52 protein-coding genes are annotated in these 57,671 nt (G+C 52.0%); 20 read left to right on the plus strand and 32 right to left on the minus strand.

What is annotated here, in order from left to right:
* Positions 1–108, plus strand: coding sequence for an integrase core domain-containing protein (locus AC4IE8_RS01045; RefSeq protein WP_490790165.1), 108 nt, complete (start codon positions 1–3; stop codon positions 106–108).
* 72 nt (positions 109–180) lie between these two features.
* The gene (locus AC4IE8_RS01050) at positions 181–924 is read left to right on the plus strand and encodes a ferredoxin--NADP reductase (protein ID WP_490790085.1); all 744 of its coding nucleotides are present in this window, start codon (positions 181–183) and stop codon (positions 922–924) included.
* A gap of 241 nt (positions 925–1,165) precedes the next feature.
* On the opposite strand, the gene AC4IE8_RS01055 is transcribed toward AC4IE8_RS01050, so the two are convergent.
* From AC4IE8_RS01055 to AC4IE8_RS01090, 8 genes are all read right to left on the minus strand, one after another.
* Complete coding sequence (locus AC4IE8_RS01055) at positions 1,166–1,594, minus strand: type II toxin-antitoxin system VapC family toxin (protein WP_068990264.1); 429 nt, start codon at positions 1,592–1,594, stop codon at positions 1,166–1,168.
* Positions 1,594–1,848 carry a type II toxin-antitoxin system Phd/YefM family antitoxin gene (locus AC4IE8_RS01060; protein ID WP_068990268.1) on the minus strand — a complete coding sequence of 85 codons (255 nt, stop codon included), beginning with the start codon at positions 1,846–1,848 and terminating at the stop codon, positions 1,594–1,596. Before AC4IE8_RS01060 ends, AC4IE8_RS01055 begins: the two co-directional genes overlap by 1 nt.
* Positions 1,849–2,078: 230 nt before the next feature.
* The gene (locus tag AC4IE8_RS01065) at positions 2,079–2,534 is read right to left on the minus strand and encodes a hypothetical protein (RefSeq protein WP_068990271.1); all 456 of its coding nucleotides are present in this window, start codon (positions 2,532–2,534) and stop codon (positions 2,079–2,081) included.
* Between the two features lie 448 nt (positions 2,535–2,982).
* Positions 2,983–3,510: a GNAT family N-acetyltransferase gene (locus tag AC4IE8_RS01070; RefSeq protein ID WP_490790086.1), complete on the minus strand. Its 528-nt coding sequence runs from the start codon at positions 3,508–3,510 to the stop codon at positions 2,983–2,985.
* Positions 3,511–3,789, minus strand: coding sequence for a type II toxin-antitoxin system TacA family antitoxin (locus tag AC4IE8_RS01075; protein ID WP_490790087.1), 279 nt, complete (start codon positions 3,787–3,789; stop codon positions 3,511–3,513).
* A 438-nt stretch (positions 3,790–4,227) separates the two neighbouring features.
* Positions 4,228–4,503, minus strand: a complete 276-nt coding sequence (locus AC4IE8_RS01080) for a hypothetical protein (protein WP_490790088.1) — start codon at positions 4,501–4,503, stop codon at positions 4,228–4,230.
* A gap of 266 nt (positions 4,504–4,769) precedes the next feature.
* Positions 4,770–5,189, minus strand: coding sequence for a hypothetical protein (locus AC4IE8_RS01085; protein WP_490790089.1), 420 nt, complete (start codon positions 5,187–5,189; stop codon positions 4,770–4,772).
* Between the two features lie 331 nt (positions 5,190–5,520).
* The gene (locus AC4IE8_RS01090) at positions 5,521–6,552 is read right to left on the minus strand and encodes a hypothetical protein (protein WP_490790090.1); all 1,032 of its coding nucleotides are present in this window, start codon (positions 6,550–6,552) and stop codon (positions 5,521–5,523) included.
* Positions 6,553–6,779: 227 nt separating this feature from the next.
* Between AC4IE8_RS01090 and AC4IE8_RS01095 the strand changes: the two genes are divergently transcribed.
* On the plus strand, positions 6,780–7,775 hold the full coding sequence (locus tag AC4IE8_RS01095) for a transposase (protein ID WP_068990288.1): 996 nt from the start codon (positions 6,780–6,782) through the stop codon (positions 7,773–7,775).
* Between the two features lie 1,376 nt (positions 7,776–9,151).
* Here the strand turns inward: AC4IE8_RS01095 and AC4IE8_RS01100 are convergent.
* The 6 genes from AC4IE8_RS01100 to AC4IE8_RS01125 all read right to left on the minus strand — a co-directional run bounded on the left by AC4IE8_RS01100 (position 9,152) and on the right by AC4IE8_RS01125 (position 16,256).
* Positions 9,152–9,637: a hypothetical protein gene (locus AC4IE8_RS01100; RefSeq protein ID WP_490790091.1), complete on the minus strand. Its 486-nt coding sequence runs from the start codon at positions 9,635–9,637 to the stop codon at positions 9,152–9,154.
* A 216-nt stretch (positions 9,638–9,853) separates the two neighbouring features.
* Positions 9,854–10,405, minus strand: a complete 552-nt coding sequence (locus AC4IE8_RS01105; RefSeq protein WP_490790092.1) for a hypothetical protein — start codon at positions 10,403–10,405, stop codon at positions 9,854–9,856.
* A 170-nt stretch (positions 10,406–10,575) separates the two neighbouring features.
* Positions 10,576–10,818 (minus strand): hypothetical protein, encoded by a 243-nt coding sequence (locus tag AC4IE8_RS01110; protein ID WP_490790093.1) that lies wholly within the window; start codon positions 10,816–10,818, stop codon positions 10,576–10,578.
* A gap of 91 nt (positions 10,819–10,909) precedes the next feature.
* Positions 10,910–11,611: an Abi-alpha family protein gene (locus AC4IE8_RS01115; RefSeq protein WP_490790094.1), complete on the minus strand. Its 702-nt coding sequence runs from the start codon at positions 11,609–11,611 to the stop codon at positions 10,910–10,912.
* 507 nt (positions 11,612–12,118) lie between these two features.
* On the minus strand, positions 12,119–13,288 hold the full coding sequence (locus tag AC4IE8_RS01120) for a ribonucleotide-diphosphate reductase subunit beta (RefSeq protein ID WP_490790095.1): 1,170 nt from the start codon (positions 13,286–13,288) through the stop codon (positions 12,119–12,121).
* 49 nt (positions 13,289–13,337) lie between these two features.
* A complete protein-coding gene (locus AC4IE8_RS01125; RefSeq protein ID WP_490790096.1) occupies positions 13,338–16,256 on the minus strand; it encodes a ribonucleoside-diphosphate reductase subunit alpha in 2,919 nt (972 codons plus the stop codon).
* Between the two features lie 631 nt (positions 16,257–16,887).
* Between AC4IE8_RS01125 and AC4IE8_RS01130 the strand changes: the two genes are divergently transcribed.
* On the plus strand, positions 16,888–17,319 hold the full coding sequence (locus tag AC4IE8_RS01130) for a CBS domain-containing protein (protein WP_235615333.1): 432 nt from the start codon (positions 16,888–16,890) through the stop codon (positions 17,317–17,319).
* A gap of 226 nt (positions 17,320–17,545) precedes the next feature.
* Here the strand turns inward: AC4IE8_RS01130 and AC4IE8_RS01135 are convergent, their stop codons facing one another.
* Positions 17,546–18,055, minus strand: coding sequence for a DUF302 domain-containing protein (locus AC4IE8_RS01135; protein WP_068991676.1), 510 nt, complete (start codon positions 18,053–18,055; stop codon positions 17,546–17,548).
* A 51-nt stretch (positions 18,056–18,106) separates the two neighbouring features.
* On the minus strand, positions 18,107–18,724 hold the full coding sequence (locus AC4IE8_RS01140; protein ID WP_083226015.1) for a cytochrome c: 618 nt from the start codon (positions 18,722–18,724) through the stop codon (positions 18,107–18,109).
* Between the two features lie 360 nt (positions 18,725–19,084).
* Between AC4IE8_RS01140 and AC4IE8_RS01145 the strand changes: the two genes are divergently transcribed.
* Entirely contained in the window at positions 19,085–19,858 is a 774-nt protein-coding gene (locus AC4IE8_RS01145; RefSeq protein ID WP_490790097.1) for a c-type cytochrome, read from the plus strand.
* 185 nt (positions 19,859–20,043) lie between these two features.
* Here AC4IE8_RS01145 and AC4IE8_RS01150 read toward each other — a convergent pair whose 3' ends face one another.
* From AC4IE8_RS01150 to AC4IE8_RS01190, 9 genes are all read right to left on the minus strand, one after another.
* Positions 20,044–21,342: an NAD(P)/FAD-dependent oxidoreductase gene (locus AC4IE8_RS01150; protein WP_068990306.1), complete on the minus strand. Its 1,299-nt coding sequence runs from the start codon at positions 21,340–21,342 to the stop codon at positions 20,044–20,046.
* Positions 21,343–21,358: 16 nt separating this feature from the next.
* A complete protein-coding gene (locus tag AC4IE8_RS01155) occupies positions 21,359–21,973 on the minus strand; it encodes a c-type cytochrome (protein ID WP_068990309.1) in 615 nt (204 codons plus the stop codon).
* A gap of 193 nt (positions 21,974–22,166) precedes the next feature.
* Positions 22,167–23,099 carry an ankyrin repeat domain-containing protein gene (locus AC4IE8_RS01160; protein WP_068990312.1) on the minus strand — a complete coding sequence of 311 codons (933 nt, stop codon included), beginning with the start codon at positions 23,097–23,099 and terminating at the stop codon, positions 22,167–22,169.
* Positions 23,100–23,151: 52 nt separating this feature from the next.
* Entirely contained in the window at positions 23,152–23,718 is a 567-nt protein-coding gene (locus tag AC4IE8_RS01165; RefSeq protein WP_068990315.1) for a NapC/NirT family cytochrome c, read from the minus strand.
* Between the two features lie 175 nt (positions 23,719–23,893).
* Complete coding sequence (locus AC4IE8_RS01170; protein ID WP_068990316.1) at positions 23,894–24,550, minus strand: anaerobic ribonucleoside-triphosphate reductase activating protein; 657 nt, start codon at positions 24,548–24,550, stop codon at positions 23,894–23,896.
* Between the two features lie 6 nt (positions 24,551–24,556).
* A complete protein-coding gene (nrdD, locus tag AC4IE8_RS01175; protein ID WP_068990319.1) occupies positions 24,557–24,739 on the minus strand; it encodes an anaerobic ribonucleoside-triphosphate reductase in 183 nt (60 codons plus the stop codon).
* Positions 24,723–26,768, minus strand: coding sequence for a ribonucleoside triphosphate reductase (locus AC4IE8_RS01180; protein WP_490790098.1), 2,046 nt, complete (start codon positions 26,766–26,768; stop codon positions 24,723–24,725). The genes nrdD and AC4IE8_RS01180 overlap by 17 nt, the downstream gene beginning before the upstream one ends.
* A gap of 203 nt (positions 26,769–26,971) precedes the next feature.
* Positions 26,972–27,610, minus strand: a complete 639-nt coding sequence (locus AC4IE8_RS01185; RefSeq protein ID WP_068990326.1) for an MBL fold metallo-hydrolase — start codon at positions 27,608–27,610, stop codon at positions 26,972–26,974.
* A gap of 18 nt (positions 27,611–27,628) precedes the next feature.
* On the minus strand, positions 27,629–28,009 hold the full coding sequence (locus AC4IE8_RS01190; RefSeq protein WP_068990329.1) for a thioredoxin family protein: 381 nt from the start codon (positions 28,007–28,009) through the stop codon (positions 27,629–27,631).
* A gap of 268 nt (positions 28,010–28,277) precedes the next feature.
* Here AC4IE8_RS01190 and AC4IE8_RS01195 point away from each other — a divergent pair, with 268 nt between their 5' ends.
* A complete protein-coding gene (locus AC4IE8_RS01195; protein WP_490790099.1) occupies positions 28,278–28,973 on the plus strand; it encodes a hypothetical protein in 696 nt (231 codons plus the stop codon).
* Here the strand turns inward: AC4IE8_RS01195 and AC4IE8_RS01200 are convergent.
* From AC4IE8_RS01200 to AC4IE8_RS01210, 3 genes are all read right to left on the minus strand, one after another.
* Positions 28,946–29,137 (minus strand): DNA gyrase inhibitor YacG, encoded by a 192-nt coding sequence (locus AC4IE8_RS01200; RefSeq protein WP_068990335.1) that lies wholly within the window; start codon positions 29,135–29,137, stop codon positions 28,946–28,948. The genes AC4IE8_RS01195 and AC4IE8_RS01200 overlap by 28 nt on opposite strands.
* The gene (gene zapD, locus AC4IE8_RS01205; RefSeq protein WP_068990342.1) at positions 29,137–29,904 is read right to left on the minus strand and encodes a cell division protein ZapD; all 768 of its coding nucleotides are present in this window, start codon (positions 29,902–29,904) and stop codon (positions 29,137–29,139) included. Before zapD ends, AC4IE8_RS01200 begins: the two co-directional genes overlap by 1 nt.
* A 492-nt stretch (positions 29,905–30,396) precedes the next feature.
* The gene (locus AC4IE8_RS01210; protein WP_068991679.1) at positions 30,397–31,407 is read right to left on the minus strand and encodes a dihydroorotate dehydrogenase-like protein; all 1,011 of its coding nucleotides are present in this window, start codon (positions 31,405–31,407) and stop codon (positions 30,397–30,399) included.
* A 434-nt stretch (positions 31,408–31,841) separates the two neighbouring features.
* Between AC4IE8_RS01210 and AC4IE8_RS01215 the strand changes: the two genes are divergently transcribed.
* Both AC4IE8_RS01215 and AC4IE8_RS01220 read left to right on the plus strand, forming a co-directional pair.
* The gene (locus tag AC4IE8_RS01215; RefSeq protein ID WP_490790100.1) at positions 31,842–32,573 is read left to right on the plus strand and encodes a response regulator; all 732 of its coding nucleotides are present in this window, start codon (positions 31,842–31,844) and stop codon (positions 32,571–32,573) included.
* A 2-nt stretch (positions 32,574–32,575) separates the two neighbouring features.
* Positions 32,576–34,162, plus strand: coding sequence for an ATP-binding protein (locus AC4IE8_RS01220; RefSeq protein ID WP_490790101.1), 1,587 nt, complete (start codon positions 32,576–32,578; stop codon positions 34,160–34,162).
* Positions 34,163–34,303: 141 nt separating this feature from the next.
* On the opposite strand, the gene AC4IE8_RS01225 is transcribed toward AC4IE8_RS01220, so the two are convergent.
* From AC4IE8_RS01225 to AC4IE8_RS01235, 3 genes are all read right to left on the minus strand, one after another.
* Entirely contained in the window at positions 34,304–36,235 is a 1,932-nt protein-coding gene (locus tag AC4IE8_RS01225) for an NAD(P)-binding protein (RefSeq protein ID WP_490790102.1), read from the minus strand.
* 399 nt (positions 36,236–36,634) lie between these two features.
* Positions 36,635–37,081: a GNAT family N-acetyltransferase gene (locus AC4IE8_RS01230; RefSeq protein WP_490790103.1), complete on the minus strand. Its 447-nt coding sequence runs from the start codon at positions 37,079–37,081 to the stop codon at positions 36,635–36,637.
* 701 nt (positions 37,082–37,782) lie between these two features.
* A complete protein-coding gene (locus AC4IE8_RS01235) occupies positions 37,783–38,619 on the minus strand; it encodes a class I SAM-dependent methyltransferase (RefSeq protein WP_490790104.1) in 837 nt (278 codons plus the stop codon).
* A 191-nt stretch (positions 38,620–38,810) separates the two neighbouring features.
* Between AC4IE8_RS01235 and AC4IE8_RS01240 the strand changes: the two genes are divergently transcribed.
* Genes AC4IE8_RS01240 through AC4IE8_RS01255 form a run of 4 tightly spaced genes read left to right on the plus strand, consistent with a single transcriptional unit; the run spans position 38,811 to position 42,602 of the window.
* Positions 38,811–39,617: a MipA/OmpV family protein gene (locus tag AC4IE8_RS01240; protein WP_490790105.1), complete on the plus strand. Its 807-nt coding sequence runs from the start codon at positions 38,811–38,813 to the stop codon at positions 39,615–39,617.
* Between the two features lie 11 nt (positions 39,618–39,628).
* On the plus strand, positions 39,629–40,705 hold the full coding sequence (locus AC4IE8_RS01245) for an efflux RND transporter periplasmic adaptor subunit (protein WP_490790106.1): 1,077 nt from the start codon (positions 39,629–39,631) through the stop codon (positions 40,703–40,705).
* The gene (locus tag AC4IE8_RS01250; RefSeq protein ID WP_490790107.1) at positions 40,702–41,361 is read left to right on the plus strand and encodes an ABC transporter ATP-binding protein; all 660 of its coding nucleotides are present in this window, start codon (positions 40,702–40,704) and stop codon (positions 41,359–41,361) included. The genes AC4IE8_RS01245 and AC4IE8_RS01250 overlap by 4 nt, the downstream gene beginning before the upstream one ends.
* The gene (locus tag AC4IE8_RS01255; protein WP_490790108.1) at positions 41,358–42,602 is read left to right on the plus strand and encodes an ABC transporter permease; all 1,245 of its coding nucleotides are present in this window, start codon (positions 41,358–41,360) and stop codon (positions 42,600–42,602) included. Before AC4IE8_RS01250 ends, AC4IE8_RS01255 begins: the two co-directional genes overlap by 4 nt.
* 201 nt (positions 42,603–42,803) lie before the next feature.
* Here AC4IE8_RS01255 and nifJ read toward each other — a convergent pair whose 3' ends face one another.
* Positions 42,804–46,379: a pyruvate:ferredoxin (flavodoxin) oxidoreductase gene (gene nifJ / locus AC4IE8_RS01260; RefSeq protein ID WP_068990370.1), complete on the minus strand. Its 3,576-nt coding sequence runs from the start codon at positions 46,377–46,379 to the stop codon at positions 42,804–42,806.
* A 714-nt stretch (positions 46,380–47,093) separates the two neighbouring features.
* Here nifJ and AC4IE8_RS01265 point away from each other — a divergent pair.
* From AC4IE8_RS01265 to AC4IE8_RS01300, 8 genes are all read left to right on the plus strand, one after another.
* A complete protein-coding gene (locus AC4IE8_RS01265) occupies positions 47,094–48,218 on the plus strand; it encodes a 4Fe-4S dicluster domain-containing protein (protein ID WP_490790109.1) in 1,125 nt (374 codons plus the stop codon).
* Positions 48,211–49,044 carry an FAD/NAD(P)-binding protein gene (locus tag AC4IE8_RS01270; RefSeq protein ID WP_490790110.1) on the plus strand — a complete coding sequence of 278 codons (834 nt, stop codon included), beginning with the start codon at positions 48,211–48,213 and terminating at the stop codon, positions 49,042–49,044. The genes AC4IE8_RS01265 and AC4IE8_RS01270 overlap by 8 nt, the downstream gene beginning before the upstream one ends.
* A 61-nt stretch (positions 49,045–49,105) precedes the next feature.
* On the plus strand, positions 49,106–49,894 hold the full coding sequence (locus tag AC4IE8_RS01275; RefSeq protein ID WP_490790111.1) for an NADH-quinone oxidoreductase subunit B family protein: 789 nt from the start codon (positions 49,106–49,108) through the stop codon (positions 49,892–49,894).
* Positions 49,887–51,185 carry a Ni/Fe hydrogenase subunit alpha gene (locus AC4IE8_RS01280; RefSeq protein WP_068990379.1) on the plus strand — a complete coding sequence of 433 codons (1,299 nt, stop codon included), beginning with the start codon at positions 49,887–49,889 and terminating at the stop codon, positions 51,183–51,185. Before AC4IE8_RS01275 ends, AC4IE8_RS01280 begins: the two co-directional genes overlap by 8 nt.
* A 14-nt stretch (positions 51,186–51,199) precedes the next feature.
* Positions 51,200–51,607 carry a hydrogenase maturation protease gene (locus AC4IE8_RS01285; protein WP_490790112.1) on the plus strand — a complete coding sequence of 136 codons (408 nt, stop codon included), beginning with the start codon at positions 51,200–51,202 and terminating at the stop codon, positions 51,605–51,607.
* 247 nt (positions 51,608–51,854) lie between these two features.
* Entirely contained in the window at positions 51,855–54,227 is a 2,373-nt protein-coding gene (locus AC4IE8_RS01290) for a serine/threonine protein kinase (protein WP_068990382.1), read from the plus strand.
* A gap of 944 nt (positions 54,228–55,171) precedes the next feature.
* Positions 55,172–56,368 (plus strand): N-acetyltransferase DgcN family protein, encoded by a 1,197-nt coding sequence (locus tag AC4IE8_RS01295; protein ID WP_490790113.1) that lies wholly within the window; start codon positions 55,172–55,174, stop codon positions 56,366–56,368.
* 14 nt (positions 56,369–56,382) lie between these two features.
* Positions 56,383–57,483 (plus strand): alanine/ornithine racemase family PLP-dependent enzyme, encoded by a 1,101-nt coding sequence (locus tag AC4IE8_RS01300; RefSeq protein WP_490790114.1) that lies wholly within the window; start codon positions 56,383–56,385, stop codon positions 57,481–57,483.
* The last annotated feature ends 188 nt before the right edge of the window (positions 57,484–57,671 follow it).

Genomic DNA, 57,671 nt, shown 5'->3' on the forward strand with positions numbered 1-57,671 from the left:
ATCAGAAAATACAACGAAGAGCGGCCGCATCAGTCACTCGGTAAATTAACACCTGTCGAATACCGAAAGAAATATGAGCAGGAGAACTCTAATTTAGGCTGGCACTAAAATAGGTGGGTTTACAAAACCACTGACAGATGCCGTAGTCCAGGCAAGCGAAAATGGTTGGAGCGTTCGATAATGGAAAAATGGTTGGAAGGCACGATAGTCGAAAAGCGTCACTGGAGTGATAAGCTCTACTCACTGCGCCTCAAGGCCCCGGTGGATGCCTTCATTGCTGGGCAGTTCACCCGTCTGGCCCTCGAAATCGACGGCGAGCGTGTGGCGAGACCCTACTCATTCGTCAACCCACCACAGGATAAGCTGCTCGAAGTCCATTTCAACGAAGTGGAGAACGGCCCATTAAGTCCTAGGCTAGCTGCACTGAAGCCGGGCGATCGGGTCTGGGTTTCTGCCAAAGCCAACGGCTTTTTCACCCTCGATCAACTGCCGCAGAGCGAAAATCTCTGGATGATCGCCACTGGAACAGCGCTGGGTGTCTATCTCTCCATACTGCGTACCGAGCTTCCATGGCAGCGATTCCTACAGATCGTCCTGGTACACAACGTCCCCTACAAGGATCAACTCAGCTATGGTGAGGAGATCGCCAATCTGACGCAGCTTTACGGCGAGCGTTTCCGCTATCTACCGATCATCAGCCAGGAGCAGGTGGATAACGCCCTCCAGGGGCGCATTCTGGCCGCTCTCGAGGATGGTCGTCTTGAGAAGCATGCGGGTGCTGCACTTACCTCGGAGAAGTCCCACGTAATGCTTTGCGGGAACATGGGTATGATCCGGGAGGTCTCTGCAGCCCTCGAGGCCCGGGGCATGCGCAAACATCGCAAGAAGGAGCCGGGGCACTTTACCACGGAGAAGTATCACTGATTCCCGATTGGCAGATTAATGTCGAATGCACGCCCATTCCAGTCTAAGCTTCTCGATGCCTCAACAAATAGTGACTGTCCCTGTTTATCTGTTTCAACAGAAATAAATAAAAGCTGGAATTTGGGAGTTGTATTGGTCCTTCCAAATGGTGCCTGTCCTGGTTTATGGCAATGACTGTCCCTATTTTCTTTTGGGTGTCCCGGTTTGTTCATAGGGGGTGTCCATCTATGTCTTGTTCGTTTTATTTTTGTTGGGCTTTCCATGGATTGATGATGGTTACCCCCGTCGATTTAAAGTCGATCACATTCCGGGTCACTACAGTCAAACCATGAACTAGAGCGGTAGCCGCAATATAGGCGTCTCGCTCCGGGCGAGGGTCGGGAACATGTAGTTGCGCGCATCGAAGTGCTACAACTTCATCGATCGGTAATGTACGGTCAGTAAACTCCGGAAGAACACGACTGTCCATCCAGGTGCGCAACAGCGCCCCTTGAGCAGAATCACGACGTCCCACGCGTAAAATGCCAAGTTCAAGTTCCATGACGGTTACAGCAGAGATGTAGAAATTGGTGGCATCCAAATCTGACAGCCATTTGGTTACGTTGTGATCAGCCTTACCATTGCCGGCCTTGCGCAATTCGGAAATAACGTTGGTATCGAGCAGAAACATCAGTCAAATTCTGCTGGTCGAGGAAGCTCGCGCGAATGGGGAAGCTCAATCTCGATATCGGCAATACCCGGCATGGACAGTGCCTCAACGAGGCTTCTATGTTGACCCGTTAGTCGCTGGTATTCCTCGATACTTAACAGTACGTGTGCCGGCTTGCCGCGATCCGTGATAAACACCGGGCCGTTTTTGGCCGCTTTCTTGGCGCGACTCACGTCCTGATTGAGATCTCGGCTGGATAGCGTCGTTATGCTCATGGTGGTGCCTCCTGTGCAGGATGTCTAATGTAGGTACGTTACTACATTTTTCCTCGTTTGTACATTTACAGTCAAAATTATTTCGGTGCACCCATCATCTGAGTTTATAAATATAACTATAAATCAATTAGATAATGACAATTATTGCTGTGTGATTATTGTAAATAAATGCTGGGGGGTGTTCCGATTTGCGCTACATGGTGACTGTCCCTGTTTGTCTATATTTAGTTCTATTGCTCAATCGGAAATCCTCTGCAACTGTTGGACAGGCTGTGATGTGGAGGTAGTTGAACCTGCTTGCCATCTTCCTGGGTCAGTTGTATATGCACATGGGGTTTGCCATGGTGGAATACTCGAATGTCGATTATCGATGGAGAGTGATTAATCGCAAGTGTAAGCATCTTCAGGTCTGGAGCATAGTAGCTCAAAGCCCTACCTTCGGTTGGCTGAGGTAACAATACAATGGGAATACGATTACCTATAAAGGTCGAGAGAAATCTTATACGGTGATTATCCTGATTGCGTATGAACTGCCAATAGTGCAGGGAGGCATCGGTTTTTGCCACACCTGCAATTATTCCGTCACTGCAGGTATGAAAGACTATATCGTAGTTCATTCGACCCACCGGCGTTTCTATGGCTTCCCCCATCCAAAAGCCGGGCAGACTTTGTAGAAGCTGCTCCATGCGCCCTCCTGAAAGATGAGATTCGCTTACTGCGGAAACTGATGATAATCCAATCAGAACGGCGGTTAGATATGACTTTATCTGCACGATCAACAAGGAGATGTCCCGATTTGAGGTTTACATTATTCAAGCGTAGATCATGGGCGCTTTCCTTGGCTTTGAGCGTAATATCTCACTCTCAGATAATACGAGTATGAAGAGAGCAACCACAAAAATTCCAAAATTCCGGGACACTCAACGTTTAGAAAAAATCATATCATTGAATTACGTCAAGGTATCTTATTGATTTGTAGTTAGTTTAATTAAATGTAAATGGTGTATGTCCCCATAATATTTTAATAGTGGAGGAATGGTGCTACTAGACGTAAAATTACTATGAATCAATAAGATAAAAAGTGCTTGTCCAGTGTTATTGTTGCTGATAAATGCTGGATGTCCCGATTTACCTCTACAATTTTCCTAAAATAGATTCAAGCGGCAATATCAAGGTCATTGGCTCTGTTGGAGAAATGGTAAAGCTCCGATCAAGATAGAATTGTTTTGCTTCTTCGGATATAGCATGAACTAATATGGCTTTAATGCCGGCAATTTCCGCAACTAATATGGCTTTAATGCCGGCAATTTCCGCAGCTTGCAATATACGTAGTATGGCATCACGTAGTAACGCATCTCCCAATTTCTTGCCTTGATGTTCCTTATCTATGGCTAACCTTCCCAAGACCATAACAGGGATAGGGTCAGGCATATTTCTTTTAATTTTACCAGGGGCGTATTTGGCTGCTAAGGAGCCAGATGCAAGTGCGTAATAGCCTATGACCCGTTTATCGATGCACAGCACATAGGTACGCGAGGCGCGGGAACGTTCATTTGATCTGGCTCTCTTCTTTAGCCAGTTATCTAAGGCAGGAACGCCACAAGAAAATTGATCAAGGTCGTGATAGTCCGCTAATGGACAAGGAGCAGTTAACGTTGACATTCATTCCCACGGCGCTTTAGTTGCTAGTAATGCTAAGAGCTTCTTGTTGGGTTTGGGTGGGTTATCCAGAATACGGTTAAATTTTTCCCATTGTGCGTCATCCAGAAAAAACTCTGTCCTATCCAGCAGTATTTCCTGAGCTTTCTCGTAAGCTGCTTCCAGCATGAAATCAGACCAATCCTTGCCAATACTTTTTGCGGCCTTGTCAATGAAGTCTCTTGTGCTGCTATGTACGCGCATATTGATCAGCGTATCTTTTGGGGCGTCTTGCGGTAGCATTGTTGCGCCTCCTCTATGAAAGACATTGTATACACATCATAGCGTATATACGTCGTCTTTACAATATTTTGATGTTTTAGAGGGCGATGATTCAGGTCTCCACTATTAATATTTTAAAAATAATAAAAATCAATAAGTTGCCAGTGATTTAGCTAATCTAATTATTGGATGAAATGCTGGGTGTCCCGATTTGTCAGCAATTTCACTATTCTGATTATTGGGTGTCCCGATTTGTCAACACATCAGGGTAAGATGTGTTGCGGACGATCACCCATGCAGACGTTGCGTGATGGGCTGAAGCTATGGGATGAGAAGGTTGGTAATTTAAACTAACCTGACAACAAGGACTACGTCAAAACCGACAATTGTCAGATCGGGTCCCGACTAATACACATAAATAATGGTGACTGTCCTCGTTCTTTTCCTTCTGGTATCCCATTAAGGTTTGTCAAGTCTTCCTGCGAGTATTGCTATATAAAATGCTGAAAATCCGGAAATAATGAGATTTCCTGGTTTGCTACTAACGACTCCTTCGCTAATCAAGATAACTGGAACTGCTGCACCTATAATTGAAGCAATCATGGCTCCAAACCATAATTTACCCCTGCCTGCTGTTAAATGACTGTTACCCAAGAATGACAAAGCTAACCATAGGCAAAGCACGCAAATAAAAAGAAATAATGAATCCATGCCAAGCATAGTTTCAAGGTTCACTTTGTAGCACCATAGATCGTTGCTGCATCACTAGCCCCTTCTATTACTAAACCTGTTGATGTTGCCTGCTTGTATGCGGCTTCATAACTCGATGGCATCTTGATAAAGAGATCTTTCACGGGGTTACCCAATTCATTTATTTTTGGTACGTTTCTAGCTAATCCTCCAACTGATATAGTGAGATCAATTCCTGCATCAATGAGCGTGGCTGTTTGTTCACTACCGGTAATTCTCTCTATACCTTGTTTAGAATAGCTATCAGTCCCTCATATTCCTGCTTGAAAATTGTCTGCTCCTTTAGCTGCTATTGTTACACCTGCAGCGCAAGCTAAACTACCTGAACCATAACAGATTCCTGCACCTAGAAGAACTTGTCCGGCACCTCCAACGGACTGTAAAGTACGAAGAAGTACATTCATACCCTCGTCCTGGATAAATCCAGAGAAGGAACCTTTGGGATACTGCCCTATTGGGGCAGTGTTGTTTTGCGTTTCCCCAGCGAGCACAGTGGATTCGACCGCAATCTGAGACGAGTCCTGTTTTCCCTGATCTCGAAATCGATCAATCGGCGTCGGTAGTGACTTAAGCCTATCTTCAGTCGTGGAGTCATTCTGAGGCGTTACGCTTGAATTCGTATTGTCCGTTGTCAATACCGGTGCTCCAGATGCACCTTGCACGTCAGCCATTTTATTAGTCCTTTAATAGTATCGCTGGAATAAATCGATCAAAGTGTCGAAGTCTAAACTTCCTGTTGGGCGTGTTTTTTACTGTATTTCACGGAAAAACGAACCTGGGCTGCCCGCCTCGACAATTGATCACGTTATTCAGCAATAGGGCCGTCGAAAAAAATGCCATCAACAAAACAACCAGTTAACACAGTACCTCGATTTCTATGATGACCACTCTATAGAAGTAAATGACTTGTAAACACTAGGGATAACGCTATCAGAAAAAGATTACATACAGCTTTGTATATACTCAAACAGTGACTGTCCCCATTCTTTCATTAAAGCGTTTTTACAATGGCAAGAAAACTTCAGTTTTGACAGGTGTCTCCATCCTTGTTATTCGCTTTGCCTTGATATCCAAGGAGCTCAGTAACATCTGGAAAGCCCCAATTGGATCAGTTAACTCTTCAGTGGTTTGTTGAAATCCATCCAATACTTGTTCTTGCTCATCAGATATGTCGCCAGCCAAGTCGTAAACAGCATCAATTAAATGTGGGACCTTCATTTGATCATTAATAAAGACGAGTTTATCTCGTATTTTGTCCCATTTCTCTATACTCATCTTGGAGTGCCTGGCGAGTTTTCGTCTTGCTCGGTTAACATTAACCTCGACACTGTAAGATAACCCGGACTCGATAAGCTCATCCATGAGTTCATCTGTTATATTAACGCCAACCGATGCTAGGATCTGCTGGGTTTTTTCACTCTTTAACTGTTCGGCACTCCAGCTCCACTCTGTAGCGTCCTCATAACTCTCGATAAAAAAATCTTTAGGTTCGGTGACCTTGATAAGGTTCTTATCTTTCGGAATCTCACTCTTGAGTGCTTTGATAAAATCAAGAATAGAATTTGATTCGTTATACTTAATGATATGATTTTCGGGTCGACTATCAAAAAGGGCATGTTGGTTTGATGTTATACAGATACTTCCTGCGTCTAACTTGCATGCAACCTCGTATATGAATCTGACATCTTTCTGATTAATATCTGAACTGCCTTCATATATTGCCGCTATAACCTGATTTTTGAAATTCCAAAGTGATATTCGAATCAACGCAAAGCCGCTGTGGGTGAAATAGTATCCAACGTGTGCGGCGCCGACTCTTTTGAGTTCTGATTCACAATAGTCCAGTTTTTCTCTCTCCTTCCATTGATCAATATTTGAAGGCTCCAGGTCCATTACTTGTGAGGGTAGTACGGACGTCGCTTTGGAAATATCTGAATTTTGTTGACGTTTTACAAAACGATACAATTTCCAGGCGTAATAAGCAGCAATGAGGAGTAGTATTAAAAAAATTATCCCTAGAATTTGTAAAAACATAGTCATCCTGCCATTTCAAAACGTTGATGTTTGTATTTAAATAGTGTTTTAAAAGAAAAAACAATCCTTGTGTAATGCTGGTTCCTAATCACGATTAGGATTGATATATCGGTTAAATAACAACCAGATAGAATAAATAGAATAAATAGGACACCCACCCTTAATTTGCCAAAAACCATCAAGTCTGGCAATCTCTAAATTCACACACGATATCAAGGAGCGATATCATGCCCAAGCCAAGGAAAGCCCAGGTTTCGCTGGAAACCACCCCTTATTATCATTGCGTCTCCCGCTGTGTACGCCGTGCCTTTCTCTGCGGTGTGGATTCACACACCGGAAAGAGCTTTGAACATAGGCGCCAATGGATCGTCGATCGGATGAAACAGCTGGCAGAGATCTTCGCCATCGACGTCTGTGCCTACGCGGTGATGTCCAACCACTACCACGTCATCCTCCATGTCGATGCCGAGATTGCAGCCGGGTGGAGTCAGCAGGCTATCATCGAGCGCTGGGAGAGGCTCTTTACCCTGCCAGTGCTCGTACAGCGTTATCGTGCAATGGAAGCCCTCAGCAAAGCAGAGCGCGATGTGATCTCCGAACTGGTCACCAAATGGCGTAAACGCCTTCATGACATCAGCTGGTTCATGCGCTGCCTCAACGAACCGATTGCACGCCAGGCCAACCAGGAGGACGGATGTACCGGTCGCTACTGGGAGGGCCGGTATAAATCCCAGGCTCTGTTGGATGAAAAGGCCCTGGCGGCCTGCATGGCCTATGTGGACCTTAATCCCGTCAGGGCAGGGATGGCCAAGACGCCGGAACAATCAGAGTGCACATCTATCGCTGAGCGGACAAACAAGCTCAAACAAAGCCGTAATCAGGCAAACAGAGCAATCACCCCGGCTGGCTTACTCCCGTTTGCAGGAAACCTGCACAAAAACAGGCCCAAAGGGCTGCCGTTTCGACTGAAGGACTATCTTGAACTTGTCGATTGGACAGGGCGTGCCATCCTGGAGTACAAGCGCGGCCATATCCCAGATAATCAACCGCCCATTCTGGAACGGTTACAGATCGATCCCCAGCATTGGCTCTACATGACGCAGCATTTCGAAAGCCGGTTCAAGGGCATTGTCGGTGCAAGCTATAAGCTGAAAGAGGCTTGTCAACGAATGGGTTATCAACGAACGCCAAATCTCAGCGCTGCCATACACTATTTCAGCTAAAGGCTCATTCCAAAAACAAGCCAATTACAGAATCAGCCTCCTGCTGAGGATTGAGTGCGGTTCCTGAATTACATTCAGCGTGATTGGCAAGGAAATCTGAACCAGCAAGCAGCAATTTCAATATTTCTATGAGTGATGCAAGCCTGATATGAATAAGCCTGTGCGTCGGATATTGGTAATCTTTGGGGTGGGTGTCTTTTTAATTCGGCATTTCGAAAGCCGGTTCAAGGGCATTGTCGGTGCAAGCTATAAGCTGAAAGAGGCCTGTCAACGAATGGGTTATCAACGAACGCCAAATCTCAGCGCTGCCATACACTATTTCAGCTAAAGGCTCATTCCAAAAACAAGCCAATTACAGAATCAGCCTCCTGCTGAGGATTGAGGACGGTTCCTGAATTACATTCAGCGTGATTGGCAAGGAAATCTGAACCAGCAATTTCAATATTTCTATGAGTGATGCAAGCCTGATATGAATAAGCCTGTGCAGTTATATATTGGAAATCTTTGGGGTGGGTGTCTTTTTAACTCTATAGAAAGGCTTCTTTTCCGTACTTATTCTTCATCCAGGATTGGGGGGTTTTAGGGTATTCTAATTTTTTTATTTGGTTCAAGAGCGGTAGAAGTTTATTGTTGGCTCCTGGACGCCAAGCAGCAGGATGCAATTTCCATGAATCTGCATCTCCTACCCCACGGAAAACCCAGGGGGAACTTGCAACCTTACTATCCCACCAACGATCATTTGATCTCCTCAAAAAAGAAAGAAAGCTGTGCGCATCAAAAGGTCTGCCATCGTATGAATCAATAATTTCAAAATACCGCATAAAAAATAGAGTGTTTTCAGAGTTATAGTTGTCACTATAATAGATGATAATTAGTGTGGGATAAACATGGATAAACTGATATAGATAAAAGATTGCGTATGAAGAAATCAGTACAGATACCCTCTTATATGTTATTAGGAAAAAGGGTAGGGACTTGGTAGTATCCCTACATGGCTCTCTTGCGTGCTACATTTATTGTGGAGGAATACCCATGTTCAGTTATTGTGTGATGGCTGATAAGGCTTATTTATTTTTGGTGCGGTAATTGTTGCGATTGGCCGTCTAAATTATCGATTTAAGGTTGATTAGATTCAAAATACCTCTCTTAGTGCAGTGACCGCCAGTTCGAATCCGATATCTATGTGGCTATCGTAAATCTGCCATGTGTAAAATTCAGGAATTTAGACTTCCAGCGCCTGAGCCAGTAAAGTTACCTCGGAATCTTTGACGCGCCTAGCCTGGGAACTCTTTTTTACCAAACTGTTGCGACTGTTAGCCCAGCCAAGTAAATAATGATTGTCCGCGTTTTTGTACTGGATTGGATGGAGTGCATGGTTAGGAATTACTGCAATTCATGAATTCAATATTTTTAGTAGTGATTTCTCTGCCATCTATTTCGAATGTTCTTAGATTGCAGCTCAGAAACATTTTAATAATCAGCCTCGGATTATCTATACCCATATTTCTTTTAATATGAGCTGATTGCTTACCGCTGAGATCAGTTTGAATAAATACCCGGTCTTGATCGGATGGCGGAACCTCTTGATTAAACAGATTCACGAATCTAGCGACTCGACCAGACAAGTATAACTCAGCCTCTATTCCATGAATGGTTACGGGAAAAGGCGATAGGTTTGTAACCTCAAACCACACTCTTGCATCAGGAAGCTCTGAACAATTAACAGTTATTCCTGAGTGCTCACTGCTGATATTAATTTTCACCATGCTAGACAATTTCTGCTTGGTATAATAATTCTTCATTGCGAAACCAAACATCTTACTTAGAGCTCTTATTATTGTTCCTGAAAATGGTATTTCCATATCACTTACTCATGATTTCTAACGCTGGAATTGTGGGGCTGGATAAAGCGCATACTTTCATACGATATTATTTATGTAATATATCTCCTGATATACTGATTAGATGTAATCTGCATATTGCTTTATTGAACTAAGGATTATTAGTGCAATTGCATACATCACAGCACTTGGATTCAACGCGTTCAATTGGTGATTGTCCCAGTTTTTCGTTTTTACTCATTCATTTATCGTCAATTCACCTTTGAACATGTGAATGGTTCTCTTTATTTTCTTGGGAAGAAGGCTAACCTTCTCTTGTGCAAAAGGGACTCCCAAATTGATGCCATTTGTAATTCGTTCGTCGATATACCAGTCAGCTCGATGCTTGCTTAAGGATTTTTCTATTTCAAAGCAGTTAGCCATTGCCCAGCTAGAAGCTTTCAGTACAACGGCTCGAGGTTGATGATGAGTTTGGTCTTCAAATACCGATGAACCTAATTCATTACTCGGGAATGACATACCTTTAACAGATATTGCATAAAGTTTTGCTTCACACTGGATTTCTAACCAAGTTTTAAATTCATTTAATTCAGCAAGAACTTTAGATCGTCGTGCAGCTGGCTTGGTTTCATAGGAAAGCAAAAGTGCGGAATCATTCCATACATATCCATGTGCGTGCAGGGGTAAGCCATGATTTATTTTAGTTACGGCGCTTTGGTGCATCTGAATCATTTGATATGACCCTAAACCCTTAGATGCAAGGCTGCGTGTCCCGATCAAATCGAACATGGTCACTATGCATTTTTGCCATTCTGAGCTGTTCATGTTTTATTGGTTAACGACTAAGTAGTGGGGCACGATCCGCATAGCGGCGTAGCGTCGTCCCACACGAGCGCATTGTTGCGCCCTTACTAAACGATTCATAAGTATGGTTGGTGGAGTTTCTGAATTTCATTTCGTTAATTCCGAGGCAGCAAACCTTTTTCATTTCGCTTGGGTTCTGAAAGCTCCTTTTTTCTGAGATGCTTAAGAAGAACCTCTTCATAGTGAGGTGCCCAGCCATCCCTGTTACCTTTCCAGCACGAATCACAGCAAAATAAACCATCATAGAGTTCGAGTATATGCCCCTCATATCGGTGTGGTCCGTGCTGGTATTGGCTGCCACATACATCACATAAATACAGAATTTTATCTTTGGTCATGGTTATTTCCTTGTGGCCCAGCGTTTAAACTGTTAGGAGCAGAAGAAGTGCTGCGTAGTATGCAACCGTACGAACGCATTGTTAGATTTTCTTACGTTTTTAATGTGCATGCTTCAACGAGTTTTCTTCCCAGCACTGCCGGAAAAATAATGGAAAAAACTTGACCGCCACCCCAGGTAGTAGGAAGAGAAATACAGCCAAGCCTCTCTAGGTTTGCTAATGCAAGTACAACTTCTTCGCTTGGTTGCACTGGCTCTTCTTTATTTTCTTTATCTTTTATCTCGACAGAATCAGGTAAATTACCAGTCATGATTGAATTATTTAGTACTTCTTCCTCAGGTAGGGCATAGATTACAGATAATATCTTTGCTTCTACATACGATAATCTTTCTAAGATATCTATATATGAGCGATTTAGGTCAACTGAGCCACCCTCAATAGATGAATTAACTAGAAGTTTTGCCCAGAGGTCCTGCAGATAATCATTATCTTCTAATGATGCAGCCTCTAGGAGTGGGACAGCGAATTTAAGAGGGATTGGTTTAGATGGGTTATTTTTGCCAAGGCTAGCCATATAGTCGGTAGCTCTTTGCATAAGTCTCATTTGCCTTTCCCAACGCATGTATTTTAACTTGTCTTCAAAAATACCCATCCCTTGTTCTAGCGGACCGGATATGTAACGAGAAATAAAGCCTCCAAACTCTCGGCTTGCATCAATAGCCTTACCAGTTGTCTTGGCAATTTCTTGTGTGGCTTTTGCAGTTTCCTTTATCGCTTCTGTTTCTTCAGGCATTTCTCTTTCCTGAAATCTAACTAATATTAGATGGCCTAAAAGGCGTGTTATAACATGTCCCATTAACATCTAGACGCAAATTTATAGATACAACTATCTGATTCATAGGCGGTAGCAATACTTCTCTTGGTCTTAGATAGCCGAAGTGAAATTCAAAAAACCTACTAAGGATGTTCCTTGTACTGCTGAAAACTGATCGACAGAGAGACGAAAAGCCAGGCAATGGCGCAAAGCGCCAAAGCCCGCCCGCAAGCGCGGGAAGTGAGGAGAGGAATAAAACCCTTTTCAGGTATGCCGAAGCGTATGCCCCGGCAAACGTCCCATTTGTAGCGATACGTTTTCTTTCCATTGATCAATTGTCTTGGTGGTCAATTGGGTCCGTCCACAAACCGGACATTCGTACCTCGATTGTTCGGTGTGCCCTTCCTGCTGGGTTTCGAGTTCGGCCATGAGAGAAGCGCAATGTGAACAGTGCATTTTGTTTACCCCTTGTTGCAGCTCTTCAGTTCAGTCCCATTTCAACGCGCCGCCGGTCTGGTATTCGGTGACACGGGTTTCAAAAAAGTTTTTCTCTTTCCGCAGGTTCGCCTGTTCATCCAACCAGGGCAGGGTCGCTTCCGCACCGGGGAAGGGTTCCTCGATGCCGAGTTGTCTGGCACGGCGGTTGGCGGTGAAACGGAACTGGCCGATGTGATCCTCTTTGGAGTAACCCAGGATCGGGTCGCGCAGGATGTAGCTGGCGTAACCGATCTCGGCGGCTTCCGCTTCATCCCACATCTCGCGCATCGCCTGTGGGTCGAGGGTGATGTTCTCTTCGAGAATGATCTGTTTCACCACGCGGATGCCGAAGGAGGCGTGCATCACTTCATCACGCATGATGTATTGCAGTTGTTCGGCGGTGCCTTTCATCAGGCCGCGACGCTGCAGAGCGAAGATCGGGCTGAAGCCGTTGTAGAACCAGCAGCCTTCGAAGATGGCGGCGAAGTAGATGTAGGCCATGACGAAGTTCTGTAACTCATTCGGATCGCGCAGGTTGATGTCGGCGCGCAGGATCGAGGAGAGGCGTCGGTTGGTGATCTGGATCTTTTTGTTGATCTCCGGAACCACCCGATAGCGGTTGTAGATCTCTCCCTGGTCGAGGCCGATGGTCTCGATGCAGTGCTGGTAGGTCCAGGTGTGCAGCGACTCTTCATAGACCTGACGGGCCTGGTAGATCTGCAGCTCGGGGGCGGACATCTTCTCCATCACCGCCAGGCCGATATTGCGCATCGCCAGGATGTCGGAGGTGGTCAGGTAGGAGAGCACGTTCTCATAGACGTGACGCTCTTCCAGGGTCAGCTTGTGCTGATAGTCGTGGACGTCCTGGGCCATGTTGATGTCCAGCGGGGTCCAGTGGTTCTTGTTGGCGTTGAGGAAGTACTCCCACGCCCAGGGGTACTTGAAGGGGGCCAGCTGGTTGATGTCGGTCATGCCGTTGATGACCCGCTTGTCATCCGGATTGACCGGCTCCATGGAGGTGACTTCCGTGATTTCCGGCTCGACCTGCTCTTCGATCTGTAACGCACGGGCCGCCTCTTCCACCACGTGAGGATGGGCCGCTGTGGTCTCTTTTACCACCGGGGCAGGGGCGGCTTCCTGAAGCTTTGGCTTGGCGAGTGGATCATCCCAATTCAGCATCTCTTATTCCTCTTTATATTCTGGTTCGCTTGGTGGTTCAGCTCATCGCCTATTGGCAGGCTTCACAGTCCGGGTCGAGTATCGAGCAGGCCTTGGCAGATTCGCCGCCGTTGCCGCCGATCAGGTCGACTGAGTTGCTGCCGCTGTTCTCCTGCACTGAGGTCTTCTCCGCACCGGTGGCGCCCATGGAGCGCAGGTAGTAGGTGGTCTTCAGGCCCCGCACCCAGGCCAGCTTGTAGAGATTGTCGAGCTTTTTGCCCGAGGGCTCGGCCATGTAGAGGTTGAGGGACTGGCCCTGGTCGATCCACTTCTGACGACGGGAGCCGGCTTCCACCAGCCAGCGTGGGTCGATTTCGAACGCGGTGGCGTAGATCGCTTTCAGCTCCGCCGGGATGCGGTCGATGGGCTGCAGGGAGCCGTCGTAGTATTTCAGGTCGTTGATCATCACTTCGTCCCACAGGCCGAGCTTTTTCAGGTCGTGGACCATGTAGGGATTGACCACGGTGAACTCACCGGAGAGGTTCGATTTGACGAACAGGTTCTGGTAGGTGGGTTCGATCGACTGGCTCACCCCACAGATGTTGGAGATGGTGGCGGTGGGGGCGATCGCCATGGTGTTGGAGTTGCGCATGCCCTGATCCAGCACCTTCTCCCGCAGGGCGGCCCAATCCAGGGTGTGGCTCTCGTCCACCTGCAGGTAGTCGCCACGCTCTGCTTTCAAAAGCTTGAGGGAGTCGATGGGCAGGATGCCCTGGCTCCACAGAGAGCCTTCATAGGTGGAGTAGCGGCCACGCTCTTCCGCCAGATCCGATGAGGCCTGGATGGCGTAGTAGCTGACGGCTTCCATGGACTGGTCGGCGAAGCCGAGGGCCTCTTCCGAGGTGTAGGCGAGACGCTGTTTATAGAGGGCGTCCTGGAAGCCCATGATACCCAGGCCCACCGGACGGTGACGCAGGTTGGAGTTTCTCGCCTGGGGCACGCTGTAGTAGTTGTAGTCGATGACATTGTCGAGCATGCGCATCGCGGTGGTCACCGTCTTCTCCAGCTTGGCCATGTCCAGGCCGTCTTCGGTGGTGTGGGCTGTCAGGTTGACCGAGCCCAGGTTACACACCGCGATCTCCTGATCGTTGGTGTGCAGGGTGATTTCGGTACAGAGGTTGGAGCTGTGAACCACACCCATGTGCTGGTTGCTGTAACGCAGGTTGCAGGGATCCTTGAAGGTGATCCAGGGGTGGCCCGTCTCGAACAGCAGGCCGAGCATCTTGCGCCACAGATCCATCGCGCTGACGGTTTTGTAGATGTCCAGCTCGCCCCGCGCCGCCTTCTCTTCGTAGGCGGTATAGGCCTGTTCGAAGGCCTTGCCGGTGAGGTCGTGCAGGTCGGGGGTCTCGTTGGGGGAGAAGAGGGTCCACTCCTTCTCTTCGGCGACCCGCTTCATGAACAGATCGGGAATCCAGTTGGCGGTGTTCATGTCGTGGGTACGACGGCGCTCATCACCGGTGTTCTTGCGCAGCTCGATGAACTCCTCGATGTCGATGTGCCAGGTCTCCAGATAGGCGCAGACCGCGCCTTTGCGTTTGCCGCCCTGGTTGACTGCCACCGCGGTGTCGTTGGCCACCTTGAGGAAGGGAACCACACCCTGGGATTTGCCGTTGGTGCCTTTGATGTGGGCGCCGAGACCGCGAACCCGGGTCCAGTCGTTGCCCAGGCCGCCGGCAAACTTGGAGAGCAGGGCGTTGTCCTTGATGCTGCTGTAGATGCCGTCCAGATCGTCGGCGACGGTGGTCAGGTAGCAGCTGGAGAGTTGGGGACGCAGGGTGCCGGAGTTGAACAGGGTTGGGGTCGAGCTCATGAAATCGAACGAGGAGAGCAGGTTGTAGAACTCGATGGCGCGGCCTTCCCGGTCGATCTCATTGATCGCCAGACCCATCGCGACGCGCATGAAGAAGGCTTGTGGCAGCTCGAAGCGGGTGCCGCTCTCACTGTGGATGAAGTAGCGGTCGTAGAGGGTCTGCAGGCCCAGGTAGGTGAACTGCAGATCCCGCTCCGGTTTGATGGCGCTGATCAGGCGGTCCAGGTCGTATTGACCGAGACGGGTGTCGAGCAGCTCCAGATCCTCCGCCTGTTTGATATAGCGTTTGAAGTAGTCGCCGTAGAGACCGGCCATGTCGGCCTGGGTGTTGACCGGGGCGTGGATATCGAGGAAGCCGAGGGCCTCCCGGCGCAGGATATCGAGCAGCAGTCGGGCAGCGACCTGGGAGTAGTTGGGCTCCTGATCGATCAGGGTGCGGGCGCTCATCACCAGGGTCTGGGAGACGTCGCTCTCCTTGACGCCATCGAACAGGTTGCGGCAGGCGTCCTGCAGGATGCGTGGGGCGTCCACTTCCTCGAAGCCGTTGCAGGCCTCTTCCACCAGGGCGTGCAGTCGCTCCACATCCAAGGGACGCTGGCTGCCGTCTTCCAGGGTGACATTGACCCGGTGCTCTTCCGGGATGCCTTCGGTCTCGGCCCGCTTGGCGGCCTCTTCCTGGCGCTTCAGATTCTGACGTTCACGATAGAGGACATAAGCGCGCGCCGCCTTGTGTTCCCCGGAGCGCATCAGGCAGAGTTCGACCTGATCCTGAATATCCTCGATGTGGACAGTACCGTTGTCCGCCATGCGGCGGGTCAGGGCGCTGACCACCTGGTCGGTCAGATCCTTTACGGTGTCATGGACCCGGCTCGACGCGGCCGCGCTGCCACCTTCCACCGCAAGAAAGGCTTTGGTCATGGCGACACTGATCTTGCTTGGATCGAAGTTGGTGACCTTGCCGTTACGACGAATTACCTGGATGCCGCTACTGGCGGTGGATTGACTCTGGCCTGTCGGTTGGTGCATCTCAGGTGGTTGGGGCACTGCAACGGTTACGTCGCTATCGGCTACTGGTGTCGCCATGTCATCTCCTAATTGTTTTTCGTTGGCGGTCATCGTCGTACGGGATGGCCGGGCCGGGGCCTAACGCTTTAAATCTTGTGGTAATTCTGTTGGTCGTGCTTGCCGGCAGATCGTTGTCCGCCGTTTCTATGCAGGTTTACAACCCTGCAGGCCGGATTTGGTTGCCGGTCTTATTGTCTGGCTGGTGAATTCAGGATGGTGAATTTCAAAACCAGTAAACACAATATATATCGTATCTGACGGATGTCAACCACAACATCTTGTGCATTACCTTGTGGAAAAACGTCGCCAATCTGTGTGCTGTTTGTGGATAACTTCTGGATAGAAGTTCGCTTTTCACGGCAAATCATTGGCTTATGATGATGTTTAATTTTTATCCCCAGCCTGGTGTTGAGGTGGAATGGTTGGGGCTCCTTGGGGCGTGATCCGTTTTCCCGGCCATTTCAGGGAATTAGTTTCCTGTCAGGAGGCTTGCCGGTATTCCCGGTGGTGTCATGATGAGGGTGGTTTTGGGGGAGAATATTCCCAATGATCAGCCGCTTGGCGATAAAACTATTGGCATAGCTCATGAGAATGCGTATGGTTGGGTTCTGGGGTAAACCCGGAAGAATAATGATTAATTAACCGAAGATGAGGAGTTGTTTCGATGCTGGTAAGCGAAATAATGTCAAAATCACCGAAAACGGTGACTCCAGACACGAAGCTGCTGGATGTGGTCTCGCTGATGTGCCTGTTCCGTTATAGCGGTCTTCCAGTGGTGACCGATGGCAAGCTGTCCGGGATTATTGCTGAAAAGGATGTTTTGCACAGAATGTTTCCCACCCTTGAAGAGGTGATGGATGGGCTCTCATCACCCGATTACGACGATATGATGAAGCAGTACAAGGATGTGGTGAACCTGCAGGTCTCCGATGTGATGTCTTCCAATGTCGTCACCGTGAGTCCCGATATGCATATCCTGAAAGCGGCCACGGTGATGGTGCGGCATAAGTTCCGTCGTATTCCTGTGGCGGATGCCGGTCAGTTGGTTGGTATGTTGAGTCTTGGTGATATCCATAAGGCGATCTTCCAGAGCAATCTGGCGCACACAATATGATTCAGAATTAGTTTCAGATCGACATCGGCCAGTAGCGATGAAAACCCGTGCCTGATGTGCTCGGGTTTTTTTATTGGCAGTACGGTTCAGCTGCGCGGCATTTTAGTAATCCAATCAGTCTGGGATTTCTTTCAGGCAATAAAAAACCGGCATCAAGGCCGGTTGCAAAGGCTGTGCCCCGTACCCTTACGGGTACGGATTTATTATTATTGTTGTTGTATTCGCTTCAGAACTCGCCGGTTGCTCCAGCCACCATCACATCCAGCATGGCCTGATTGACTCGAATCGCAATTTCGGTCAGATCCGGTGGCAGCAGAGCGCTGTTGATCAGCATATCCAGATTCAGCATCATCAGCCACAGTTGTCCTTTCTTATCTTCCACCATGGCGATACGGCAGGGCATGTAGGCGGCATAGATCGGATCGTGCAGAATCATCTGTCTGGCATCTTCCGGGTTACAGAACTGGAAAATGTCCAGGTAGGGGGTTTTCAGTCCACGCGCTTCAAGCTCCTTCGAGACCTGTTGGCGGGCAACGAACTTCAAATTGATTTCGGCGGCTCTGGACATCAGCGCCTGTACCGCATCCTCTTTGGTAATGCCATCTTTAACGCTCATCTGCACCACGGTCTGATTGATATCCGTGATGTTGATTTCAGGTTGATCGCCGGCAACTACCGTGCTCAGAAAGGCCAGATTGACCAGCAGAGCAAATCCCACCGCTTTGAGTGATTTCATAGGGTTCTCCCAGTTATATTCTTTAATCTGCGTTATGTAGTTGGTGCCCAATTATTTTTTGTTGTTGGGCGCCAGTGAAGAGACGTAGGAGAGCAGTGCTTCGATCTCTTTGTCAGACAGATTGTCGAAGGTATCATCTTCCGGATCGTCGTCGTGTACCCGTTTATCCCATTGAAACATCTTGATCTGGCGGAACAGGTAGCGGGGGTATTGCAGCGCCAGGGCCGGGATACCCTTACGGGATTTGCCCATGCCGTTTTTCCGGTGACAGCTTTTACAGTCTCCCTCATAGAGTTCCCTGCCAAGTGCAACATCTCCATTCCATAGCGGGATATGATTCAACACAGGGTTGATCTTATCAAGATTGATACTTTCGTAATAGGCGGCGACATCGTCGATATCATCTTCGCTCAATGAGTGCAGGGAAGAGGTGATGACCATCCGGGGATTGATGCGATCTTCATTGATGTAGGCTTCTATCTGTTTGATCATATAGCCGGCCGGGGTGCCTGCCAGTCGAGGTGAGGCTGGGCCGGGTGTTCCCTGGCCGTAATGTCCATGGCAGAGTGCACAGCTTCTGGCCTGCTTCTTGCCGTTCTCCAGATCAATTGCATGGGATGCAAATGGGGTTATGAGCAATAAAATTAGGGGTAATAGTAGCCTGTTCATTTTTGTCGGCACCTGTATTGTTTGGTCGTTATTTTGAGGGAGGGAATTGCTTGGCAAATCCCAAACATTCTAACCTTAGCAGGAAATAAAAATTCCCCGGCTTAAACTGTGTGAATGTCAGTTGTTTCAGTCTTCTTATTCTGTTTTGGCAAACTGCGGCCCCCTATACTTGAGGTTGTGTTGTTTTCTTTATTGTGCCGCGGCATATGCCTCGCTATATTAAACACTGAGAAGGTTAAATTGGATATGGCTGTGCGCAATAAAATTGTTTATCACGTTATAAATAGATGTGAAAGACCTTGGTAACTGCGAGTAGGATCTAAGCAGTCGCGTGCAAGCGAATGTGAATCAGGAGTTTCAATGAGAAAGTTTATTTTAGTCGCTTCGCTGGTCAGCATGTTAACGCCGGCACTGGGCGTGGCTCAGCCTGCTGACGACGCATTGCGTGAGTATGAGCAGGCGATGAATCTCACCCCGAACCTGGCGAATGGCAAAAAGGTCTACAAGATCTGTGCGGTCTGCCATACGCCGGAAGGCTGGGGGCTGGAGAGTGGCGCCTATCCTCAGGTGGCGGGTCAACTGTCAACCGTATTGATCAAACAGTTGGCAGACATACGCGCAAGAAACCGCGACAATCCGACCATGCTGCCCTTTACCTCGCCACAGTTGCTTGGGGGCGCTCAGGAGATTGCAGACGTGGCGGCCTATATCTCCCAGTTGCCGATGAGCCCACACAATGGGGTTGGTCCGGGAGTGGATCTTGCGTTGGGTGAACACCTCTATAAAGACAACTGTGTTGAATGTCATGGCGAGCATGGTGAGGGTATCCTGGACGACCATATCCCCTTGATCTACGGTCAGCACTATCGCTACCTGTTGCGACAGTTCGAGTGGATTAAAAATGAGCGTCGGCGTAATGCGGACAAGAAGATGGTCAAACAGATCCACGGCTTCACGCATCGGGATATTCGTGCGGTACTCGATTATGTATCACGCATCAAACCACCAAAAGAGAAACTGGCTGAACCGGGATGGCACAATCCGGATTTTCCAAAGTTCGCCAGACCGCCGAACCTCCATTCAGGAGCGGGCTATAGCATCGATAAGCGTCCAGCAAGGCCAACACGACCCTAGTGGTCTGAGAGTTTCAGGTTGGAATTGTCTTAATCTCGCCGGAGGGTGGCATGACAAATTGTCACCTTTCGTGGTTATCAGCCATGACATCGGCGTTGTGAATTCACTGGCTTGATGAGGCGAAAAAAAAAGCGGGGCAATGCCCCGCTTTTTTATTTGGAATCGATCCCTGATTCCGTGCTGGATTACATGAAAATATCAGCCGTGATATTGTCGAACCAGCTGTAGGCATAGGCTACTTCACGCGCCCGCATCTCTGGGGTAGCGTCGGTTGGGGTCAGACCACCGGAAACCTTGGTGATCTTGGAACCGTCTTCTGCCAGTTTGTAGACGGCGGCAACGGAGATGCCCCAGTCTTTGCCGATGATGGAGTAGCAGGTGTTGACGTAAGCCGGTGTACCTGGCTCCTGACCATTCAGCAGAGCAGCAACGCTGGCTGCGCAGACTTTGGCTTCAGAGTTGGCGGCATATCCGGATTTCGGCATACCTTTCGCGATGGACGCGTCACCAATCACGTGGATGTTCTTGTGAATGGTGGACTCGAAGGTGTGCAGATCGATCGGGCACCAGCCACTGTCATTGGTCAAACCAGCTGCAAAGGCGATCTTGCCCGCTTTTTGGTTTGGAATGACGTTCAGTACATCGGCCTTGATGGTGTCGTCGAAACCGGTGGTCACACTCATTGCGCCGGCATCCACTTTAACAACCGCGTTGTCATTGGAACCCTGAGCACTGCCGCGCCATTCGATCATGGAGTTGTCGGTCTCATAGCCATAGAGTGCTTTCCAGCCCTGGGTGAAGAGACCCATCTTGGAGAACTTTGGCTTGGGATCGAGGATGATGATCTTCGACTTAGGCTTGTGCTGTTTCAGATAGTGAGCGATCTGAGAAGCACGCTCGTAAGGTCCTGGAGGACAGCGGAATGGGTTGCCTGGAGGGGCAATCACGACGGTACCGCCATCTTTCATAGCCTCAAGTTGCTTGCGCAGGGTTACGGTCTGTGAACCCGCTTTCCAAGCATGAGTTATGGTCTCTGCAACCTTGGCATCGTAGCCTTCCAGAGTCTCCCATTTGAAGTCGATACCTGGGGCAACGATACAACGGTCGTAGTTGAAACTCTGACCGCCTTTAGTTTTAACGGTTTTGGCTTTGGCATCGATGGCGGTTACCACATCATGGACCACTTTGACACCGTGCTTGCCGAGGCCGCTGTAACCGAACTTGATGGAGTTGATACTACGGTCGCCGCTCAGTACTTCATTGGACAGGTAGCAAGTGTAGTAGTCCTTGTTGGCTTCGATCAGGGTAACTTCGATGGTCGGATCGGCCATACGCAGGTATTTGGCAGCGGTTGCACCACCGGTACCACCACCGACGACCACGACTTTCTTGGAAGCGCCGAGGGCAATATAGGGAGTCCCCATCATGCCGACAGCAGTTGCTGCGCCTGCGCCTTTAACAAAACCTCTTCGGGTAATCTTCATGTTTCTCATTCCCCTCTTATTTTTGGCCTGACGCGTAGAAGTGGTTCAGAGCGTCGAGTCCAGCGTCGCCCTCTTTCTTCAGCAGTTGATTAACCTTCTTCTTCATCTTCTTGGTCATCTCACGATCACCAGATTTGAAGTCGGCCATGGTGTACTCCAGATAGGGAACTAACTGACCCATCAGAATGCCGGAGTCATCATCGGGAGAGGTGGCGTTGTCCGCATGACACTTTTCACAATATTTGTCATGCAGCTTGGCGCCTTTTTTGGCTTTAGCGGGATCAAAATCCTGCTTGGCCATAACAAAGGGCTGTTTACTGAAGAATTCACCCATCGCCTTGATCTCGTCATCGGTATAGCCTTTGGCGATACGGGTCATGATGGTGGATTTGATGTCACCAGCCTTGAAGCCTTGCATGACTTCTTCGAAGTAGACGGCGGAGATTCCACCGATACTGGGCGAGGCTGGGCCGATGCTGGCACCGTTGGTACCATGGCAGCCGGCGCAGGTGTTAGCCAGCATGGCTGCACTGGCACCCGACATCAGGGGTTTGTCAGCAGCGAAAGCCGCAGATGAGGCACTGAGGGCCAGTGCGCCGATCAGGGCTCTCTTGAGATTGTTGTACGCCATGTTACCTCCTTTGGTATTTAAACAGGCTTACATTAGTTACAACAGGGAACATGACGAACCCTGTCACACGAACCGGAGCAGTAAATTAGGACTGATCCTGTTGCGTTCAGCTTGGGAGGAGGCGTTATTGCTCGTTTATAAGCCGTCTTTTTTAACAAAGACGTGCCGGTCTCCACCCAGGCTTATGCTCTTTTTATTTTAAAAGGCCTGAAACTTTGTTGTGTTTCTTTTTAACCGCAATATCGGCTGCGGTATGACCCTCGTTGTCTTTATTCGATTTGTCTGCATTGTGCTGCAACAGCAGCATGATAATCTCTTCCGAGCCGGTACGGGCCGCTTCCATCAGTGGTGTGACACCATCATTGTCGGCCAGATTGACATCGGCGCCGGCTTCCAGCAGCAGTTTTGCGCTCTCCAGCTCATCCTGGCCTACCGCCCAGATCAATGCTGTTGCGCCGTCATTATCCTGCATATTGAAATCGGCTTTGTAGGAGAGCAGGGTGTTAATCGTCTCCACATGACCCTGGTCAGCCGCAAGGATCAAAGCGGTGGAGCCGTTTTTATCCCGGCTGTTTAAATCTGCATGGTGCTTGGCCAGCATGGCGACCGTCTCTGCATGGCCTTTTTCCGCAGCCATCATCAGCGCATTATGTCCATGCTTGTCGGAAGCTTTGGGGTCGGCGCCTTTGAATAACAGTTGCTCAACCATATCGGTGATGCCGTAGCGTGCGGCAATCATCAGGGCGTCCCATCCGGCACGGGTTCGGTCGTGCAGATTGGCGCCCCGCTCCAGCAGCATGGCGGAGAGCGCCGGGTGGCCGTTCTCTGCAGCAAAGGTCAGTGCGCTGCATCCGGCGACTGTGCGGGCATTTACGTTGGCGCCCCGGTTCAACAGGATGACAACGGTTTCAAAATTGTTGTTCTCTACAGCAATCATCAGAGCGTTTTTGCCGAATTTATTCGCGCTGTCAGGTGAAACGCCCTTATCCAGAAGCTGGGTGATGGTTTCCACATCACCAACATCCGCTGCAAGCCGCAGTTCCCTCTCATCTTCAGCGCTTCCCGCCATAACATGAGCGGACAGCAGCATTGTGAGTGTGGCAATTAACAGTCTGGTTGTTTTCATGAATTATCTACAAACCCTGGTATAAAAAATCGGTTGTGTCAGATAGCGACAATCATGGTGTGTCCGGTTCTTCGGGCTCGTCCGGCTCCTCGTGTGCGACACCGGCATGACAATCGATACATGCCTTTCCTTCATCCATGGCTTTGGGGTGTCGTTTACGGGCACTGCGATCCTGTTCGCTCAGATCCATATTTTCAAACTCGTGGCACGAGCGACACTCTCTGGAATTCGAAGCACGCATTTTGTCCCATACACGGTTGGCCATATCCCAACGGTGGGCCTCGTACTTCTCTTTGGTATCAATGGTGCCCATGATCTCGTGGTAGACATCTTTGGCGGCCATCACTTTGGCGATCATCTTGGGAATAAAAGGCTTGGGAACATGGCAGTCCGCACAAGTTGCCTGGACGCCTGAAGCGTTCTTATAGTGCAACGTCTCTTTGTACTCCTCCAGATTAACCTTCATGGAGTGACAGGAGGTGCAGAATTCCATTTCATTGGTATAGGCCATGCCCATGCTGAACAGCCCGGAAAAGATGATGCCGGCAACAAAGATGATGCCAACCAGTATCAAAGATATCTTGCCTGCGGACTGTTTCGCCGCGCGCTCTCTGAACATACTCCACCCTCTGTGTCGGAAAAGTTTTCCTTTTCCTTGTCGTTTGTTTGTTGTCCCCCCTATGTCCATACAGGTAGAGGCATTTTTCTTGACTGTGGGATGTTACGTCAACTCGGTATTCAATGCAAAATATACTCTGTAAACAAACTCATATGACTGTATTAGTAGAAACTAATCAGTTACCCGGTAACGATGCTCCGGTATTCTGACCATCAGATGGTCGGCAAGTTTGCCATTTATGATCGGTCTTGCCTAATGTTGACAGTCTTTTAATTAACACTCTTTGCTTGTCTGGCGCACTGTTGAGGGAGTGAAGGGTGGTTCTGATCTGGTGGGGAATGCCGCTTTCGATCAACATCTCAGCACACTGCCAGGCGGCGCTGCCGCTTTTCGAACTGCCGGTCAGCGCTGCATAGTCTTCAGCCAGCGCCTTGATATCGAGGCCAACCCAATCCACAAGGGGCAGTAGTGCGGCAAACCGCTCCGGATAAGGGCCGGCAGTGTGTAGACCAACCAGAAAGCCCATTTTTTTTATCGTATTTACCGCTGCAGGTAGTGCGCTTTGAAGCGTTGGCTCACCGCCGCTGAACACCACCGCATCGAGGAGTCCTTGCCGCTGATCCAGAAATGACACGATCTCATGCCAGGGGACAGGGGTTGTTGCCTCGCTCGGTATTAGTTCAGGATTGTGACAGTAGTCACATTTTAAAGGACAGCCCTGACAGTAGATCACCGCTGACAAATGGTCAGGGTAGTCGATCGTGGTCAGTGGCGTGACCCCTCCCACCCGCAGTTCTGAGGGATCTGTTGGTTTCGGGAAGGGATTGAGCATCGCCTGTCAGGGGTGCGGTGTGGACCGATCGGTTTTACGGGGTGCCGGTTCCCGGTAGCAGAGACGTTCCGCCTGCTCCGCCTGTTTACCTGGATTGAACGCGGAGATCGGGCGGTGATAACCCATCACCCGAGTCCAGACTTCGCAACGGGTGCGCTCTTCATCATTCAGTTCAATTATTTTGTTCATTGAGTTGCTCCTGTAATTTCTGTTCACGTAAGCGTTGGTCGCATTCCGGGCAGAACTCATGTTCACCACTCAGGTAGCCGTGAACAGGACATATGGAAAAGGTTGGGGTGATGGTCAGATAGGGGAGACGAAAGCTCTCCAGGGATCGTTTGACCAGGTTCCTGCAGGCCTGGGTGCTGCTGATGCGTTCATTCATATAGAGGTGGAGTACGGTCCCGCCGGTATATTTGCACTGCAGGGACTCTTGATGTTGCAAGGCGGCAAACGGATCCTCGGTATAGCCGACCGGCAGTTGGGATGAGTTGGTGTAGTAGGGAGTCTGCGGGGTGCCGGCCTGCAGAATTTCAGGAAACCGCTGGCGGTCAATCTTGGCAAAGCGATAGGTGGCGCCTTCGGCCGGGGTCGCCTCCAGATTGTAGAGATGACCGCTCTGCTCCTGGAAGCTCACCATCCTCTTGCGGATATGGTCGAGAAACCGTTCAGCCAGTGCCTTGCCTTCCGGGTCGGCGATATCCCAACGATCAGCGCTGAAGTTGCGGATCATCTCATTGACGCCGTTGATGCCGATTGTGGAGAAGTGGTTGCGCAGGGTGCCCAGGTACCTTTTTGTATAGGGGAAGAGGCCGGCGTCCATGTGGCGCTGGATAACCTTTCTTTTGATTTCCAAGCTGTTACGGGCCAGGCGCAGAAGATCGTCTGCCGCTTTCAGCAGCCCTGCTTCATTCTCTGTAAATTGATGGCCGAGACGGGCGCAGTTGAGGGTGACCACACCAATGGAACCGGTCTGCTCGGCCGATCCGAACAGGCCGTTGCCCCGTTTCAGCAGCTCCCGCAGATCGAGTTGCAGCCGGCAACACATGGAGCGCACCTGGTGCGGGCTCAGTTCTGAATTAAGGAAATTCTGGAAATAGGGCAGGCCATACTTGGCGGTCATGCGGAACAGACGTTCGGCATTCTCACTCTCCCAGGGGAAATCGGCGGTGATGTTGTAGGTGGGGATAGGGAAGGTGAAGACCCGGCCTTTGGCATCCCCCTCGGTCATTACCTCGATATAGGCGCGATTGATCAGATCCATTTCGGCCTGCAGATCACCATATTGGAAGGGCATCTCCTCACGGTCGATCACAGGTACCTGCTGGCGCAGATCCTCCGGGCAGACCCAATCGAAGGTGAGGTTGGTGAACGGCGTCTGAGTGCCCCAGCGGGAGGGAACGTTGAGGTTGTAGATCAGCTCCTGGATGGCCTGTTTTATCTGCTCGTAACTGAGATTGTCTTTGCGAATGAAGGGCGCCAGGTAGGTATCGAACGAGCTGAAGGCCTGGGCTCCGGCCCACTCGTTCTGCAGGGTCCCCAGGAAGTTGACGATCTGTCCGACAGCGCTGGAGAGATGTTTGGGGGGTGAGGACTCCACCTTGCCTGGAACTCCGTTGAGTCCCTCATGCAACAGGGTTCTCAGTGACCAGCCTGCACAGTAGCCGGCCAGCATATCCAGGTCATGAACGTGCAGAGCGCCGCTTCGATGGGCCTCGCCGATCTCCGGTGGATAGACGTGATTGAGCCAGTAGTTGGCGATCATCTTGCCGGATGTGTTGAGGATCAGACCGCCCAGGGAGTAGCCCTGGTTGGCATTGGCGCTGACCCGCCAGTCGCTACGCTGCAGATACTCGTTCACCGAGCTGGCGACATCGAGCAGGGTGCGACGATCCTGGCGCAGCTTCTTATGTTGTTCCCGGTAGACGATATAGGCCCGGGCCGTCTGCAGGTGGTTGGCGCTGATCAACACCTGTTCCACCACATCCTGTATCCGCTCGATGCCAGGGTTGCTCTGCCGATAGCCGGTGTGGGTCAGGACTTTTACCACCTGGGCGGTGATCAGGGTGGCCTCTTGATCACCAAATTCACCGCTGGCTTCGGCGGCCAGCAGGATAGCATTTTGTATTTTGGAGGGATCGAAATCCGCTTCACTGCCATCTCTTTTAACGATTTTGCTGGGTGTGCGGAGCCTCTGTCGCGCAATGGTGGCTTGCATCTCGTTAGTCCTCCGACCTTATTATCAATAAATATCTATATGTAGCGAGTGATTAATAATTCAAACACAATATATTGTGTTTTCAAGGTCAGTAATTGACTGATGTCAATTATCTGATGAAATCTCTGGCTGGCTGGAGTGATTGGTAAGAAGGGGGGAGCGGCAGCAGGGCTCTGCTGCCGGATTATCTGGTCGATATGGGTTTATAGGCCGTCCGCAACGAACGGATTGGTCTGGCGCTCCTCGCCAAAGGTGGAGTCGGGTCCATGACCGGGTATGAAGCGTACATCATCCCCCAAGGGCCAGAGCCTCTCTCTGATTGAGCTTAGCAGGGCCTGGTGGTCGCCCCGGGGAAAGTCGGTTCTGCCAATGGAGCCTTTAAACAGTACGTCGCCAACCTGGGCGATCCGGCTCTCCCGGTGAAAAAATATGATATGGCCAGGTGTATGGCCTGGGCAGTGGATGACTTCCAGCTTCTGATCCCCCAGGGAGACCTGATCCCCATGCTCCAGCCATTGATCCGGCGTACATTTTCTACCGTCGCCAAAACCGAACATGTCCGCCTGCTGGTCCATGTTGTCGAGCCAGAAGGCATCCTCCTTGTGCGGGCCCTGGATCGGTACTCCGAGCCGCTCCGCCAGCTCGACTGCGCCACCGGCATGATCCAGGTGGCCGTGGGTGAGCAGGATCATCTGTGGCTTCAGTTCGAGATCCTTAAGTATGGTCATCAGTCGCTGACTCTCCCCGCCCGGATCGATGATGGCGGCCGCGCGGGTGTTTTCACACCAGAACAGGGTGCAGTTTTGCTGGAAGGGGGTTACGGGGATGACTTTGTATTGCATCAACAGGTGGCCTCAACATCAGTGTTTGATCTTGTTCAGCAGGGTTTCGATCTGGGCGGTTTTTTTCGCGCCCAGAAGGATATCATCGATTACCCCGTCTTTTACCAGAACCAGCGTCGGTGTGGCGCGGATTTTATACGCTCTGGCTGCTTCCGGGTCGTTGCTGACGTTGATTTTGCTGATGTTCTCATGTTGTGTCGACAGATCATCGATAATCGGGGTCATCTGTTTGCAGGGTGGGCAGCTTTCAGTGTAGAAGTAGATCAGTCTACTCTCCGCTTCCCCGTTCTCCGAAGTCACTTTAACGCCAATCTGTCTTTTCGCGGACAGGTAGGTGAGCAGCGGTACCAGAATCAGATAGCTGGCAATCAGCAGAAGTATGATCATCACCCAGGACATGGGGTTATCTCCGGTGGTGTTTTTAGATTAGGTTGTTTTTTTCTTTGTCAGTTCTTAGGGCCTATTGGATTAGTGTTAACAGGCCCTAGTGTCAGCACAATACTTACGAGATGCTCAATTGCAAGCGCTGGGTTTTTTAGCGTGGCAAACTTTTGTCAAAACCCATCTGCCAACGCCTGCTACCCTTGAAGCCCTGAATCTAACCTATTAAGGTGTCGGATTAATATTGTGTCTGAAAACCCATACACCACAGGTAGATAACCCATCGATGGAACAGACAACGCTCTTTATTGTAGTCGGGGGATTGTTAGTCCTCACCCTGGTGCTGGCAAGCATCATTCAGCGTTATAACGATTTTGTTGAAGAGCGAAATCAGAAGGTGCAGCGAATCCTCAACCGGGTAACTGAAATCGAGGCGCTGATCGGGCGCATCCCCGGATTGCCCATACCTGCCGAAGCGGAAACCCTGCTGCGCCGGGACATTCATGCCCGTTTGCTGGCCCTGCAGCAGATGCATCCCAAGTATGAAGGCATCCGTCAGATGATCCAGGCGGCGGAGCAGGCGATCGGCCAGGTCAAGCCTGAGAGTGAGGAGCGTTTGCTCGATACCGCGCGACTGGAGCAGTTCTCCCGGCTGTCAAGCGAGATCAGCTGGTTGCTGAAAGAGAACCGGCTGTTGACCCCCGTTACCGACAGTGTACGGGAACAGTTGACGACAAAGCTGGAATTCAGGCGAGTCGAAACCGCCTACCATCACCACATTCGTCAGGCTGAGCGTCTGATAAAAGGTCAGCAGCTGCACCAGGCTCAATGGTACTGCAGCCAGATGAAGACCCTGATTGAACCCTGGTCCCATTCCAATAAACAGGCGGCCGGCTGGTACCAGGAGGTTCTCAAGGTCTGTAAGAAAGTCTCAAGTGGCTTGAAAGGTGAGGCTCAGTCGAAGGGCTCATCTTCGAGCTGATCGTTGTGGGGCTCTGAGATTCTGTGGTTCTCATCCAACCAGTCACCCAGATCAATCAGTCGACAGCGTTCACTGCAGAAGGGTTTCCACTTCGAGCGCTCTTCCCATAGGACCGATTTTCCGCAGTTCGGACAGGGGACTGTGGTCGGGGTGGTATTTTCCATCAGAAGATACAGGTGGTCAGTTGAAAGGGGATGTCCTGTTTGGATTGGGTCGGTTTTCCCGTGTCTATGGACTCCAGAAAGCGGATGCTGAAGCGGTGCTTATTGCCGCTGATCTCGGTGAAGACATTGGTGTTTCGCGGCAGGCTGACTCGCACCAGCTGGGCCGGTGACGAGGGTTCCAGACTTTTCTGGAAGAAACCCTGTTGGGCGGTCTCCTCGCTGGGTAGATTGCTGCCGCGAACCAGATTGAGCAGCAGAACTACCGCCTCACGGACCGGGTGCAGTTCATGCATCCATTCGCTCATTTGATCCTGACGTACTTCATGGGGCTGGTTGAGCCAGCGATGGTATTGCGGCAGATCGAAATTACAGCCTCCCCCGGGGATGCTGCTGCGTTGCACGATGGTGGTTAAAAACTCGTTGTTACGCAGATTGCGGGCGATCTGTCCATCCATACGATAGACCTGATGAATCGCCTGCTCCAGATCGTCCAGTACCAGTCCCAGGGCCTCCATGTTGACTCCGGGCTGTTGACGTACCCGCTCAAGATTACTGACATGACGCTCCAGCTCCTTGAGGATCTCGGTTTTGAGGTCAGAGCGGCCGAATACACTCATGATGCTCAACAGACCCTCGATCGCCGCTCGATTACTCCAGATATCGGCCAGTGGACGAAAGTGGTCCACCTGCATGAACAGGTGCTCTAATCGAAGAAAGGTACGGATCCTTTCATTCAGAGGATGTTCGTAGTGGATCTGGTCTGTCACGAGATTTAGTTCAACCCGTCAGGCGGAGTAAAGAGCGGCCTATTATGTCAGGGGTCGGGCCTGACTGCTAACACGATGGCTGTGGTAATGGGTGCGGCGGTTATCATTTTGTCAAAATCTCCCCAGCTCCAAAAGTTGAACAGCGCCATTGGATATATGTTAGGGCCTAATAACACGAATCCAATATGCCCTGTGCCTGAAAAAGAGCAAATCAAGCTGCAAGCTGCGTAGTTCGGTTGTTCCAAATGAGTGGCGAGCAACGGTTCGTGGCGCTTTTTCAGCTATAACACCCCAGATTGTATGAGACAGTACACTAGCGTATCAAAGGGTTTTTGGTGGGGCAGGGCCCCACCCTACACTCTGAACTCAACAGTAGGGTGGGACCCTGCCCCACCAAATACCGGTTAAGTCAGCGCCATTCGGGGCTAGGTCTGTTTTTGCGCCCAGTGGCGTTATCATTCGCTTTAACAGGCTCTAGTATGAGGCAATCATCTAGCTGCGTACACCCGGACCGAAACTGAAGCTGTCCAGAATATGTACATAGTTGACCCGTTCGAATTCTGTTGGATCGGCGACACTGATCTGGCTGAGCCGGCCACGAAACTCCTCGATCGATTCAAAGCCTTTCTCTTCCATCCACTCTTCGATGCCTGCCACGATCTTGGCCAGGGCGGTCGGGCCCTGCTCGAGCAGCAGACTGCACAGATGGACGACATCGGCACCTGCCAGCAGTAATTTAATGACATCTTCTGCGTTGTGCACACCACCGGTGGCGCCCAATGAGAGCTTGGTGCGACCGTGTAGGATCGCAATCCAGCGCATCGCCAGCAACACCTCTGAAGAGTTCGAGGTATGCAGTGTGCTGGTGAGTCGCATATTGTCGATGTTGATGTCCGGTTGGTAGAAGCGGTTGAACAGGGAGACGCCGTTCGCACCCGCGGTCTCGAGCTGTTTGACCATGTTCGCCATGGCGCTGAAGGCGGGCGAGAGTTTCATATTGATGGGCAGATTGACCCGCTGTTCCAACTGGGTGAGCAGTTCGACATAACGCTGCTCGATTTCACTGCCGCTGGTCTCGATGTCAGCCGCCACTTGATAGATGTTCAGCTCAATCGCATCGGCGCCGGCTTGCTCCATCTCGGTGGCATGGGTAATCCAGCCACCGGGGGTGGTGCCATTGAGGCTGGCGATCACCGGTATCTCCACAGCCTCCTTGAGCGCCCGCAGGTTTTCCAGATAGAGCTCCTGACCATTGGAAAAGTCATAGTGGTCAGGCAGAAAGCTGTCGGCTTCCGCAAACCCGGTATCCTGATGATGCAGAAAACGCACCATCGTCTCCTCTTCGGCGGTTACCGACTCTTCGAAAAGGGAGTACATGATCACTGCCGAAGCACCGGCATCCTCCATTCGACGTACATCGTCGATACTGCGGGAGAGTGGCGAAGCGGAGGGGACCAACGGGTTTTTGAGTCGCATCCCAAGATAGTCAGTTGTCAGGTCCATATCATTCCCCATGCATGCTCAGGTGGGTGGATTCGGGCTGTTCGGATGTTACCGTGAAGCAATTCTCTTGTCGGGCTGATAACCGGCTGATGCTGAAATCTGCTATCGGCACTCTATTGGTGGATCTACTTGTAGATTCCATCGATGCTTTACTCTCTAGTTTTAGCCATTTTTTTGCTGATCGCCAGATCAATGTCGCGTATCGAGCAACGCTGTGTTCTCAGCGAGTGTGCTGCTAAAACCTGCACCAGCCACCTGCCAATGCCTGTTTGTCCTATTCTGGTTGAGTCGTGCTTTCACCCGCTCAGCGCTACCGTATCAAGCCTGCCGTTTTTGCTTGTTACACTATGTTACAGTCGATTACCCAGCGTAACACCCTTTCTGGTGTGGGCGTGCTATGGTCAGGAGTGTTAGGCCCTAGTGGGAGAGGATTGATGAATGATGGGAATATGACTGCCGGACCTCCCAGGGTACTGCTGGTGGAAGATGACGTACAACTCGCCGGCTTGGTGCAGGAGTATCTGCAGCGATATGAATTCGAAGTGCATCTGGAGCATCGTGGCGACCGGGCGACTGAACGGGTCAGTTCACTCAAGCCGGATATCCTGGTGCTGGATCTGAACCTGCCCGGTAAGGATGGCTTGGAGATCTGTCGTGAGATCCGCTCCGACTTCAGCGGCCCGATCGCCATGTTTACCGCCCGGGATGAGGATGTGGATGAGGTTGTGGGTCTGGAGCTGGGGGCGGACGACTATCTCACCAAACCAGTGGAACCCCGGGTTCTGTTGGCTCGTTTGAGATCCCTGCTGCGGCGCTATCGCGCCATCGGTTCCGCTGTGCCGGATGCCCAGGGGGATCAGCTCGCTTTCGGCAAGTTGCAGATCGATTCACGAGGCAGAACCCTGTCACTGAATGGCGAGACGATTGAACTCTCCACCGGAGAGTTCGATCTGCTGTGGCTACTGGCCTCTACCGCAGGTCAGGTGGTGGATCGGGACAGTGCCTTGAAAACACTGCGTGGCTTTGCCTATGACGGCCTCGACCGGTCGGTGGATATCGGTATCTCGAGGTTGAGAAGAAAGCTCAACGACAACGCCCACCGGCCCTATCGTATCAAGACGGTGCGTGGGCGTGGCTATCTGTTTGTACCCGACGCCTGGGACTGAGTATGGCGCGCCTTTTTATTACTCTCTACGGCATTCTGTTCATTACCGGCGCCCTGTTTGTGCTGGGCATCGTCTGGTTACCGGAAATGGCGCTGAAAGGCACCATTCGGGACTATTACGAGCGCTCCATGTTCGGTGTGTTCGGTCTGGTCGAGGATCGCCTGATGAGCCAGCCACAGAGTGAATGGCCGCAGACCGTCAAAGCGTTGAAAGCCAATTTCAAAAGCGGCCTGGCGTTAATGGAACATGACCAGTTACCCCTTGATGATGATGAGCTCTCCGCACTGGCGCTGGGAGAGTTCGTTTTTACCGAGGATGATGATCTGACCCGCTTCTACAAACAGATACCCGACTCGGATCGTTATCTGATGCTGGCCCTGGGCAAGAGCCGTGAGCAGCGGGAGGTTGAGGAGGTTGAAGGCATTGTACAATTGATCGGCGAACTTTTTTTGGAGCGGGAGAGGGAGGCGTGGCCGCAGATTCTGCAGACGCTGGGGAAGCGTTTCAAAATGCCATTGAAACTGCTGCCTCTGGATGATCCCTCGCTGCCTGCAGATCGTCTTGCTGATATCAAGGCGGGGAAAGTTGTGGTGCTTGGCTTTAAGCAGAGCCGGGATACCTATTATGCAAGAGTCCATGACTCCGAGCTGGTGTTCCGCGCCGGTCCCTATGAAGCGCCCTTTGTGTTGCGCAATTTCAATACCATTCTGTTGGTACTGTTCGCCCTGTTGGTCGCCCTGGCGGTCTATCTCTGGGTTCGTCCCGTTTGGCGGGAGTTGAGTCGATTCGACCAAGGGGTGACGCGACTGGGTGCTGGTGATCTGAACACCCGCCTGATCGTGAGTAACGGTGTTGCTTTGAAACCGCTGGCAGAGACTTTCAATAGCATGGCCCGACGGATTCAAAAGTTGATTCAATCCCATCGCGATTTGACCGGTGCCGTCTCCCACGAGCTGCGCACCCCGATTGCCCGGCTGAGGTTTCGCATCGATATGCTGGAAGATCCACTGGGTGAGGAGGACAGAGAGCGACACATCACCGCGATGCGCAAAGATATCCTGGAACTGGAAGAGTTGGTCAGTGAATCCCTGAGTTATTCACGACTCGATCGGGAACGCCCGGAGCTGGTGATGGATACCGTCTATTTAAAGGATTGGTTGCAAGCGTTGTTGATCGAGACAGAGGATGATTATGACGGGATCAAACCTGAGCTGGTCACTGAGGCGATCAACACGCATTTGCAGGTCAGCGTTGATTCGAAGTTGATGGGCAGGGCGGTCAAGAATCTACTCAGAAACGGACAGCGTCATGCCCAACAGCGTCTGATCGTATCAGCCGACTGTCAGCAGGGTCAGGCCATCATCATTGTTGAGGATGATGGTAGCGGGGTGCCTGAAAAAGAGCGCCAGCGGATCTTTGAACCCTTCGCCCGACTGGATACGGCCCGCGACCGGGAATCAGGTGGTGTGGGGTTGGGATTGGCCATCGTGCAGCAGATTGTCCGCTGGCATGGTGGACAGGCATGGGTTGAAGACGCGGCTATTGGTGGCGCCCGCTTTATGATCAGCTGGCCGGTATCCCAGGATTGAGCTGTAGGCTCCTGAGAGGAGTCATCACGCCAATCGGCATCTGGGGCAGGATCAAAACTTGACAACACAAACCCAGCGCGAGCCGGGTCTGTGTTGGGGTTGAAATTATACGGATAGGTCGTCGATTCAATCAGCGTTTATTCAGTATTGCCCCAGTCCCATCTCAATGTAACCGGTGGGACAGACCTCTTTGCAGATATGGCAACCGACACACTTGGCATAGTCGGTTTCCACATAGCGTCCCATGACACGCTCATCCTTTCTCACGCGGGTGACCGCATCCTGAGGGCAGTAGATGACACAGTTGTCGCACTCGAAGCAGAATCCGCAGCTCATGCAGCGTTTGGCTTCGCTGACCGCTGACTCCTGGGTAAGGCCGTTGAAGCGCTCGATCATGCTACCCAATACATTGGAGACGTTAACGTCCATCTCATCCCGAGCATTGACTGTTTCGTAGTCAAAGTGACCGGTGTAGAGGGCGTTGGTATTGATTACGTCTGCTTCGGCCCGGTTCTCAAAATTGTGTACAGACCATTTGGCGCTGTTGGTGCCCCAGGTCGAGCCATGATTGTACTCATCCGGCGATAGGGATTTTTCATCCAGCTCCTGCAGCAGGTCGAAGTGGTGACCTTCCACCTTGGGTCGGTCATCGAGCGACTCACCGCTGAGATATTTGTCGATTCCCTGGACGGCCACCGAGGCCTGACCAATCGCAGTGGTCAGCAAGTGGGGATTGATGGCATCACCGGCAACGAAGTGATCCTGTTTACCTTTCACCTGCATGGTTCGATCCGCATCGATCTGGTTCCACTCGTTGGCGATGCCGTCGATGCCGTCGTAGTCACCAGTCTGACCGGTGGCGGCGACAATCAGGGTGCACTCGATCTCGAAGGGTTCTCCATTCGGTTCCATTTTGCCGCTCGACCAATCCACCGGTTGGACCTTCAATGCAGAGGCACGGCCCCGCTCATCCAGTACCACCTCAAGGGGAGCCAGACTGTCGTGGATCTCCACTCCCTCAGTGATACAGGCCTCCAGCTCATGCTTGGTGCAGGGAGCCTTTTCGATCGGGCGACGATAGACCAGCCAGCAGTCGGAGTCGGTGCGCAATGCTACCCGGTCTTCCCGTTGTGAGCCCGAGCCATCAAACACAGCCTCCGGGCGTTCCAGATGTTCGAGTTCAGCTACCTCTCCAATGCGTTTCGCAACAGCCGCCACATCCATGGCGGTGTCACCGCCACCGATTACCAGGATACGACCATCGAGGTATTTCAGAGTACCGTTGTTGAAGGATTTGAGGAAGGTCATGCCATCGACACAGTTGGGGGCCTCACCGCCTTCGACACGCAGCGGTTTGCCGATGACCGTACCCACGCTCCAGAAGATGGCGTCGTAATCATGCTCCAGGGTTTCGACCTTTACATGCTCACCTACCCGTGTGTTGAGTTGCACTTCGATACCGCCCAGGTCGAGGATGCGCTGGATCTCATCTTCCAGTACATCACGCGGGATACGGTAGCCGGGAATACCGAATACCATCTGTCCTCCCAGCGCATCATGAGCTTCATAGATGGTTGAGTTGTGACCCAGACGGCGTAGGAACAGGGCGGCGGCCAATCCGGCAGGACCTCCTCCGATGATGGCCACCTGCTTACCCGATTCTGTTTCAGGTTTCTCAAAAGCAAGATTGTTTTCCCTCGCCCAGTCGCCAATATACTGCTCAATGGAGTTGATGCCGACGAAGCCATCAAGACTGTTGCGGTTACAGCCACTCTGGCAGGGAGCGGGGCATACCCGACCCATGATCGAGGGGAAGGGGTTGGCCTGGGTCATGCGCTCGAAAGCGTATTGCTGCCAGGGTTTGTCAGCTTGTGGTTTGTCCAGGCCACGTACGATCGACAGCCAACCGCGAATATCATGACCCGATGGGCAGGCGTTCTGGCATGGTGGGGTGCGCTGGATATAGGTCGGGCAGAGGTAGGACTCGCCCTGATTGATTACATCGTTATTCCAGTCGTAGGGTTCGTTGTCGCCGTCGCTATAGCGTCGATAAGTTGGGTCGGTGTCACTCATTCGTTTATCACTCCATTCAAAGCAGTGTGACTGTCTGTGTGCACGCTGAAGGTCCGCAGACTTGTCACGGGTTGGTGATGCTCTGGTTCGGTGTTTTGATTATAGGCAACAAATGTAACCGGTTTGCACTGTTATGGGATTGTGAACCAAGTACCTACAAACGAGTAGATCAAAAGTTTTTTAAGCGCAGCTTAAGATTGATCGGGAATGGCTCTAAAACAATCTGAAAAATCGAACTCCATCACAGCTTCATCGGTCGTGGTGCGGCTGAAACATATCCGAGATAAAAACATCGGGCAAAATATTAGCAGCGTTGTGGGGATTTTGCCTGGTATTTTTTAGCTGGGATTGTCAGCTTCTCCATACACTCAATTTGAGATGATAGCTCAGCAGCGAGCTTTATTTAAGCGGCTTAAGGAAGCAGACAATCCTTTCGGTTTCGATGAAACCGAGCTTTTTATGCAGCGTGATACTTGTCTGGTTGTGGGTCTCTGTATCACTGGCAATCTCCTTGAAGCCTTGCTTGGCGGCCCAGGATTCCGCTTGCTGCATCAGCGCTTTGCCGTAGCCTTGGCCGCGATACCCGGGTTTGACGAACCAGCCTTCAATATAGGGCACCCTGGATGAGCGGCTGCCTTCGGCAAAGTTCCGGATGTTGAGTTCGATAAACCCGGCCAGCTCCCGGTCGGCAATCTCAACCACGAAGGTTTCAACAATATCGATCGATTCACCGGCAAAATATTCAGCAAGTTCTTTCGGATGTTGGCTTTGATCCTTTGGCCAGAGCTGGCTTCTCATACTGATCCAGTCTGCTAAATCAGATGTTTCAACAGGGCGGATAATCATAAGTATCACTCGGTGCTTGCGCTTTCAAATCTAAAGCATGTTCGATAAGGAATTTATGCTTGGAGTCACTCCTGTTCTGTTAACTCAATATTAGCCAAAGAGATGCAGAAAGCCCTTCTCCCTTGATGGGAGAGGGTGTACGCGAAGCGTTTCATCTGGCTAAAAAGAAAAAACTCATTGATCCTTTATTTTTATCGCGCTGGTTTCTTGTAAAGACTGAGGTGCTTTTTATCCCCCCCTCTCCCCCGGCCCCTCTCCCGCAAGGGAGAGGGGAGCTACTCTTTCGGTCTGTTTGGTAGGCTGATGATTGGTGCATTTTCAGGGTGTAGGGTGGGGCCATGCCCCATCAAATGCGCTTAGATTAAACACAATGAAGCGCCTTGGCGCTTACTGAGCCACCATCAGTTTCAATACGGATGGTCAGGTAAGTAGTAAGACGAAGCATCGCCATGATCGTCGAAAAAACACGGACACACTGAGTTTTCCCGACAGCCGTGTCTTAAACCTGAATCCGTGGGTTCAGAAGGAGTGCAGCGTGCAAGATATTGATTCGGATAGCGTAATAAAAATTCGTAGCCATACCCTTAGGTCTGGCGAGAATTTTTATATAGCTAGAAGGATCAAGAGCTTGTGCGATGTGTCCTGATGGACCCACGGATTCAGGTTAAAAAAACCAATCAGGGTTTATACCCTCAGCCAACTCAAAGCGTCACTCGGCAAAACAAAGTGTCGGTATTAAGCTCGATTGTTCCGTTATCTGAGATCGCTGTAACTTCGGCGGTATGTTCTCTTTTAAACGCCTCCAGCTGTTCAGGCTTGAGTTGATCAAGCAGTGATTTATAGCCTGCGCTGTTGAGCAGTCCCCACCACTCATCGACCGAAACCGGGTAGCGAATTGGTTCTTCAATGATCTCCAGATCCGTGTAATCAGAACTCTCCACGAGTGCCTGCCAATTTTTAGCGGTTTTCAGTCGATCTTTTATCTCTCCCGGTGGTGACAGGTCATACTTTGTTTTAAGGCGATCCAAAAACAGTTCAGCGTAGGGATTGAAGGCCGTATTTGTAAAGGAGGAGCCGATCAACTGACCGCCCGGTTTGACGGTTTTGCAAATTGCCCGGTATGAGGCTTCCATGTCCGGGTAGAAGAACATCGCATAGCCACAGGTGACCACATCGAATCTGTCCGCCGGGTAGGTCAGCTCATCCACATCGGATTGAATGAAACGAATATTGGGGAGCCGCATCTGTTGGACTTTTTTGGCCGCAAACTCGAGCATCTCCCGGGACAGATCGATGGCTTCGATCTGTGCATCGGGATAGTTGATTGCCACTTCAATGGCCACACTGCCGGTGCCTGTTGATATGTCGAGTACCTGCAGCCCATCAGCCGCAGGCAACAGCCTGGCCAGTCTTTTAGCGGAGATGCCAAAGAAACTGTTTTGGTCATATCGGCTTGAGACTTTGTCAAAGGTGGATTGTATGGTCTGTTTGTATTGTGTTGTATCCATCGATCTGTCGTTGTTGAGAGCGTGTTCCATTGTTGGCGTCAATCCATTTCAAGTGGATTGAACAAACGATGTTCAAATCAACTTGTGGGTTGCTGTTACCAAATCCAGTGGTGTTGTGACGATTGTTACAGAAGGATACATATCCAAACAATATCCCCACAGACATTAACAAGCTTGTTTCTTAACCTGATGATGTCAATAAAACAACAGGGAGCATCATCATGCCAATCAATCTGTCTGGTTTACATGGATCCAAACTGGCTGCACCATGGGTTCTCGCCTTTGGGGCTACACTGCTACCCGGCCTCGCTGCGGCGGGTGAGTGGTCGGCGGGTATCAACCTGGGAGGTGGTCGTAATCCGATCATTGGCGAAGACAACACCTTTGTGGCCATGCCGGTGATCGCCTATCGGGGCGAGCGTTTCCATGCCAATCTGGGTAATCCCGGACTCGCTTTCTTCAATGGCAGCACAAATTTCGGCGGATTGGGTTACAGCCTGGTTAAACAGGATAATTTTAAACTCGATCTGGTCGGGCGGATTCGTGCCATGGGGATCGACCCGGACGATAACGACGAGCTGGATGGGTTGGATGAACGTAAGCCGGGGTTCGATGTGGGCATCGATGTTGTCTGGGGCAGTGATCTTGGTGAGCTCAACGGGCAACTGCTTGGCGATGTCAGCAATCGTTCAAAAGGTCAGGAGCTGGTGGTCAGTTACGCCTATCCCCTGAAGCACGGAGATTGGTCGTTCAGGCCCGAGGTTGGTGTCAGTTGGCAGAGCAGTAAACTGAGCGACTACTACTTTGGTGTGGATGATGATGAGACTGGCGCCGGGCTGGAGAGCTATCAAGCCAAGTCAACCATTACACCGTTCGTGGGTATCCAGGCCGAGTATGCCTGGTCCAAGCAGATACGTTTGATCGGTGGTGCCGGTATCGGCCGCCTGGGGGATGGTATCAGTGACAGTCCTATCGTCGATGGACGCAATCTGGCCGGTGCTTTTCTGGGGGCGGTTTACCGTTTCTAGGTTGACTGATCATGCAGCTGAAATCGCTGGCAATCGGGTTGTTGATTGTTCTGCTTCCCTTGGGTCTGTTTGTCGCCGGGATCTGGGATCAAGCCAGACAGGTCGAAACCGTTGAGGTCGAACGGGGTGATCTGTCACTGGTGATCCGGGTAACCGGCGAGGTGATCAACGACCGCCGTGTGGAGTTGACCGCGTTGGTGGATGGTCAGGTGATCGGCGTCGAAGCTGGCGTCGGCGATCGGGTCAGCGCCGGGCAGATCTTGGCGAAGATGGACAATCGCGCCGCTGCGGCCAATCGCCAAAGGGCCGAGGCGTTTGTGCAGCAGCATGCGGTTTTACGCAAAGAGGCAAAGTTGCGTTACCAGCGACTGAGCAAGCTGGTTTCCAAGGGTGCGGTAACCGAGGAGCAACAGGAGGATGCACAGCTGGAGTGGCAAGCCGCCAGTGCAGTCTGGCAAGTGGCCAAGGCGGAGTTACTGCTGACGGAGGTGGCCCAGGAGTGGCAGGTGAACCGTGCGCCGTTCGATGCCGTTGTGGTGAAAAAATCCACCGAGAAGGGACAGTGGGTTGAGGCCGGCACCCCGCTTTTCTCCCTAGTGGCTCTGGACGGTTGGCAGATCGAGGCCCATGTGGATGCGGTGGACAGTGGACGCATCAAGCTCGGTCAGCCGATTGAGTTGAAATCTGATGCCTTTCCCGGAAAAAACTGGCGCTCGGAAGTGAGCTGGATCGGACCCAATGTGGAACAGCAGCAGGAGCGTCGACTCAACACCTTCAAAGTGCGTTTGGATCCGGGTGAGGCTGCGCCGGCACTGCTGTTGGGTCAGCAGGTGGATCTGGAGATTCTGGTGGCGCAGCGTAAGGGCGTGTTGAAGCTTCCCTTTATGGCGCTGAAAGAGGATCAGGAGAGGTTCCAGGTTGGAGTGATCGAAGCGGGTCTTTTAAGTTACCGGGAGGTGGCTGTAGGCCTGCAGGGGGATAGTCATGTGGAGTTGCTGTCCGGCATCCTGGAAGGGGACAAGGTGGTGCTGCTGGAGTCTGCCAAGCTCGAATCCGGGATTGCTGTGCAGGAGAGAACGAAACAATGATCCAGATGCAGGCGATCCATAAATCCTATTGGCGGGGTGGTGCTGAGCTGCCCGTTATCCGTGGCATCGATTTGAATATTTCAGCGGGTGAATTTGTCGCCATCATGGGGCCCTCCGGGTCGGGTAAAAGTACCCTGATGAATATCATCGGCTGCCTCGATCTGGCGGACCGTGGCGAGTACCGGCTAAACGGGGAAAGGGTATCGGGTGCTCAGTTTTCCCGCTTGGCCGAGTTGCGGGGGCAGACCATCGGTTTTGTATTTCAGTCCTTCAATCTGATCGCCAATCGGAGTGCGCTTGAGAATGTGGCGCTGCCACTGCTTTATCAGGGCGTTGCCCGAGATGAACGACTGGATCTCGCCACACAGGCTCTGCAGCGAGTCGGTATGCTGGACCGGGCCTCGCATCAGCCAAACCAACTTTCCGGTGGTCAGCAGCAGCGGGTCGCCATAGCCCGGGCTCTGGTCAATCGCCCCAGCCTGTTGATTGCGGATGAACCAACCGGTGCGTTGGACAGTCGGAATGGGGATCAGGTTTTACAGCTCTTCAATGAGCTGCATAACGAAGGACATACCCTGGTGATGGTGACTCATGATCCATTGATCGGTGAGCGGGCGGATCGGGTGATCATGTTGCATGATGGTGTGGTGATATGAACCGGCTGCGGGTGTTTATCGAACTGACCGGAGAGGCGGTGATTGCGTTGTGGCAGAACCGCTTGAGATCACTGCTCAGCGTTTTGGGCATCGCCATCGGCATCGCTGCGGTGATGACCGTCAGTGCGGTGAGCAGCGGCGGTAAACTGTTTGTACTGAAAGAGCTGGAGACTTTCGGTTTACGATCACTGTGGGTGTTTCGGGACTATCAGGATAAAAATCCCCAGTCACGGATCAGGGACAGCTCCGGTATCGATAGCCGCGACCTGAGTCTGTTGAAAGGGGCGTGTTGCCCCGCAGTGAAGCGGTTAAGCCCGGTGTTGCTCGCGGCCAATCGTCCGATTGTACAAAATGGCAATCGTTACAGCAGTGCCCAGTTGAAAGGTGTGGATGCCAACTATACCGGGATCAATAACGACCGGCTGACCATGGGACGGGGATTTCGACCGGCGGATATCAAAGGTCGTCGTCCGGTGGTGCTGATCGGTGAGACGGTGAGCCAGGATCTCTATCCCCAGTCGGAAAACCCAGTCGGCCGGGATCTGCGCATCGGTGGGCGTCGATATCAGGTGATCGGGGTGTTGGAATACAAGAGCCGGGACCTGCTCGCAAGCATTGGATCTGAAGGGGGTGAGGATGCCAATAACAGAATTCTGCTGCCCTATACCCTGGTGCAACAGATGAATGGCAATCAGCAGGTCAGTTATCTGCAAGCGGAAGCGGTCTCCATCGTGAAGGCCGAACAGGCGGCAGATCAATTGAGACTGACGCTGCAACGGCGCTACCGGGGCAGCTACCAATACACCAAGATCACCCTCGCTTCCTATCTGAAAACCGTGGACCGGATATTGGGCGGTATCACCGCGATGGGTGTGGTGGCCGCTTCCACCGCACTGCTGGTGGGCGGCATTGGTGTGGCGGGGATCATGAGTACCGCGGTGGTCGAACGAATCCGTGAGATTGGTGTGCGTATGGCGATCGGTGCGAATCGTCGCCATATTCTGTTTCAGTTTCTGGCCGAGGCGGTATTGATCAGTCTGCTTGGGGGTATCGCCGGTTTGTTGTTTGGTTTTCTACTCGGGGGGAGTCTCGATCTGCTGACCGGATTTCCATTGATGCCGACCTTGAGCGGGGTGTTGACCGGATTGATCGTATCTGTTTTGGTGGGGTTGGCCTCTGGTTACTATCCCGCCCGTCGTGCGGCAGGTTTTCTACCGGTTGAAGCGCTGCGCCGAGAGTGATTTGAGCGCTCTGCCGGATCAACGGCCCCGGACATGGTAGAGCGTTTTACAACGATTATTTAGCATCGTTTCCCCTAGGGCCTATTGGATTAGTGTTAACAGGCCCCAGGATGTGTCAAGACACTTAACAAGGACGGATTGCTTGCCAGGATTCGTGCATCACCCTTGATGTTGTGCTGAGTCTGTCGCAACCATGGTAATTCAGTCTTCGGCTTTTTGCATCGCCAGTTGCGCCAGCTGTTCATAGAGCCGATATCGGCTCTTGATCTGCTGTTGTGCCTGACGCAGAAACTTTTCTGAGGCTTCCGGGTGGGTTCGCTGCAGTACACTGAAGCGGGTTTCACTGCCGGCGAAATCCCGATAGGGAATCGAGGGCTCCTTGGAGTCCATTTTCAACGGATTTTCCCCTTTGTCGCTGCGGCGGGGATCATAGCGGAACAGGGGCCAGTGCCCCGAGTCCACCGCCAGCTCCTGTTGACGGATATTGTTGGAGAGGTCCACTCCGTGGGCTATGCAGGGGGAGTAACAGATCAGCAGCGAGGGGCCGGGATAGGCTTCCGCTTCCAGAAAGGCCCGCAAAGTCTGCACATCCTTGGCGCCAAACGCTACCTGGGCCACATAGACATTGCCGTAGGCCATGGCCATCATGGCGATATCCTTCTTGTTGGTCGGCTTGCCGGCCGCTGAGAATTTGGCCACCGCACCGAGGGGAGTCGCCTTGGAGGTCTGGCCGCCGGTGTTGGAGTAGGTCTCTGTATCGAGCAACAGGATATTGACGTTGCGGCCGGAGGCCAGTACGTGATCCACACCGCCGTAGCCGATATCGTAGGCCCAGCCATCTCCCCCCACCAGCCAGACACTTTTACGCGCCAGGCTGTCCGCCACGGAGATCAGACTCTGTGCCTGGGGATCGTCGATCTGCTGGCAGGCCTGTTTAAGGGTTTCGATCCGTTCCCGCTGTTCAAATATCTCCGCTTCACTCTGTTGTTGGTTCTTCAGCAGCTGTTCCACGAGCTGCTGATCGAGATCCTTGCGCAGATGTTGCAATAAGGCTTTGGCGTGGTCATTCTGCTTATCGATGGCGATGCGCATCCCCAGACCGAACTCCGCATTGTCCTCGAACAGGGAGTTCGACCAGGTAGGCCCCCGGCCTTCCGGGTTGGTGGTGTAGGGGGTGGTTGGCAGGTTGCCGCCATAGATCGAGGAGCAGCCGGTGGCATTGGCAATCAGCATACGATCACCGAACAGCTGGGTGGCCAGTTTGATATAGGGGGTTTCTCCACAACCGACACAGGCCCCGGAGAACTCGAACAGGGGCTGCATGACCATTGCCCCTTTCAGGGTTGTCTGTTTCAGTTGAGTACGGTCATGTTCCGGCAGGCCGACAAAGAACTCCCAGTTGATCCGCTCCTGTTCGTGGTAGGCCGGGTCGTCCACCATATTCAGCGCCTTGCGCTGGGGATTCTGCTTGTCACGGATCGGGCAGATCTCGACGCAGAGTCCGCAACCGGTGCAGTCGTCCGGGGCTACCTGATAGCTGATGTGGGTATCCGGAGCAAAATCCCGTCCACCTTTGACCTGGGTATGCAGAAAACTTTCCGGCCCGTTGTCGGTCAGGGAGGCCGGAAACAGTTTGGAGCGAATCGCCGCATGGGGACAAACCAGGGGACATTTGCCGCAGTGAGTACAGAGGTCCATCTCCCATTTGGGAAGCTGCAGGGCGATGTTGCGCTTCTCATAGGCGGTGGTGCCCAGTGGCCAGGTCCCGTCGGCCGGCATCAGGCTGACCGGTATGCTATCACCCTGGCCGGCGATGATCGGTGCCGTGACCTGTTGTACGAACTCCGGTGCATGCGCAGGTACGATTGGCTGCCTGGGGACCTCGGGGATCTCCACGTCGGGTAGATCAACCTTGTGCAGGCCGGCCAGTGCTGCATCGATGGCATCGTAATTCCGTTGCAGCAGGCGCGCCCCTTTGCGGCCATAGCTCTTTTTCACGGCCGCTTTGATCAGATCGATGGCCTTGTCGCTCGCCAGCAGTCCGGAAATGGAGAAGAAGCAGGTCTGCATGATGGTGTTGATGCGTCGTCCCATGCCGGTTTCGGCGGCGATCTTATAGGCATCGATGACGTAAAAGCTGAGCTGCTTTTCGATCATCTGTTTTTGCATCTGCGGTGGTAAGGTCTGCCACACCTGGTATGGATCCGCCTGACTATTGAGCAGAAATGTGGCGCCGGGAGCGGCTTTTTCCAGCATTTCGTAGCGGCCAAGAAAAATCGGCTGATGACAGGCGACAAAACCGGCTTCGTTGTCACCGATCAGATAGGTGGCGTTGATCGGCATTGGACCGAAGCGAAGATGGGAGACGGTAACTGCCCCGGACTTTTTCGAGTCATACTGGAAATAGCCCTGGGTGTAGTTGTCGGTCTGCTCGCCGATGATTTTGATCGAATTCTTGTTGGCTGAAACTGTGCCGTCCGCACCCAGACCATAGAAGACACAGGCGCTGACATCCGTATTGGCAAAAGGGCGGAAATCCGCGTCCCAGGGCAGGCTGGTATGGGTGACGTCATCCACAATCCCCACTGTGAATCCGTTCTTCGGCTGCTCCCGGCTCAACTCATCAAAAATGCCTTTGACCATGGCTGGGGTAAACTCTTTCGATGAGAGTCCGTATCGACCTCCGACGATCCGTGGCAGGGTTGTACGCTGCCCCTGGCTATAGGCCTGGGCAAAGGCGCCAAGCACATCCTTGTAGAGAGGCTCGCCATCCGCGCCTGGCTCTTTGGTGCGATCGAGTACGGCAATCTTTTGCACACTCTCCGGAATGGCTTTCAACAGCTGGTCCGCAGCAAAGGGGCGAAACAGCCGTGCTTTGATCATACCGATCCTTTCCCCCTCCGACGAGAGGTGATCGATACAGATTTCAGCGGCGCCAATGCCTGAGCCCATCAGGATGATCAGCCGTTCCGGTTGTGCCGAACCATAGTATTCGAACAGTTCATAATGTCTGCCGGTCAGGGTGGCGAAACGGGCCATCGCTGCCTGCAGTTTCTCCCCGACCCGATTGTAGTAGGGGTTGACGGTTTCACGTCCCTGAAAGTAGACATCGGGATTTTGTGAAGTGCCGCGAATTACCGGGTGGTCCGGAGAGAGGGATCTGGCGCGATGAGCTTCGACCAATTCGTCGTCGATCATCGCCTTGATCACCGATTGATCGGGCAGGGCGATCTTGTTGAGTTCGTGTGAGGTTCTGAAGCCATCGAAAAAGTGCAGAAACGGGATGCGGGTCTCCAATGTGGCCGCCTGGGCAATCAGCGCGAAGTCGGCAACCTCTTGAACGCTGGCGGAACAAAGCATGGCATAGCCGGTGCTGCGACAGGCCATCACATCGCTGTGGTCGCCAAAAATGGATAAGGCCTGGGCTGCCAGCGATCTTGCAGAGACATGCAGTACGGTTGGGGTCAGCTCACCGGCAATCTTGAACATGTTGGGGATCATCAGTAACAATCCCTGGGAGGCGGTAAACGAGGTGGAGAGGGAGCCGGCTTGCAGTGCTCCGTGGACGGCTCCGGCCGCACCGGCTTCGCTCTGCATCTCAATCACATCAGGAATACTGCCCCAGATGTTTTGGACACCCTTTGCGGACCACTCATCCGACCATTCACCCATGGGTGAGGCCGGGGTGATCGGGTAGATGGCGATGACCTCGTTGGTCTTATGGGCAATATGTGCAGCGGCCTCGTTGCCATCTATGGTAACCATCTTGTCGGACATATCCTTGCTTCCCTAGTCATGTTGTTAACTGGCTTGTATTTGGTCGGTAGTGTTCATACATACCATCAGCCATATCCAATCAATGCTCTCACTGATCGATCAGTAATGCATTGATCAATAGCAGTTATCGGAGAGAACCTGTGGTGATACAGAATCATCAGTATGAGATGGCGATTCAAGCTTCTCTATGTTGCTGTTCAGTTAAAGATTATTGACGATAATCCACGATTTTAAGCAACAAAAGCCGTAGATAGTTTGTGGTTATGCGCCAGAATAAAACACAATTGAGTAGCGAGCTGGAGGAAGTGTAAAAAAATAGTCTTTGATGGCTATTGTCTGCCCGGTTTTATGCTAGTTTCTTAGATAGCGACATTCGCTTTTTTGAGGGTATGACTACTAAGCCTGATTCCATGTGCTCCTCAAACAAATCCCCTGAGTGAATTGGGATGTGTTCTGATCCGCTACTGTTAATGGAGTTGGAAAGGGATTGAGGCCATGTGTGGATAGGGTGATCTCTGTAGGTATGGATGGCCACAGTGAGGCCGATGTCTTTTTCAGCTATCTCACTGTCGTTCATAAGGGGCTTATCTTTAATCACGGGAAGAGTTTCTTACCGGCCTTGAAAGATAATCTGTCTATCAGAGGTTACCGGGCGCCGAACAATATTATGCGGTCGAACTGAGTGATCAGTACCGCGAATGTGAGGCTGTTAAAGTGCAACAGAGCGCTAAGATTGAACGACAACCTGGCTTTCTGCCCCGCTCCGACTTTCAGAAGTTGCTGGATGGGATTGTGCAATCCGGTTATCAGCTGTTGGGGCCGGTTGTGAAAGATGGGGCGATCCAGTTGATGCAGATCTCCGATGTCACTCAACTGGCAAAGGGGCTGACCAATGAGCAGCAGCCTGGTCACTATCGGCTGCAACAGACTGCCGGTGAACGGTTGTTTGATTGGAATCACGGACCGCAAGGTCTTAAACCGCTCTGTTTTGCCCCCCATGAAGTGTTATGGGTTGAACAGAAGGACCCTTTGAGTTTTACAACCCGTCTACCGGATGTGAAACCGACTGCTGTGTTAGGGGTGAGAGGCTGCGACCTGTCGGCACTGGCGATTCAGGACCGGCACTTTCTGCATGCGGCTGGCGCCGATCCCCACTATCGGCAGCGACGTGAACGGTTATTGTTGATCGGCATCGATTGCGCCCACTCTGCGGAGAGTTGCTTCTGTGCCTCAACCGGTGATGGGCCGAGCGTCAATCAGGCAGTCGATATTGGCTTGTCAGAGCTTGATGATGGGTTCCTGGTCTGGTCCGGTAGTGATCAGGGAGAGGCTGTTCTGCAGCGGCTCGATTTGGCCACAGCGCAAACTCAACAGCTGGAGCAGATGGAGGGTCAGACCGAACAGGCGGCGCGGGAGCAGCAGCGGCAACTGCCGCAACCAGAAGAGCTGATACGTCTCTATCAACGGCTTGAACATGCCCATTGGCAGCAGGTTGCCGATCGCTGTCTGGGGTGTGGTAACTGCACGGCTGTCTGTCCCACCTGTTTCTGCTACGACACTCAGCATGAAGTCTCATTGGATGGCCTGTCGGCACAAAATGTTCGTCAGTGGGACTCCTGCTTCAGTGCCAGTCACAGCAGTATGGGCGCTTTCAAGGTGCGTGGAAATACCCTCAGTCGTTACCGTCAATGGCTGACCCATAAGCTGGCGGGGTGGCAGGAGCAGCAGGGGCGGATTGGGTGTACCGGCTGTGGTCGATGTATCACCTGGTGTCCGGTGGGCATCGATCTCACCAAAGAGGCTGACGCCATTCTGTGGGAGGGGAGTCTCGATGAGTGATCTGCATCTGCCCCGTACAGCAATTATCGATGAGCGCATTCAAGAGTCACCGACCATCTTTACCCTCAGGTTGAGGTTTGAGGATGCGACCGCCCAGGAGGTGTTTGAGTTCTCTCCCGGCCAGTTCAACATGGTGACCCATTTCGCGGCCGGAGAGATCCCGATCTCGATCGTCAATGATCCTAAGGACAGCCACTATTTCGACCATACGATACGGGTGGTTGGCCGGGTCTCCGAGGCGATGTCGAAACTGCAACCGGGAGACCGGGTGGGGATCCGTGGGCCGTTCGGCAGAGGCTGGCCGGTCGTGGATGCGTCGGGACGCGATGTGTTACTGGTGACCGGCGGTCTGGGTTGTGCCCCATTGGTCTCGGTGATCCGCTATATGATGAAGCGACGCAATCAGTTCGGTCATCTGCACATCCTGCAAGGGGTCAAACACTCGAATGATCTGATTTGGCGGGAGCAGTATGACGCCTGGGCCAGGGAGCCGGATGTCAATGTGCTGTTGGCGGCCGATGTGGTAACCCGTGAGTGGCATGGCCAGCAGGGGATGGTTACCGAACTGATCGGACAGCTCAATCTGCGTCATGGACGCACCATTGCGATGTTATGCGGGCCGGAAGTGATGATGTTGGCAGCCATCGCCAATCTGCGGGATCTTGGGATTGCCGATCACCAGATCTGGTTCAGTATGGAGCGCAATATGCAGTGTGGTATCGGACAGTGCGGCCACTGCCAGATCGGCGCCAAATATGTCTGTCGGGATGGGCCGGTGTTCTGTTATTCCGAACTGGCAGATTTAATGGGGGCGAAAGGCTTTTGATCCCTCAATGGCATGAACCCTATCCGCTGTATTGAGCAACCCATAGAGCTGGGCAACTATTATGGCCACAGACAAACCGAAACTCGCCGTACACAAATTCAGTTCCTGCGATGGCTGCCAGTTGGCGCTACTGAATCTTGGGGAACCACTGCTGGCGTTACCCGGGCTGGTGGATATCGTCCATTTTGCTGAAGCAGGCCCGAATTCGCCGGATCAGCCGGTGGATATATCACTGGTTGAAGGGAGTGTCTCCACCCCGGAGGATATTCAACGGATTCAACAGGTCAGACAGAACAGCAAGTTGCTGGTGAGTATCGGGGCTTGTGCCACCAGCGGAGGTTTGCAGGCACTGGCCAACTTTGCCAACCGTCATGAGTGGATGGCATCGGTCTATACCGAGCCTGAAAATATCGACGTTCTGAACAGTTCCGATCCGATCTCGAAACATGTCAAAGTCGATCTGCAGATTCAGGGGTGTCCGGTCAATTCCGCTCAGGTGATCGGCGCTTTGAGGGACCTGCTCTCAGGGGTTGCGCCAAGACCTGAAGTCCACTCGGTCTGCATGGAGTGTAAGCGCAAAGGTGTGATCTGTACGATGGTGACGAAAGGGGAACCCTGTATGGGACCGGTCACATTGGCCGGTTGCGGTGCCCTGTGTCCCGCTGCCGGTCGGGGTTGCTACGGCTGTTACGGGCCGGCAGAGCAGCTCAACGATCGTTCCATCGCTGAACGATTTGAACAACTTGGTCTGGATGCACAAGCCGTACTGAGGCGTTTCCGCTTTATTGCCAACAGTGCAGCCGGCTTCAAAACAGCCAGCGAAGGGCTGCGAGGTGATACCGATGGCTGAGCATCGCGATATCCATATCAATGTACCGGTATTGACCCGGGTCGAGGGTGAAGGCGCCTTGGAGCTGGACATTGTCGGTGGTGAGATCGAACGGCTCAATCTGCGTATCTTCGAGCCTCCCCGACTGTTTGAGAAATTTATCGAGGGCTATGAACGAAACCAGGTGATCGACATGGTGGCGAGGATCTGCGGGATCTGTCCGGTCGCCTACCAGATGAGTGCCGTTCAGGCATTTGAGCGTCTCTCGGGTTTTACCCCGGATCCCTGGGTTCAGGGGATGCGCAGGGTGATGTATTGCGGCGAATGGATACAGAGTCATGCCCTGCATGTGCATCTGCTGGCCGCACCGGATTTTCTCGGTTTCGAGTCGGCCATCGCCATGGCGGCAGACTACCCGGACGCGGTGCGCCGCGGTCTGCAGCTGCAAACCCTGGGCAATGATCTGATCGCCATGTTTGGTGGTCGTTCGGTACATCCGGTGGGGGTCAGGGTGGGTGGATTCTACCGGGCGCCCGATTCCTCTGCGGTGGCGATGATGGTGAAACGGCTGCAGGCGGCTCTGCCGGAAGCCGAGGCGTTGATCGGCTGGACAGCGGGATTGGATTTTCCCGATGACGATCAATCCTTCATCAGCGTAGCGCTCAGTGACCCCGATGAGTATGCCATTGGTCAGGGACGATTGATTTCCGGTCAGGGGCTGGATATCGATATCTGCTATTTCGACAGCCACTTCAAGGAGATTCAATCCCCCCATTCGACCGCTCTGCATTGCGAACTGGAAGGACGACCCTACCTGACAGGCCCACTGGCAAGGTTGAATCTGAATTTCCATCAGCTGCCGGCAGAGGTACGCAGGTTGATGGAAGGCTGCGGTATCCGTTTTCCCAGTCACAATATGTTTCACAGTATCGTGGCCCGGGCGATCGAACTCTACTTTGCCATCTCCGAGGCAATCCGCTTGTTGCAGGACTATCAGAGTCCGGCTCAGTCTTACCGGGAGGTGGAAGCGGTTGAGGGGGATGCCTTTGGCTGTACAGAGGCGCCGAGAGGGATCCTCTGGCATCGTTATGACGTGGATGATGCCGGTATTGTGCGCTATGCGCGTATCGTGCCACCAACCAGTCAGAATCAGGGGCGCATCGAAGAGGATATTGCCCTGTCGCTGCAAAAATTCGGCCTGGATCAAACCGATGAAAAGCTGCGGCTGCGGGCCGAGCAGGTGATACGCAACTACGATCCCTGCATCTCCTGCGCTACCCATTTCCTCAAGCTGAACGTCAATCGCGGATGATCAGGATCATTGGCGTGGGTTCACCCTTTGGTGCGGATCGTGTCGGCTGGCTGGCGATCGATCACCTGCAGGGCTGTCAGCTGGAAGATTGTGAATTGATCAAGCTGGATCGCCCAGGCAGTGGATTGTTGAATTACCTGCGGGATGCGGATTGGGTGGTACTCATCGATGCCTTGAAATCGACCGGCAGGGCTGGTGATGTGGCGCAGATCAGCCGGGATAAGTTGGCCCAGTGTCAGGCACTCACATCCTGTCATGGCTTTGGTGTGGCGGAAGCCCTGGCATTGGCTGATCAGTTGGGGGAATTGCCACGACAGGTGTTACTGCTGGGTATTCATGTCGGCGATGATCAAGAGAGACCGCCGGCACTGGATGTGGTCTCACTTGAACAGCAGATTCAAGCTCTGTTGGCGAGTGGGTGAGTAGAGGCCGTACGCTTTTTAATCCTCTTTAAATGCGTTTGTTGGCTTCGCAAGAAGCGTGCTATCTCCGCTGATTTCGGATATTGAGTCGTTGATGAAATTGTCAGCCATTTCGAGGAAATTAGCAGTGATTCGTGTCATTTACGGCGATACGATCTGAGTGGCCCATAAGAAAATCCGGATTGTGCCGCTATGGTTTCCAGAGGTTGAAGAGTTTGGTTGGATCATTTGATTCCGGGATTGGTGCATGAGGCTGAAACAGATCGGGCGTTTTCAGGTGGGCAAAGAGCTGGGCTCCGGTAATCAGGGTACCGTTTATCTCTGCCACGACAGCCAGTTGGAACGCCAGGTAGCGATTAAGCTGCTCGACAAGGTATTGCAGGATGCTTCATTCCGCGATGAAGCACGCACCATGAGTAAGCTGCAGCATCCCAATATCGTTTCGATCTACGAGGTGGGTGAGCATCAGGGTACGCCATTTCTTGTCTTCGAATACGCTCAGGGCAAATTATTATCGGATCTTATTCAGGGTGACCCACTGGAGCTCCCTTTGGCGCTGAAGATCTTCGAGGGGCTGCTGGATGGAATGAGCCAGGCCCACCGGGCGGGGATCGTCCATCGGGATCTGAAGCCGTCAAATATCATCATCGGTGAAGATAAACAGCCGAAGATCATGGACTTCGGAATCGCCAGATTGCTCTCTGAGGCGAAAGGTCCCGACAAACAGCTGATCGGCACACCCCGATATCTGGCTCCCGAGTATATCCAGGCCGGAGAAGTGGGTCCCCAGGCGGATGTGTTTGCCATGGGATTGATTCTGGACGAGATGTTGACCGGAATGCCGGTGTTCAGTGGCCAGAGTCAGCAGATCGTTATCGATGCCATTCTCAAGCTGGAGCCTAAGCCGCCGTCGCAGTTCAATTCCGCTGTTGATGAAAAACTCGACCGTTTTATCCTCAAGTCCCTGGAGAAGGATCCGGCACTGCGTTACAGCGATGCGCAGGAGATGCGGGATGCCTTCAAACAGATTTTCAAGTCGGCCGACGCCGAGCCGGCTTCCGATGTGGAGGCGAGCGGCACTGTCGATTTTTTATTGCGGCGGATGAAACGTAAGAGTGACTTTCCCGCTTTGTCCCAATCGGTTCGTAGCATCAATGCCATGTCGGATGTGAGCGATCGCAGTGTCAATCAGATGGCTGGTGTGATCGTTAAGGATTTCGCTTTAACCAACAAGATACTCAAGGTTGTCAACTCAGCTTACTACGGTCGGTTCTCCGGCCATATTGGAACCGTTTCCAGAGCAGTTGTGGTGCTTGGCACCCAGGCGATCCGCTCTTTGGCCGCTTCTTTGATATTTTTTGATCATATTGAGAATAAACAGCAGGCCGACTATCTCCGCGAGCTGGTCTCTTCTGCACTGTTTCGCGCCACCCTGGCACAGAATGTGGCTGATGAGATCGATCAGCAGGAGGCTGAGGAGTATTTCCTCACTGGCTTGCTCAGCGATCTCGGCAAAGTACTGGTTGCCTTCTATCTGCCGGAAGAGTCAAAAGAGGTCGAACGGTTGATCGAGGTTGAGAAAAAGGAGCCGGTTTCAGTACAGCACACCGTGCTTGGGGTCAGTTTTGAAACCATCGGTATTGAAATTGCCAAGCAGTGGAATTTTCCCAAACCGTTAACCGACAGCCTGAAATCCTGGCAGGGAGATCACTCGCCGGTCAATCGGACTGAGAAACGTCGTTTGGTTTCCCTGTTTGCCGATGAGGCGATGAAGGTGATTGTCGAGAACGGCTCTGATGACAAGGCCGCGTTGGATGACCTGACGAAGAAATACTCCAAGAGCCTGAAGCTTGGCAGTAAGAAAGTGGCAAAGCTGACAAAGCAGTCTGTTGAGGATTTTCAGGAGTTGGCCGAGGCCATTGCAACCGATGTGTCGAGCAGTTTTGTCAAAAAACTGAAAGGTGGTCAGGAAACACCAGACAAGAGTGGTGCAAAAAAACGGGAAAAAACTGGGACAATCACTCAGGATGGTTTAGATAATACACAGATACTCGATGAGTCTACCCAGGCAATCGATGAAAGGAGTGTAGAGCCTGCCGCGCATAGTGACGAGGATACTGAAGCACTGCTGATGGATGGTCTGCAGGAGGTTACCGGGATGCTGGTGGGAGATCATAGCGTCTCTGAAATCTTCAATGTCGTATTGGAGACCATGTATCGGGCGGTCGGTTTTAAACGGGTGATCCTGGCGTTGCTGAATCCGAAACAGGGTGAGATGGTGGGGCGGCTTGGATTCGGCGACTCGGCCGATGATTTTACCAGGGCGTTTCACTTCTCCACCAAGTACCGGGTCGATGTCTTTCATGGCGCCATGAAAAATGCGGTTGATGTCTATATTGCCGATGCCACGGATAAGAAAATACAGGGTGATATTCCTGACTGGTATAAAAAGATCTCAAAGGCGGGCTCCTTTTTGATCTTTCCCATTGTGGTCAATAAACGTGCCGTTGGTTTGATCTATGCGGACCATGCCAAGCCGCATGGGTTGGCGATCGATAAAAAGCGGTTGAATCTGCTGAAGTCTTTGAGGAATCAGATAGTATTGGCGGTTAAATCTTGAGTTTATTCGTTCGCAAATGAGCGCAAACAAGAGTCGCGAGTTGTATTAGTGTTAGTTTGGATTGGCCCCATACAGTGGCATAAGCCATCATTGTTGTACGTTAACACAAAAAAATAGCGTAGTGGCTAAACAATATCTAGATTGCCTTTTTCTTTGGATTAAGAGCTTACAAATATCTGACGCTGCCCTATCTGGATATGGCAAAGGCCTCGATGTGGATTTGTCTGATAAATAGCTCTGAATTCATAGGTTTCCCATTATTGCTGGTGATAAGTAGCTATTTCTGGATTTAGTAAACGCTATTACATAGTTCGGTAGCAGAGTTATAGAATAAAGCTGCCTTTGATTTGTTGCGTTGCAATAGGCGGTTTTCGGCCATAGCGGACCAAGCGAATCACCTGGATGACAAGGCCCTGCATCCTTAAAGCAGACATTTTCCTAAAAGCCACTGACTACTGACATCGTCCCTAAGCTGGCTACCCCAGTCTGAGCAAAATGACGCGAAGCGGCTAGATTTGGCTGCTTCGCTGTTTTATTCAAAAACATGAGGAGGGTTACAGACTCGGCGTGAGCTGGCGCGCCAGGTGTAACCCCTTTCCCGCAACGCTATACCGAGATCTGACAAAGTTATGGCCGGTTTAGCGTCCAGGGTACGGTTGCTCTCCGGCCAACGCAGGACATTCCTGATCTGCGAGCAGAGGTCGCCTACCTAGCCGAAGCAGTCCAAAGTCGGGGACGGCTTAATGACCGCTTTGTCACAAAATCGGACAATCAACCTTTTATTCCCTATCTAAATCATTAATGTGCTAAAATTGATCTTGTAATCCAGCCCGTGGATACCTTCCACAGAAACCCAACTTAGTCGGGACTACTCGTTGACATTCGGCCAATTCTGGTCGGCACGATCCTGTCGCCTCTTCTGAGACTTAACTCGAGGAGTGACAATGTTCACAGTCCCGCTCTCCGCGCGTTCAATCGCGCCCCCAACTGATCCTAACCCTGTCGTCAGAAACGAAACGGCGAATTCCGTACAGCCTCAAATCAGTGGAGTCAAGCAGCCAATCTCCACTGCAATCGTCTATTGTGAAGCCAACTTTGGCGCTATCGACGGCAAGACCGCCAACGGGCTTGTGCGCCAATCGGAACGGTATCAGATCCTCTCGGTCATCGACAGCGAACAGGCCGGTCTCGATGCCGGCATGGTTCTTGACGACGAGCCCAACGCAATTCCCATCTGCCGCGATCTGACCAGCGCACTGACACAGGCCGGCACTGTGCCCGATTACTTCATCTTCGGGATGGCGCCAGCCACAGGCATGCTGTCGATACACGAGCGCAGCCTCATACTTGAGGCCATGAGCCATGGGATGAGTATCGTCAACGGCCTGCATGAATTTTTAAACGACGATCCGATATTCGAAGCGGCATGTGTAGCGCACCAGGTAGAGATCCTGGATGTACGAAAACCCCGGGACAAGAAGGATTTGCGCATGTTCAGCAGTGCTATCGCCAATGTCAGCTGCCCACGTATCGCCGTTCTCGGCACCGACTGTGCCATTGGCAAGCGGACGACCGCCACCATCCTGACCCAGGCCCTCAACGAGCGTGGATTGAAAGCAGTGATGATCGGGACAGGCCAGACCGGTTTGATACAGGGTGCCCGTTACGGCATCGCGCTCGATGCCATCCCTTCACAATTCTGCGCCGGCGAGCTGGAAGCGACCATCGTCGAAGCATTCGAGATCGAAGACCCCGACGTCATCATCATCGAAGGACAGGGTGCGCTGAGTCACCCGGCCTTTTCTTCTTCGTCTTTCATCCTCCGTGGCAGCTGCCCCAATGGCATTGTGTTGCAGCACGCACCGGGACGCAGCCAGCGCTGTGACTTCGATAACATGTCGATGCCGACACCGGCCTCTGAAATCAACCTCCTCCAGACCTTCGCCGATACCAAGGTCATCGGCTTGACAATCAACCACGAGAACATGACTGACGACGAAGTCAGCGCAGCCATCACACAGTACGAGCGGGAGCTCGACATTCCGGCCACCGATGCGCTGACCCGGTCACCCGAGCGCCTGGTGGAGATGGTGCTTGCCGCGTTCCCGAAACTCGAGAAGCTGCTGCCCGCCGCCGCATGATGCCCGCGCCGCGGTTGGAGATCGATCTCGACAAGATCTACCACAACGCTCGCACGCTGGTTGAACGACTGGCCAGTCGTGGCATCTCGGTGACAGGCGTCTCGAAGGCGACACTCGGCTCACCGGAGATCGCAGGCGTGTTTCTGCAGGCGGGTGTGAGTGCCCTCGGCGACTCTCGCATCGAGAATATCGAAGCGATGCGTTATGCACAGGTACCCGCATCGATGACAATGATCCGTTCTCCAATGCTTAGCCAGGCGGAACGGGTCGTAAGACACGCCGATGTAAGTCTTAATACCGAAATTGAGGTTATCAGAAAACTATCGTTCGAAGCGCAGAAGGCAAATCGTAGGCATGGGGTCGTACTCATGGTCGAGCTGGGTGACCTCCGTGAAGGTATCATGCCCGATGACCTGATAGACACCGTACGTGAGACCCTCAGCCTGCCGAACATCGTGTTCAAAGGTATCGGCACCAATCTCGCGTGCCGTAGCGGAGTGTCACCTGACAGCCGAAACATGGCGTTGCTGTCCGAGCTGGTAGACTCTATCGAGGCGACATTCGGACTGACGGTAGACATTGTATCGGGCGGGAATTCTGCCAACATACAGTGGGTGTTCAGTGACACAGACACCGGACGGATCAACGATCTCCGCATGGGCGAATCGATCCTGCTTGGTTGTGAACCTCTTCATCGTACACCAATTGATGGACTGCACACCGACGCCATCACCCTCATCGCCGAAGTGATCGAATCGAAGGTCAAGCCATCACGTCCAACGGGCGAAATTGCACAAACCGCGTTCGGAGAGAAGCCAACCACTACAGACCGTGGGCATATCATGCAAACCATCCTGGCCATTGGCATACAGGACATCGACCCGAGCGGCCTGCAATCACCTGCGGGGACCGAGATCATTGGGGCCAGTAGTGACCACCTCCTCTTGGACTCTGGCAGCTACGGCTTATCCGTCGGCGCGGAAATGATGTTCCAGCTCAACTACAGCGCTCTGGTACGCGCCATGACTTCCCCTTTTGTCACCAAGATCGTCAAACACCATCGGGCGAGTATGGTACAGCAAGATTGGATTTCTGGGTTGCCCCGGGAACAATAGACACCTCCGGCGTATAACTCCTAATTACCATGCTATTAAGTGCCGGTTGCTGCCATTAATCCCGGTTCACTGGCCGTCCGCAATGGTTGCAAAGCCCTGGCTTGAGGGAACGAACCGTTCCGTATTCTGAAAAGCGGGAGGCCAGAAATTCTTCTGTAGTCGATCTTGGTAGCCTGCGAACTGAGAGA

The sequence above is a fragment of the Candidatus Thiodiazotropha sp. AKAK2 genome (assembly GCF_058244685.1).

Coding starts and splice junctions, on each gene's coding strand:
- AC4IE8_RS01050 (WP_490790085.1), top strand. CDS start 181: ATGGAAAAATGGTTGGAAGGCACGATAGTCGAAAAGCGTCACTGGAGT.
- AC4IE8_RS01055 (WP_068990264.1), bottom strand. CDS start 1,594: ATGTTTCTGCTCGATACCAACGTTATTTCCGAATTGCGCAAGGCCGGC.
- AC4IE8_RS01060 (WP_068990268.1), bottom strand. CDS start 1,848: ATGAGCATAACGACGCTATCCAGCCGAGATCTCAATCAGGACGTGAGT.
- AC4IE8_RS01065 (WP_068990271.1), bottom strand. CDS start 2,534: ATGGAGCAGCTTCTACAAAGTCTGCCCGGCTTTTGGATGGGGGAAGCC.
- AC4IE8_RS01070 (WP_490790086.1), bottom strand. CDS start 3,510: ATGTCAACGTTAACTGCTCCTTGTCCATTAGCGGACTATCACGACCTT.
- AC4IE8_RS01075 (WP_490790087.1), bottom strand. CDS start 3,789: ATGCTACCGCAAGACGCCCCAAAAGATACGCTGATCAATATGCGCGTA.
- AC4IE8_RS01085 (WP_490790089.1), bottom strand. CDS start 5,189: ATGGCTGACGTGCAAGGTGCATCTGGAGCACCGGTATTGACAACGGAC.
- AC4IE8_RS01090 (WP_490790090.1), bottom strand. CDS start 6,552: ATGTTTTTACAAATTCTAGGGATAATTTTTTTAATACTACTCCTCATT.
- AC4IE8_RS01095 (WP_068990288.1), top strand. CDS start 6,780: ATGCCCAAGCCAAGGAAAGCCCAGGTTTCGCTGGAAACCACCCCTTAT.
- AC4IE8_RS01100 (WP_490790091.1), bottom strand. CDS start 9,637: ATGGAAATACCATTTTCAGGAACAATAATAAGAGCTCTAAGTAAGATG.
- AC4IE8_RS01105 (WP_490790092.1), bottom strand. CDS start 10,405: ATGTTCGATTTGATCGGGACACGCAGCCTTGCATCTAAGGGTTTAGGG.
- AC4IE8_RS01110 (WP_490790093.1), bottom strand. CDS start 10,818: ATGACCAAAGATAAAATTCTGTATTTATGTGATGTATGTGGCAGCCAA.
- AC4IE8_RS01115 (WP_490790094.1), bottom strand. CDS start 11,611: ATGCCTGAAGAAACAGAAGCGATAAAGGAAACTGCAAAAGCCACACAA.
- AC4IE8_RS01120 (WP_490790095.1), bottom strand. CDS start 13,288: ATGCTGAATTGGGATGATCCACTCGCCAAGCCAAAGCTTCAGGAAGCC.
- AC4IE8_RS01125 (WP_490790096.1), bottom strand. CDS start 16,256: ATGACCGCCAACGAAAAACAATTAGGAGATGACATGGCGACACCAGTA.
- AC4IE8_RS01130 (WP_235615333.1), top strand. CDS start 16,888: ATGTCAAAATCACCGAAAACGGTGACTCCAGACACGAAGCTGCTGGAT.
- AC4IE8_RS01135 (WP_068991676.1), bottom strand. CDS start 18,055: ATGAAATCACTCAAAGCGGTGGGATTTGCTCTGCTGGTCAATCTGGCC.
- AC4IE8_RS01140 (WP_083226015.1), bottom strand. CDS start 18,724: ATGAACAGGCTACTATTACCCCTAATTTTATTGCTCATAACCCCATTT.
- AC4IE8_RS01145 (WP_490790097.1), top strand. CDS start 19,085: ATGAGAAAGTTTATTTTAGTCGCTTCGCTGGTCAGCATGTTAACGCCG.
- AC4IE8_RS01150 (WP_068990306.1), bottom strand. CDS start 21,342: ATGAAGATTACCCGAAGAGGTTTTGTTAAAGGCGCAGGCGCAGCAACT.
- AC4IE8_RS01155 (WP_068990309.1), bottom strand. CDS start 21,973: ATGGCGTACAACAATCTCAAGAGAGCCCTGATCGGCGCACTGGCCCTC.
- AC4IE8_RS01160 (WP_068990312.1), bottom strand. CDS start 23,099: ATGAAAACAACCAGACTGTTAATTGCCACACTCACAATGCTGCTGTCC.
- AC4IE8_RS01165 (WP_068990315.1), bottom strand. CDS start 23,718: ATGTTCAGAGAGCGCGCGGCGAAACAGTCCGCAGGCAAGATATCTTTG.
- AC4IE8_RS01170 (WP_068990316.1), bottom strand. CDS start 24,550: ATGCTCAATCCCTTCCCGAAACCAACAGATCCCTCAGAACTGCGGGTG.
- nrdD (WP_068990319.1), bottom strand. CDS start 24,739: ATGAACAAAATAATTGAACTGAATGATGAAGAGCGCACCCGTTGCGAA.
- AC4IE8_RS01180 (WP_490790098.1), bottom strand. CDS start 26,768: ATGCAAGCCACCATTGCGCGACAGAGGCTCCGCACACCCAGCAAAATC.
- AC4IE8_RS01185 (WP_068990326.1), bottom strand. CDS start 27,610: ATGCAATACAAAGTCATCCCCGTAACCCCCTTCCAGCAAAACTGCACC.
- AC4IE8_RS01190 (WP_068990329.1), bottom strand. CDS start 28,009: ATGTCCTGGGTGATGATCATACTTCTGCTGATTGCCAGCTATCTGATT.
- AC4IE8_RS01195 (WP_490790099.1), top strand. CDS start 28,278: ATGGAACAGACAACGCTCTTTATTGTAGTCGGGGGATTGTTAGTCCTC.
- AC4IE8_RS01200 (WP_068990335.1), bottom strand. CDS start 29,137: ATGGAAAATACCACCCCGACCACAGTCCCCTGTCCGAACTGCGGAAAA.
- AC4IE8_RS01210 (WP_068991679.1), bottom strand. CDS start 31,407: ATGGACCTGACAACTGACTATCTTGGGATGCGACTCAAAAACCCGTTG.
- AC4IE8_RS01215 (WP_490790100.1), top strand. CDS start 31,842: ATGAATGATGGGAATATGACTGCCGGACCTCCCAGGGTACTGCTGGTG.
- AC4IE8_RS01220 (WP_490790101.1), top strand. CDS start 32,576: ATGGCGCGCCTTTTTATTACTCTCTACGGCATTCTGTTCATTACCGGC.
- AC4IE8_RS01225 (WP_490790102.1), bottom strand. CDS start 36,235: ATGAGTGACACCGACCCAACTTATCGACGCTATAGCGACGGCGACAAC.
- AC4IE8_RS01230 (WP_490790103.1), bottom strand. CDS start 37,081: ATGATTATCCGCCCTGTTGAAACATCTGATTTAGCAGACTGGATCAGT.
- AC4IE8_RS01235 (WP_490790104.1), bottom strand. CDS start 38,619: ATGGAACACGCTCTCAACAACGACAGATCGATGGATACAACACAATAC.
- AC4IE8_RS01240 (WP_490790105.1), top strand. CDS start 38,811: ATGCCAATCAATCTGTCTGGTTTACATGGATCCAAACTGGCTGCACCA.
- AC4IE8_RS01245 (WP_490790106.1), top strand. CDS start 39,629: ATGCAGCTGAAATCGCTGGCAATCGGGTTGTTGATTGTTCTGCTTCCC.
- AC4IE8_RS01250 (WP_490790107.1), top strand. CDS start 40,702: ATGATCCAGATGCAGGCGATCCATAAATCCTATTGGCGGGGTGGTGCT.
- AC4IE8_RS01255 (WP_490790108.1), top strand. CDS start 41,358: ATGAACCGGCTGCGGGTGTTTATCGAACTGACCGGAGAGGCGGTGATT.
- nifJ (WP_068990370.1), bottom strand. CDS start 46,379: ATGTCCGACAAGATGGTTACCATAGATGGCAACGAGGCCGCTGCACAT.
- AC4IE8_RS01270 (WP_490790110.1), top strand. CDS start 48,211: ATGAGTGATCTGCATCTGCCCCGTACAGCAATTATCGATGAGCGCATT.
- AC4IE8_RS01275 (WP_490790111.1), top strand. CDS start 49,106: ATGGCCACAGACAAACCGAAACTCGCCGTACACAAATTCAGTTCCTGC.
- AC4IE8_RS01280 (WP_068990379.1), top strand. CDS start 49,887: ATGGCTGAGCATCGCGATATCCATATCAATGTACCGGTATTGACCCGG.
- AC4IE8_RS01290 (WP_068990382.1), top strand. CDS start 51,855: ATGAGGCTGAAACAGATCGGGCGTTTTCAGGTGGGCAAAGAGCTGGGC.
- AC4IE8_RS01295 (WP_490790113.1), top strand. CDS start 55,172: ATGTTCACAGTCCCGCTCTCCGCGCGTTCAATCGCGCCCCCAACTGAT.